This window comes from Sphingomonas flavida (assembly GCF_036663655.1).
Taxonomy (GTDB): Bacteria; Pseudomonadota; Alphaproteobacteria; order Sphingomonadales; family Sphingomonadaceae; genus Sphingomonas.
This window is the reverse complement of the sequence record NZ_JAXOJH010000010.1, coordinates 109,695-153,232: the sequence shown is the minus strand read 5'-3', so window position 1 is coordinate 153,232 and position 43,538 is coordinate 109,695. Positions and strand designations below refer to the sequence as shown.

The following is a 43,538-nucleotide window of genomic DNA, read 5'->3' as shown; positions in this document are numbered from 1 at the left end:
TAGGCCTTTACCCCACCAACTACCTAATCCAACGCGGGCTCATCCTCAGGCGATAAATCTTTGATCTCGCGATATCATCCGGTATTAGCAGCCGTTTCCAGCTGTTATTCCGAACCTGAGGGCAGATTCCCACGCGTTACGCACCCGTGCGCCACTAAGGCCAAAGCCTTCGTTCGACTTGCATGTGTTAGGCATGCCGCCAGCGTTCGTTCTGAGCCAGGATCAAACTCTCAAGTTTGATGCTCGATTCTTAGCCGGTGGAATGACCAGCCAAAAACCGCTCACTTCAAGGAGCCAATTCCTGCACATCACATATTCAAGTGGATATGTAACGAGACATACGAACTGGCTTATTGCTTTTAACGATCCCCAACGCACCTTGAATGCGTGAGTAACCGCCAAGCCGCCGCCCGCATGTCCCTTCATCTAAATCACAATGTCAAAGAGCCGACAACAAATCACCGGCAACACCTTACCACCCCGTTCCCAGGGCTTCCAGCGCGCCAGTCTGTCGTAGCTGCACCGGTCAGTCGTTGCGACCACCGCTGCGGTGAAACCCCTCTAGGCCGAGGTCCCGGACCGGTCAACACAAAAAATGCCATTTTTCTGTAAAAATCGAAAAACGGTTATTTTTCGGGATGTTGCATATGGCCTTCCAGTGTCTCGGGATCGGAACCTTTCCGCCATTCAGGATTAGCGCCGTCACGGCGCCTCGTTTAAGGGCATGTTTAGCCGTTGCGTTTAGGAACCGTGCGATACGACCATGACATCGCCTCGCATCACCGTCGCCCTGAGCGTCTATAACAATGCGGCCTATCTGGCGCTCGCGCTGGACAGCATCCTGGCGCAGAGCTTCACCGACTTCGAACTGCTGGCGGTCAATGACGGTTCGTCGGATGCGTCCCCTGCGATCCTCGACCGATATGCGGCGTCCGATCCGCGCGTCCGGGTGATCCATCAGAGCAACCAGGGGCTGATCCCCAGCCTGAACCGCATCATCGCCGAGGCACGCGCCCCCTATGTCGCACGCATGGATGGCGACGACATCGCCCACCCCGATCGCTTTGCGCAGCAGATCGCCTTTCTGGAGGCGCATCCCGATCATGGCGTATTGGGCACCCGCGTCTTCGGCATTACCGAGACCGGTGACCTGCGTCGCGACTGGACGATCGATCATCCGATCACGCCGGACGCGGTCATCGCTGCGCTCGAGGATGGCCCGCTCCTGTGCCATCCCTCGGTCATGATGCGCAGAGATCTGGTGCGTGCGGTCGGCGGCTATCGCGCGGCCTATCGCCATTGTGAGGATTACGACCTGTGGCTGCGGCTGGCGGAGCGGACCCATATGGCCAATCTGCCCGATCGGCTGCTCTATTATCGTTATTCGCCGACCCAGGTGTCCAATCGTTACGTCATGGCGCAGCATTATGGCGCGGCGGTCGCGCGGCTGGCACGGGCCGAGCGGCTGGCGGGGCGGCCAGATCCGACCGATGCCTGGCAGGTTCTGCCGCCGATCGACGCGCTCGACGCCGCATTCGACCGCCCCGGCACCGCGCAGGCGATCCGCGCCGAGGTGACGCGCGGCATCCTGTTCGATCCCGCTTCGCTGGCGGGTGACGGCCTGCCGCTGATCGCCGCGCATCTGGCGGAGACGCGCGGCCATGCCGGACAGCGGGTGGGGGGGCAGCGGGTACCGGGGCTGTGGCGCGCGGTGGCCCGGCTGGCGCGGAGCGGCAGGCCCGTCGCGGCCTGGCGGCTCGCACGCACCCTGGCCTGCGACGCGGTCCGGCGATGACGTCCTCTTCGGTACGGGGGGCCGCGCTGTGGTCGATCGGCGCGCAATATATCGCCTTTGCCGTCCAGTTCGTGGTCAGCGTCATCATCTCGCGCTACTTCCTGACCCCGCCGGAAATGGGGCTGTATTCGATCGCACTGTCCGCCGCGATGATGGTGTCGGTGCTGCAGGATTTCGGCATCAGCCGGTTCGTCGCGGGCGAACGCCATTTGAGCGAGGCGCAGATCGAGACGTGCTTCTCGGTATCGCTGATATTCGCGCTGGGCATCGGCCTGCTGATCCTGGCGCTCGCCTGGCCGGTCGCCCAATTCTACGGCAATGCGCGGCTGACCCCGCTGCTCGTCATCATTGCCGGATCCTATCTGGTCGTGCCGTTCGGCATCGTGCCCAGTGCCATGTTGCAGCGGCGGATGGATTATCAGTCGCTGTTCCAGGTCAATGTCGGCGCCGCGATCGTCAATGCGGTCTTTTCGCTCGGTCTGGCCTGGGCGGGATATTCGGCGTTCGCGCTCGCCTGGGCAGCGGTCGCCCAGCAGGGCGCCCGCGCGCTGATCGGTCAGTGGCGATCGGGCATCCGCCCTCCCTTCCCGCCGCGCCTGAAGGGTGTCGGCCCGATCCTGCGCTTCGGGTCGAACAGTTCGTTGCTGCATATCAGCGGGGCAATCGGCACGCGCAGCCCGGACCTGGTCATCGGGCGTATCCTGACGCTGACCGCCGTCGGCTTGTTCAGCCGTGCCTCCAGCCTGGCGGCGCAATTGCAGATGCTGGTCAGCGGCGCGGTCGACGGCGTGTTCTATCCCGCCTTCGCACGGTTGCGCGACGAGGAGGCCGATCTGGCCGCGCCCTATCAGCGGGTCGTCGCGGCCTATAGCGCGGCGACCTGGCCCGCCATGGCGTTCCTGGCCGCCGCCGCGACGCCGATCGTGCTGATGCTCTACGGCGCGCGCTGGGCCGGGGTCGCACCGCTGCTCGCCTGGATCGCCATCGGACAGGTCTTCATGTCGGCGCTGCCGCTGCATGTCGAGCTGCCCATCCTGCTGGGCCGGATCCGCCAGCTCGTCTTCCTCAACCTGCTGGATACGGCGGCATCGATCGGATTGCTGCTGCTGGGCGCGATGCTCGGGCTGGAGGCGGCCGCCGCGTCGCGGGTCGGCTATGGCATCTTGTGGTTCGTCATCTATGCCGGGTTGCTGCAACGGCTGACCGGCTTTGCATGGCGGAATATGTTGAGCATCTATGCGCAGGGTCTGATCGCCGCGCTGGCCACGGTGGCCCCATTGCTCGCCGTCTATCGCTGGGTCGCGTCGCCCGAAGCGGTGGGATTCGCCCTGCTGAGCCTCAGCGCCATTGCGGGCGTGCTCGCATGGCTGGCGGTCATTTACACGCTGCGCCACCCCGTCCGGCTGGAGATCAATGCGATCGTGCAGGCGATGTGGGCGAAACGGCCGGGGCAGAGCGCGGCCTCGTCGGCCTGATCCGTAGCGGCTTGCCGAGCAGGCTCGCGCCACCCATAGTCCGGGCATGAGCCCTCCCCCACCCGGCCTCGACGATCCTGAACAGGCGGCCTTTGCCTGGGCGCGGTTCCGGGTGATGATGGCGTGGATGACGTTGGCCGCCGCCATCGCGGTGGCGGTGGCGATGATCGCGCTGGCCCGAATCTATGGCCCGCTGAACGCGGTGACGATGCTGGGGGTGATTGGCGGGATCGGCGGCATGGTGATGCTGACCGGTGCGCTGATGGGGCTGGTCTTCCTCAGCTCGGGCACCGGGCATGACGAGGATGTCGACCGGCGGCCATAAAAAACCGGCCCCCGCAAATGTCGCGGAGGCCGGTCCTTTATCGATCGAAAGCGTGAAGGGCGATCAGCCCGCCGCCGCCTCCGGCTCCACCGGCGCAGCGGCGCGGATGCGCCGACGACGGGGCTTTTCTTCCGCCGCCGTTTCCGCTTCCGGCGCGGCGCTCAGCGCGGGCGGCAGGCGATCGGCGTCGAAGCCGGTCGATTCCACCACGTCCTCGGCAGGACGCTCGCGACGCGGGCGACCGCGACGGCGGGGTGCCTCCTCCTCGGCCTGCGGTGCTGCCGCGACCTCGGGGGTCATGGCGGGAGCGGTCACGACCGGCTGCGCTTCCTCGGCCATGACGGGCTGTTCGGCCCGCATCGGGCGGCGATCCTCGCGCGGTTCGCGGCGCGGGCGGTCGTCGCGGTCGCGACGGGGACGCTCTTCGCGCTGCTGATTGTCGCGCGCATAGGTTTCGCGCGGCTGGTTTTCCCGCTGCTGGTTGTCGCGGCCCTGATTCTCACGGGGCTGCCGCTCACGACGCGGCTGTTCGACCTCGCCCTGCTGTTCGCCCGGACGGATCGGATCGCCCTCGTCACCATAATCGTCGGCGTCGTTGTCGAAGCCGTCGTCATACTGGTCTTCGCGCGATTCCTGCGGCTGGCGGCGCTGGTTCTGCTCCTCGAAGCGCGAGCGGGTTTCGCTCAGCACCCGGAAATAGTGATCGGCGAACTGCCAGTAATACTCGGTGTTGACCCGGTCGCCCTGGCGCTGCGCCTCGGTCGCCAGATTCTTGTACTTCTCGTACAGCTGGCTGGCGTTGCCGCGCGCGCGATTGTCGATGCGATTGCCATTGTCGGGGCGGCCGGGATTGCCACCCGGACGCTGCCCACCATTGTTGTTGCCGCCACGACCGCGACGGCGGCCGGCCTGCCGATTATTGATCAAGCTGTTCGTCCTTAGTCGTCAAACCAACAAGGTCCACTTTTCCCGGCACCGCGCGCGATTCGCGCGATGCGAAGCTGTCGCGCCCGAATTCGGGCGCTGCCACGGCCGCCGGACAGCAGCGACTGCATGACGAAGGGTATGGGCATCGGCCCGAAATCAGACGACCCCGAATACGGTGCCCCGAATAACGTTGGGAGTGCCGAATGTTCGCGTGCCCCTGCCCCCGCTCTAGCGGGTCCGGGCCGGGTCGTTCAAGTGAAATATAGGGCATCGTCGCGATTGTTCAATGCGCCAGCAGGGCGCGGGGCCGCCCGCCAAGGTCGCGGTGCAGGGTCACGGCAAAGCCTTGATCCGCCAGCAAAGCCGTCACCGCCTCGGCCTGTTCATACCCGATCTCGACCACCGCCGCCCCGCCGGGGGCGAGCAAGCGGCGCAGTTCGGGGGCGAGCAGGCGATAATCGTCCAGCCCGTCGGGCCCGGCAAAGAGCGCCGATCCGGGCTCGTAGTCGCGCACTTCAGGCGAAAGCGGCTCGGCCGTGCCGATATAGGGCGGATTGGTGACGATGCAGTCGAACGGCCCCGTCAGCGCCGCTGCCCAGTCGCCCAGCACGAACCGCGCCCGGTCGGCCATTCCGCAGGCCGCGGCGTTGGCGACGGCATATTGCAGGGCTTGCGGGGAACGGTCGACACCCAGGCCCTTGGTATCCCGCCATTCATCGAGCAGCGCGAGCAGCAGCGTGCCCGGCCCGGTGCCCAGATCGAGCAGGGTGGCGGGGGGACGCCCCCTGAAGTGCCGGAGCGCCGCATCGACCAGCGTCTCGCTGTCCACGCGCGGCACCAGCGCGCCAGGGCCGACCATCAGGTCCAGCGTCCAGAAGCCGCGCGTGCCGGTGATATAGGCTACGGGCTCCTGCGCGGCACGGCGTTCGACCAGCGGCCAGAAGCCGTCGGGAACGGGCCGGGTCAGATCGAGCAGCAGCGCGTTGCGATCGATACCCAGCGCATGGGCGAGCAGCAGTTCGGCATCGAGCCGGGCGGTCGGGGAGAAGGTGAAACGCGCGGCGGCCTCGGCCAGCGCGGTGCGGGCGTCCACTATGCCACCCCTACCACCCCGGCGAAGGCCGGGGTCCAGATACGGCCGCCTATTGGGTGAAGGTCCCAGCGCGCCTCGACAGCAGTCGCGACTGGCCCCCGGCCTTCGCCGGGGTGGTACGTCTTGGCGGTTGGGGTTGAAGCCCCCTCAACCATCAAGGGCAGCCAGCCGTTCGGCTTCATCCTCGGCCAGCAGCGCGCCGATCAGTTCGTCCAGCTCGCCCTCCAGAATCTCCGGCAGCCGGTGGAGGGTCAGGTTGATACGGTGATCGGTCACGCGGCCCTGCGGGAAATTGTACGTCCGGATGCGCTCGGAACGATCGCCCGATCCGACCATCGACCGCCGCGTGCCCGCGCGCTCGGCGGCCAGTCGCTCGCGCTCGGCCTCGTACAGGCGGGTGCGCAGCACCTTCATCGCCTTGGCGCGGTTCTTGTGCTGCGAGCGTTCGTCCTGCTGGATCACGACCAGCCCAGTCGGGATATGGGTGATGCGGATCGCCGAGTCGGTGGTGTTGACGTGCTGCCCGCCCGCGCCCGACGAGCGATAGATGTCGATGCGCAGGTCCTTGTCGTCGATCTGGAGGTCAACCTCCTCCGCTTCGGGCAGCACCGCCACGGTCGCCGCCGAAGTGTGGATGCGTCCGCCCGATTCGGTGACCGGCACGCGCTGGACCCGGTGGACGCCCGATTCGAACTTCAGCTTGGCGAAGACGCCCGCGCCCGCGACCGAGGCGACGACTTCCTTATAGCCGCCGGTGTCGGGCACCGAGGCGGAGATCAGCTCGACCCGCCAGCCCTGCCGCTCGGCATAGCGCTGGTACATGCGGAACAGGTCGCCCGCGAACAACGCCGCCTCGTCTCCGCCGGTCCCGGCGCGGATTTCGAGCATCGCGGCACGCTCGTCGGCGGCATCGCGGGGCAGCAGCGCCAGCGCCAGGTGGCGATCCGCCTCGGCCAGCGCATTGCGGTTGGCGTGAAGCTCCTCCGCCGCCAGCTCGCGCAGCTCGTCGTCGCCGTCCTGCGTCATGAACGCCAGGCTGTCGGCCTCCTGCCGCAACCGGCGAACCTCGGCGGCGGCGTTGGCGACCGGCTCAAGCTCGGCATATTCCTTCGACACCGCGACGAAGCGGTCCGAGGGCAACTCGCCCGTCGCCATCATCGCCTGGAGTTCGTCGCGTCGCGCCTCGATCTGCGCGATGCGCTCGGCGGAGATGGTCTTCATCGCGCGGTCAGACGCTGCACCAAGGGAGGAAGCCGTTCGCCATGATCCTCGGCGATCTCGTCCTCGAACAACAGGTCGGACAGGCTCTGCGCCACCGTGTCGAGCAAGACCTTCGCCTGTTCGCCGGTCGTCAGCGCCTTGACCTGCACCTCGCCGTTCGCGAGCTCGTCATCGCCCAGGATCAACGCATAACGCGCACCCTGGTCGTTCGCCTTGGCCATGCGACGCTTCATGTTGCCGCGAAACGCCATGTCGGTGGCGACGTCCGCGCGGCGCAGTTCCGCCACCAGCCCGGTCGCGCGCAACTCCGCCGCCGCGCCCATCGGCACCACGACCGCGTCGATCGTCGGCTTGGCCGGTTCGTCGAGCAGCATCGCCAGCCGCTCGACCCCGGCCGCCCAGCCCACGCCCGCCGTGGCGGGACCGCCCAGCGATTCGATCAGCCCGTCATAGCGCCCGCCCGCCAGCACGGTCCCCTGCGAGCCCAGCCGGTCGGTCACGAACTCGAACGCGGTGTGGCGATAATAATCAAGGCCACGCACCAGCCGCGCATTGCGCGTCCAGGCGACCCCCGCCGCGTCCAGCCCCGCCGTCACCGCCTCGAAAAAGGCGCGCGCCTCGGGCGTCAGATAGGCGTCGATATCCGGCGCCGCATCGGCGATCGGCCGGTCGCGCGGATCCTTCGAATCGAGGATGCGCAGCGGGTTCTTCTCCAGCCGCACCAGGCTGTCCTCGGACAGCTCACCTCGATGCGCCTCGAAATGCGCGACCAGCGCGTCGCGCCACGCATCGCGCGTCTCCGCATCGCCCAGCGTGTTGAGCTGCAGCGTCACGCCCTCGGCGATCCCCAGTTCGCGCAGCAACTGGTCGGCCATCACTAGCAACTCGACATCCGCCGCCGGTTCGGCCGCGCCCAGGATCTCCGCATCGATCTGGTGAAACTGGCGATAGCGGCCCTTTTGCGGGCGCTCATAGCGGAACACCGCACCCGACGTCGCAAGCTTGAGCGGCGCATATTGCTGCCACCCCTCGGTCAGGTACGCGCGCGCGATCCCGGCAGTGAACTCGGGCCGCAGGGTCAACAGGTCGCCGCCGCGATCGGGGAAGGTGTACATCTCCTTCGACACGACATCGGTCGTCTCGCCGATCGAGCGGGCAAAGACCTGCGTGTCCTCGAACACGGGCAGGTCGAGCCGCTGGAAAGCATAGAGGCCATGGACATGCTCGAACGTGGCCAGCACCTGCGCAAAGCGGCGCTGCTCCTCACCGAAGATGTCCTGCGTGCCGCGCACGCGCTTGGGGGTTTCGATCCGTGCCATAGAGGTGGCGCTATCTAAGGTAGCGAGCGCCGCTGCGCTAGAGTGCGATCACAGGTTGCAGCAACGCTGAGCCGGACGCGGCTCTTTGGAGCAGCGGGCCTGTTCGCACCGGACTATCTGCTCAACATGCGCGACACGGTGGCGGACACGCTGGTCGCGGGGCATGACCAGTTGGCCTGGGACGTGGCGTTCGCCCGCGGCGCGCCTTGGCTGCTGGATCATTGATCCGTCGGGAATCGATAGATTTCCTTGCCGCGCCGGATCATCGAGATGGAGGGACCGTCCTTGTTGATGCCGACGTCCACCCGGTCCTTGGTGTCGGCATTGAACAGACGCAGCGTCGTCGCGCCCGTGGGCTCCGCGATGAACATCGCATGCTGACGGGTCTTGTCATCCAGGGTCAGCAGCACGTTGGAATAACCGTGATCGACGGTGGCATAGCCGCTACGCTCCTGCCCCTCGGCGTCGAACAACAGAATGCCCGACATGGTGTCCTCGGGCCGCCCGCCGCGTGACGTATTCTGCTTGCCGTTGACGACGGCATGGGGAAGCGGCGATCCGATCTTGACGCGGGTGATGCCGTTTGGATCGACGACGTTCAATTCGCGAACGGTCAGCACGTCCTGGACCGGGGGATTTGATGGGCCCGACGCCGCAACGGCACCGCTGCCCGCCGCACCGATAAGCCCGACGATTCCGCATATCGAACCGATGACGGCGGCAACGACCGCGATACGATAGCGCCGTTCGAGCCGCGCCATCCGCTCATCCAGTTCCATGTTCGTCATATCCGTCGAGCCCCCTTGCTGTTGCACATTTATAATACACCGCATGCCGTATCGCAGCAATGATCGTTTCGTTCGAAGCTGGCGGCGCTCCATAGCCAAGCCCGCCCCGGCCAGCGTACACCCCCGCCCATGACCATCTCCCGCTGGCAGCGCCTGCAAACCCGTATCGGCGAACGCGTCGCGCCGCCGCGATTCCTGGCGTTCGCGCTGATCCTGATCGCCGCGATTGTCGGGCTTTGCTCCTTGTTCGGGATGACACGCGGAATCCTTGGCGGCTTCGATGCCGCCGCCCTCCTCTTCATCGCCTCGCTCGTCCCGTTGTTACGACAGGGGCAGGCCGCGAAGATGCGCGCTCGGGCGGCCAAGAACGACGCCAACCGCGCCGTCCTGCTGGTATTTTGCGGGATCGTCCTCTTCGTCGTGCTGGTCGCGGTCGGGGGCGAGTTGCGCGGGCGGAGCAGCGTCGTGACCATCGCGCTGGTCGTCGGCACGCTGATCCTGGCCTGGCTGTTCTCGAACATCGTCTATGCGCTGCATTACGCGCACCTGTTCTACAGCGCCGGGGACAAGGGCGATGCGGGGGGCCTGCAATTCCCCGATACGGCCGAGCCCGATTACTGGGACTTCCTGTATTTCTCGGTGACGCTGGGCATGACCTTCCAGACGTCGGACGTGTCGATCGCGTCGCGCCGGATGCGGCGGGTGGTGACGGGCCAGTGCCTGGCGGCGTTCATCTTCAACCTGGGCGTCATCGCCTTCACGGTGAACGTGCTGGGCGGCGGGTCCGGGTAAGGCCGCTCCCGAAAGGGTCTGGACGACTGGCCTATCGGGTGCCTAACCTGCCCGCATCTCCTTTCGCCGCAAAAGGCTATCCATGATCCGTTCCGCGCTTCGTTCCGTATTCGTCGCCTCGCTGCTCGCCTCCACCGCAGCGGCGATCGCGCAGGTCCCGGCGGGCAATTCGGCCCCCGCCGCACAGGCCCCCTTCGTCAACACCATTCCCGATGCGGTCGACACCCCCTATCCGGGCACGATCAAGCTGGTCGTCGACGCGACGGATACCGAACGCGGCATCTTCCGCGTGAAGGAGACGATCCCCGTCGCCAAGGCCGGGCCGATGGCGCTGCTCTTCCCGAAATGGCTGCCTGGCGCCCACTCCCCGCGCGGCGAGATCGAGAAGCTGGCGGGCCTGGTCATCAAGGCCAATGGCCGCATCCTGCCCTGGACGCGCGATCCGGTCGACGTCTTCGCCTTCCATATCGATGTGCCGTCGGGCGCCAGGCAGTTGGACCTGGAGTTCCAGTTCCTGTCGGCGACCAAGCCCGACCAGGGCCGTATCGCCGTCACCCCGACGATGATCTCGCTCCAGCCCAATTCGCTGAGCCTCTATCCGGCCGGTTACTATACCCGCCAGATCCCGATCCAGATGACCGCGATCTTCCCGGCCGGCTGGACGGCGGCGGGCGCGGTGCCGTCCAAGGCATCGGGTTCGACCTATACCTATGACACGACCAACTATGAGATCCTGGTCGATTCGCCGGTGCTGGCAGGCAAGTACGGCAAGGTCTTCCCGCTGACCCCGCGCGTGAACCTGAACGTCTTTGCCGACAACGCCGCCGAGCTGAACGCCAAGCCCGAGCAGATCGCCGCGCACAGCCGCCTGGTCGACCAGGCGGTCAAGGCCTTCGGTGCGCAGCATTACGACAAGTACGAGTTCCTGCTGTCGATCAGCGACCAGCTGGGCGGCATCGGCCTTGAGCATCACCGCTCGTCCGAAAACGGCGTGACGCCGGGCTATTTCACCGAATGGGATGCCGGACCGGGTCGCCGCAACCTGTTGCCGCACGAGTTCACGCACAGCTGGGATGGCAAGTTCCGGCGCGGCGCGGACCTGTGGACGCCGGATTATCGCACGCCGATGCGCAACTCGCTGCTCTGGGTCTATGAGGGGCAGACGCAGTTCTGGGGCTATGTGCTCCAGGCGCGGTCGGGCCTGGTGTCGAAGCAGGACACGCTGGACCAGTACGCCTCGATCCTCGCCATCTACGACACCGCACCCGCGCGGCAGTGGCGCGACCTGGTAGACACCACCAACGACCCCATCATCTCGTCGCGCAAGCCCAAGGGCTGGACCAGCTGGCAGCGGTCGGAGGATTATTACAACGAGGGCCTGATGGTCTGGATGGAGGTCGACGCGATGCTCCGCCAGAAGTCGAACGGCACCAAGTCGATCGACGATTTCGCCAAGGCCTTTTTCGGCATCCGCGACGGCGACTGGGGCGAGGTGACCTACACCTTCGACGACGTCGCCAAGACGCTCAACGGTATCGTCCCCTATGACTGGGCCGCTTTCCTGCGCCAGCGCATCACCGAGACGGGCAAGCCTGCCCCGATCGAGGGCTTTGCCATGAACGGCTACAAGCTGGTCTATACCGACACGCCGACCGCGACCTTCAAGCAGGGCGAAAAGGGCAGCACCAACGTCAATTATTCGCTGGGCATGTCGGTGTCGAACAGCGGGGAGGTGACCAGTTCAATTTGGGACAGTCCCGCGTTCAAGGCGGGCATCGATGTCGGCACGCAAATCCAGGCGGTGAACGGCGAAAGCTATACCGGCGATCGCCTGAAGGCCGCGATCCTGGCCGCCAAGGATCCGGCCAAGCCGGTCAAGCTGGTGATAAAGAACCAGGATCAGTTCCGCGACGTGACGCTCAACTATACCGGCGGTCCGCGCTATCCGCGCCTGCAAAAGGTCGGCACCGGAGAAACCGGACTCGATCGACTGCTCACGGCGCGCTAAGGTCGGACTGACCGACATCTATCGACAGGCCATGGCGGGTTGCGCTATCGCGCCCGCCATTGTTTTTCCACCGGAACTCTTCCGGTACCTAGGCAAGAAAGACCGTTTCGATGCGCATCGACCTTATCCCCGTCGGCAAGAGCCCGCCCGATGACATCAACGTCGTGATCGAAGTGCCCACCGGCGGCGAGCCCGTGAAGTATGAATTCGACAAGGCCAGCGGCGCGCTGTTCGTCGACCGCATCCTGCACACGCCGATGCGCTACCCGGCCAATTACGGCTTCGTGCCGCACACGCTGTCGCCCGACGGCGACCCGCTCGACGCGCTGGTCGTGTCGCGCACGCCGTTCATCCCGGGCTGCGTCGTGCGCGCCCGTCCGATCGCCGTCCTGAATCTGGAAGACGAAGCCGGCGGCGACGAGAAGCTGGTCTGCGTGCCGGTCGACTCGACCTTCCCCTATTATTCGAACGTCGGCGGCCGCGACGACCTGCCCGAAATCGTGTTCCAGCAGATCGAGCACTTCTTCACCCACTACAAGGATCTGGAGAAGAAGAAGTGGGTGCGTATCGGCACCTGGGGCGACCGCGACGAAGCCCGCCGCATCGTCGAGGAAGCGATCACGCGCTACGAAGACGCCAAGGCCAAGGGTCAAGAGCCGCACGACCACGACGTGCCCGGCCGCGCCTGAACCCATAGGGTTTCGGTTTGAGGAACGCCCCGGTGCCCCGCGCACCGGGGCGTTTTTTTGTGCCCCCCTCCCGACCGGAAAGCTTCCCCCTTCTTACGCCCCTCCCGCAGGCGAGTTTCAGGTCGGCCATGCCCCCGGCATGACCTAAACGATGCGGGGCATCGTTTACCTGAAACTGGGCTGGGGGAGGGCTATCCCGGAGCCTGAGGAGAAGTCACCCCTTGGCCTTCGACTACGCTCAGGCTGAACGCGGGGTGGGGAAATGTGCGCAAGAAAGAAGGTTGGTTCGCGCGGAGGCGCGGAGAACGCGGAGGTGTCTCGCTTGTAACTAACGCCATCCCGCAAAACCGAATTGGTAAGAGAGACAGTACCTTCCGCGCCTCCGCGCGAACCATCCCCTACCGCCCCGCCAACCGCGCCAAAGCCTCTCCCGACACCCGCTGCACGGTCCATTCCTTCATCGGCTGCGCCCCCATCGCGCGATAGAATTCCACCGCGGGCATGTTCCAGTCGAGTACCGACCATTCGAACCGCGCCCAGCCCCGGTCGCGTGCGATACCCGCCAAATGGATCAGCAACGCCTTGCCCACCCCGCCGCCGCGTGCGGACGGCGTGACGTAGAGATCCTCCAGATACAGCCCCTGCCGCCCGGTCCAGGTCGAGAAATTGGCGAAGAACAGCGCAAAGCCGATCGGTACACCGTCGCGCTCGGCGATCACCGCTTCCGCCGCCGGGCGCGGGCCGAACAGCGCCTCGGCCAGCATCGGCTCGGTGGCGACGACCGCATCGGGTTCGCGCTCGAACGCGGCGAGTTCGCGGACGAAACCCAGGATGATGGCGGTGTCGGCGGGCATGGCCGCGCGGATGATGGTCATAGTCCTGCCTCGCTCTGCGGCCCCGGTCCCGGCTGGCGCACCGCCACCACGCACCCGCCGATGATCAGTGCCGCCCCGACCAGCGTGAACGGCGACACATGCTCGCCGAACACCGCATAGCCCAGGCACGCCGCCCAGACGAAAGCGGTATATTCGACCGGCGCGAGGATCTGCGCTTCGGCCCGCGCATAGGCCCAGGCCAGCAGCAGCGCCGACAGGCTGCCCAGCAGCGCGGCGACCACGATGCTGGGCCATTGGTGCGACGCGGGCCAGCCGGCGGCAAAGGGCGCGGCCGGGGTCATCAGCACCGCGATCACCAGCATGGTGAACAGCGCCACCTCAGCCGGTCCCGCGACCTGCGCCTGCCGCCGGAGCAGCACCAGGCTGACCGCATAGAGGATCGAGGCGACCAGTATCGCGATCGAGCCCAGCACCACCTGTGTCGAGGCCTGCGCCTGCACCTCGCCGCCCGCGATCACCAGCACGCCAAGCCCCGCGATCAACGAGCCCAGGATCGCGGCGCGCCGGATCGTCTCGCCCAGTGCGAAGGCGGCCAGAAACAACGCGATCAGCGGCGCAAGAAAGGTCAGCGCGATGCTCTGCGCCATCGGCACCCGCGCCAGCCCCCAGAAGAACAACAGCACCGACGCTCCCCCGGTCGCCCCGCGCGCGACATGCAGGGTCAGCGCCTCGCGCCCCGGCCAGCGCCCACGCTTGGCCAGGAACAGTGCCCCCGTGATCGCGACACCGACCCAGGACCGCCACAGGACCGCACTATAGGCGCCGCTGTCGATCGACAGCCGCTTCATCAGCGTATCCATCACCGAATAGATCGCGATGCCCAGCGCAGCCGCGCCAAAGGCGATGACGGGGGACGTGCGCGCGCTCATGCCATGGCGATACCGGGGGTGGGAGGGAAAGGCGAGAACTCCATTCCTCCCCTGCAAGGGGAGGTGGCAGACCGAAGGCCTGACGGCGGGGTGTCCCGGCCTGATAGGTGGTCAAACGTCACGACCGATGACACCCCTTCACCAGCCTCGCTGCCCCCTCCCGTTCGAAAACGTCCTCTATGAAATTCATTCCTTCCCACCCCGGCGAAGGCCGGGGTCCAGTTGCTGGACGAGGGTGAGTAACGCGCATCGCTTCCCAGCTGGACCCCGGCCTTCGCCGGGGTGGTCGCTGGTTTTGGGGGAGCCTGCCCCTTTCGCCAGAAGGTCCGCGAAGGGCAGGAATATTTCGCCGGGATTAAACCCCGCCCCGCATCCGTTGCCCTGTCGAAACGGACATCAAAGGGACAAAAGGGTATGAAGACGCTGATCGTTGCCGCCGGTCTGGCCATGTTGGCCGCTACCCCCGCTGGCGCGCAGGTGACCGCTTCGGTCGGTGGGGACTATGCTTCGGGCACCTACGGCACCGGGCAGCAGGTGCGCAGCGCCAGCTCGACCGCGACGTTGCGCGCCAAGCGCAAGCGGGTGACGGTCTTTGCCGCCCTTCCCTATTTGCAGGTCGATGCACCGGGCAATGTCGTGGCGCCGGGCGGACCGCTGGGCCTGCCGATCCTAGTCGATCCCACCAGGCCCGCCACCCGCGTCCGGCGCAGCGGGCTGGGCGATGCGGTGGTCGGCGCCTCCGTCCAGTTGATCCCGCCGCGCCGCCATCACCTGGCGCTGGCACTGACCGGCAGTGCCAAGCTGCCCACCGCCTCGGCCGCGCGCGGGCTGGGCACGGGCAAGGCGGACTATTCGATCTTCGCCGAAGCTGCGGTGCCGGGCAAGGTCACCCCCTTCGCGGCGGTCGGCCACAGCTTTGTCGGACAGCCCGACGGCTATGCCTTGCGCGACGTTACCAGCGCGCGCGGCGGTCTGGCGCTCGGCATCGGCAAGGCCAGCGAGGTCAGCGTCTCGTACAGCTACGCCTCACGAGCCAGCGATCAGGTCGCCGATCGGCAGGATATCGGCGCGGGGCTCGACACCGCGCTGTCGCAGCGCCTGTCGCTGGGTGTGCAGGGCAGTGCCGGGGTCAGCAAGGGCGCGCCGGATGTGGGCGCGGGGGTGCGGCTGGGGCTGCGGCTGTAATCAGGCGTCGGGGCGCGGCGGATCGGCGTCCGGGCCGTAATACTGGTAGCGATACGCGTTCAGCGCCGCGCCTACGCACTCCACGCTGGGCGCCGCCCGGACATCGCTTTGCTGGGCCGCATCCCGGTACAGGAACCGGACATAGGGCAGGCCGCTGCGTGACATGGCGAACATGGTCGGCGTGACCCCGCAGGTCCTGGCGATCCGGTGAAACGCACGCTTGGTCAGCAACGGCTTGCCCGTCCCGGTCGTCGCACAGCCGGTCAAGGCCAGCGCGCTCGCCATGATCACCGCAATCCACCGCATGTCATCACCCCCTGCCCGCTCCGCCCCGCCACCATGGCAGAATATGATCGCGAAGCAATGGCGCGATCGGCATCGCGTCGACCGAACCGGCATCGACCCAGATGGCCTCCGCGATCTCGGCCGCGGCGACCGGCGAGTGGTCGACGCGCAAGCGAAAGACCGTGGCGTCGACGCTGTGCCCTGGCTCATTGGCCGCCGCCGCCGAGAAGCGGCCGATCGGGTGCAGGTCACCCTCCGCGACGGTCAGGCCGATTTCCTCCTCCAATTCGCGGAGCAGCGCGGCGGCGGGGGTTTCGCCCGGCTCGATCTTGCCGCCCGCCTGCATGAAGAACGCCGTTCCCGCCTTGCGGACCAGCAGGATGCGGCCCGCGCCGTCTTCGATCAGGGCGGCGGCGATACGGATGACGGTCATGCCCGTCTGGTAATGTACCACCGCGCGGCCGTGCAAGCGGCCCTATCGACAGGGACCGTCGCACATACCGGTGCCGCGACGGCGCAGCGTATCGAGCGCATTGTCCTGGTTGACCTTGTCGAGCTGCTTCCACTCCTCCGCCGAGTGGCAGATGCGGGTGGGCAGGATCGAGCCCGTTTCCGGCGCACGGCGACAGATCTTCTTGTCCGCCACCGGCCTGGGCGGCGCGGCGGCGACCGCCGCCCCTGGGCCCTGCATCAGCAGCAGCGCCATCGTCAACATTATCATCTTTATCCTCCCCGATCAGGATGTTAGCGCGATGCTAAACCCCGATCGGGGGCGGGACAAGACCGGTTTACTCCGCCGCGATCGCCGCCTTGGCGACGTCGGCGGCATCCAGTTCGGCGGCCTTGGCCTCGACCAGCTTGACGATATGTTCGACCATGTCGGCATCCTCGACCGTGTGATCGGTCAGGCCCGACAGATAGACCATGTGCTTGCCGTTGCCGCCGCCGGTCACGCCGATATCGGTCTCGCGTGCTTCGCCGGGGCCGTTCACGACGCAGCCCAGCACCGACAGCGACATGGGCGTGCGGATATGCTGGAGCCGTTCCTCCAGCACCTGCACGGTGCGGATCACGTCGAAGCCCTGGCGGGCGCAGGACGGGCAGGACACGACGCGCACGCCGCGATTGCGGATGCCCAGCGCCTTAAGGATCTCGAAGCCGACGCGCACCTCTTCCTCGGGCTCGGCCGAGAGCGAGACGCGGATCGTGTCGCCGATCCCGAACCATAGGAGCGAACCGATGCCGATCGAGGACTTGACCGTCCCGCCGATCAGGCCGCCCGCCTCGGTAATGCCTAGGTGCAGCGGGCAGTCGGTCGCCTCGGCCAGCCCCTGATAGGCCGCGACCGCCAGGAAGACGTCGGACGCCTTCACCGCGACCTTATATTCGTGGAAGTCGTGGTCCTGGAGCAGCTTGATATGGTCGAGCGCCGATTCGACCAGCGCCTCGGGACAGGGCTCGCCATATTTTTCGAGCAGGTCCTTTTCCAACGACCCGGCATTCACGCCGATGCGGATGGCGCAACCATTGGCCTTGGCCGCGCGCACGACCTCGGCGACGCGCGCAGACGATCCGATATTGCCGGGATTGATGCGTAGGCACGCGGCGCCCGCATCGGCGGCTTCCAGCGCGCGCTTATAGTGAAAATGGATGTCCGCGACGATCGGCACCCGCGCCGCCTTGGTGATCTTGGCCAGCGCGGCGGTCGAATCGGTGTCGGGGCACGACACGCGGATGATGTCCGCCCCCGCCTCTTCGCAACGCCGGATCTGGTTCAGCGTGGCGACCGGATCGCTGGTCGGCGTGTTGGTCATGGTCTGCACGGTGACGGGGGCGTCGCCGCCCACGGGCACGTTGCCCACCATGATCTGACGGCTTTGGCGGCGGGCGATATCACGCCAGGGACGAATGGACATGGGCCCTTATATACGCGCACGGCGTTGCGGTTCAAAGTCAGTGCTGTACCTGTCGCCCCGGAATACCAGATTACCCCATGATGCCCGTATGACCGCCGCCACCGCCATCCCCCGCCATTACGGCCTCGACTGGTTGCGGGTCGGGGCGTTCGCCATCCTGATCCTGTACCATATCGGCATGGTCTTCGTGCCATGGGGCTTCCACGTCCAGCTGGCCAGCCTGCCCTGGGTCGCGATCCCGATGCTGGCGAGCAATCCTTGGCGATTGATGCTTCTGTTCGTCGTGTCGGGCTATGCCACCCGCGCGCTGGCGGTGCGGCACCCGACGATCGTCAGCTTCGCGCGCGGGCGCAGCATCCGCCTGCTGGTGCCGCTGCTGTTCGGCATCGGCGTGCTGGTGCCGCCGCAGATCTGGGCCGAGCTGGCGAGCAAATATGGCTATGGCGGCTCCTACCTGTCGTTCTGGCTGCATGACTGGCTGGGCTTTCGCGCGATCGGCGGGGTGGTGCCGACGCCCGCCTGGAATCACCTTTGGTTCGTCGGTTACCTCTGGGTCTATACCATGGCGATCGCGGCGATGCTGGCGCTGGGCCAGCGCTGGGCCAGCGCCGCGCAAAGGGCTTTCGACCGGGTGCTGGGCGGGTGGGGCGGCGCGGTGCTGCCGGTCGTCTGGCTGCTGCTGGTCGATATCCGACTGTTTCCCGGCCAGTCGGAGACGCACGGCCTGCTCGACGACTGGCTGGCCCATGCCATTTATCTGCCTGCGCTGCTGTTCGGCTTCGGCATGGCCGGGTCGGAGCGGGTGCTGGACAGTTTCCGCCGGGGATGGCCGGTCGCCGCCGCCATCGCGGTGGCCAGCTACGGGGTCGCGGCCGGGTTGGAGTGGCGCTGGCCCGGCATGGCGGGCGCGCCGCCGGGGCTGGGCATCGTCTTTGCCGGGGCACGCGCGGTGCAGGGCTGGATGGCGGTCGTCGCGCTGATCGGGGTGGCGGAGCGGTTCTGGAATCACGACCACCCATGGCGACCGACCCTGACCGAGGCGGTCTTTCCCTTCTACCTGATCCACCAGACGATCATCATCTTGGTCGCCTTCGCGCTGCATGGCCTGTCACTGCCGCTATGGCTAGACGCGGTCATCTTGATCGCGGCGACGGTGGCGGGGTGCTGGACCTTCTACCTCGTGGGGCGGCAGGTGCGCTGGCTGCGCCCGCTGATCGGCCTGCGACCGTGAGGGATGGCAGGCAGGCCGCGATCTGATAGGGGCGCGGGGCTATTTCCCTGTCCCTGCTGGAGTTTCGCCCATGTCCCCATCCTGGTCGCTGGTCATCCATGGCGGCGCGGGCCGGATCACCCGCGAGGTGCTGAGCCCCGAACAGGATGCGGGCGCGCGGGCCGCGCTCGACGCCGCGCTGGCTGCCGGGTCGGCCGTACTGGCCGACGGCGGCACCGCGCTGGACGCGGTCGAGGCCGCGGTGCGCGTGCTGGAGGACGATCCGCACTTCAACGCGGGGCGCGGCGCGTGCTTCACGCGGGACGGCACCAACGAGCTCGACGCCGCGATCATGGACGGGCGCGAGCGGCGGGCGGGATCGGTCGCGGGGGCCACGCGCACCCGCAATCCGGTGTCGCTGGCCCGCGCCGTCATGGAGGCGAGCCCCCACGTCCTGCTGGCCGGGGCGGGCGCGGACCGATTCGCGGTCGAACAGGGGCTGGAGCAGGTCGATCCCGCCTGGTTCCACACCGACGAACGACGCCGCCAGCTCGACGAGCTGCTGTCGCAGGGCGCCGATGCCTTCGACAGTGACATGAAATACGGCACGGTCGGCGCGGTCGCCTGTGACGCGCAGGGCCATGTCGCCGCCGCGACATCGACCGGGGGCGTGACCGGCAAGCGCTGGGGCCGGATCGGCGACTCGCCGCTGATCGGGGCGGGGACCTTTGCCGACGACCGCGCCTGTGCGGTGTCGTGCACGGGCTCTGGCGAGGTCTTCATCCGCGTCGGCGTCGGGCATGAGATCGCGGCCCGCCGCCGCTTCACCGGCGCGGAGCTCCAGGCCGCCGCTGACACCGTGCTCGCCGAGGTAAGGGATTTGGGCGGCACCGGCGGCACCATCGTCGCCGGACCCGACGGCACCATCGCCTGGAGCATGACGACGGCGGGCATGTATCGCGGCCGCGCCACGTCGGGCGGCGAACACCGGGTGGCGATCTACGCCGACGAAGGATAAAAGGCGGCCCATGAAGCACTTGCGTATCCTCACCGGGATGCTGGCGGGCCTGTTCGCCAGCTTGGCCATCGCCTCCCCCGCCGCCGCCTATTGGGAATATGGCCACGAGACCGTCGCGGCCATCGCCTGGGCCAACATCACGCCGCAGGCGCGGAGCCAGATTCGCCAGATCCTGAAGGCGCAAGCCACGCTGGACACCCCGACCTGCCCGGTGCGCACCATCGAGGAAGCCAGCGTCTGGCCCGATTGCGTGAAGCCGCTGAAGGACGAAAACGGCAAGTCGCGCTTCGGCTATGCCTATAGCTGGCACTATCAGAATATCGACATCTGTCAGCCCTTCCGCCTGCCCCCGGCCTGCGACACCGGCGACTGCGTCTCGGCGCAGATTCCTCGCCAGCTCGCCATCCTGAAGGACAGGCGCGCGGGCGCGAAGGAGCGGGTGATGGCGCTGGCCTTCCTCGTCCATTTCGTCGGCGACCTGCACCAGCCGCTGCATGCGGGGGACAAGAGCGACAAGGGCGGCAACGACACCCATGTCGATTACGGCGTGTACGCGACGCCGCGCCTGAACCTGCATTCGATCTGGGACGGCCTGCTGGCCGAGCGGGCGATCTCCGCCCCGCCCAAGCTCGTCCGCGCCTACCCGGCCGCCGAACAGCGGCGCGAGGCGGCGGGCGACGTGACGGATTGGAGCCGCGAGAACTGGGCCATCGCCAAGCGCGCCTATGCCGCCGCCATGGGGGGCGACCCGTGCCGGCCGACGCCCGCGCATATGAAGATGGATGAAGCCGCGATTCGCGAAATGGCCCCGGTCGAGCGCGAACAGGTGAAGCGCGGCGGCCTGCGGCTGGCGAAACTGCTGAACAGCGCCTTCCGGGGGTAATCGTTCGTACCAAGAAGGCAACGTAAACGCCCGGCGCTTTACGGCGAAGGCCTGTCCCGTGGCCTTCGACTTCGCTCAGGCTGAACGGGGGTCCAGGATTCGGTTCCGGGACAACCCCATTCCTCCCCAAGCTCTGCTTGGGGAGGGGGACCGCCGCAAAGCGGTGGTGGAGGGGCAAGGACGCAACAGCGTGCCCACACCGATCGCCCTGACGGACGACGCCGCTCACACCCATACCGTGAACGCCGTCCCCCCTCCCCATCCGAAATGGGGAGGATAAACCCGGTCAGCTCAGGACGACGGTCACCGCACGGCGGTTCTGCGCATAGCTGGCCTCGTCCGAACCCAGCGCGATCGGGCGTTCCTTGCCATAGCTGATGACGTTCATGCGGTCCGCCGACACGCCGCGCGCGGCCAGATAGTTCTTGGCCGCATTCGCCCGGCGATCGCCCAGCGCGAGGTTGTATTCGCGAGTGCCGCGCTCGTCGCAATGCCCCTCGATGGTGATGCGGACATTGGGATAGCGCGCCAGCCACTGCGCCTGGTTGTCCAGGATCGCGCGCGCCTCGGGGTCGATGTCATACTGATCGAGCCCGAAATGGACGGTGTTCGACGTGACCGAACGGCGGAAATCGGCGTCCGAGCCGGGGACGATCGCGCCGTCCGGATTGCCGGTATTGGCCCCTGCATTGGGATCGACACCGGCATTCTGGTCGACCGGCGCGGGCGGCAGCACGGCGGGCCGCTTCTTGGCGCAGCCGGCGATCGCAAGCGCCATGGTGGCGACTACGAGCGTGGTCTTGATCTTGTTCATCGGACTCTCAACTCCCTCTAGGTTTGTTTCGCCCCCGAAACTTGCGCAGTTGTTCGTTATGGACGCGGGCTCATGGGCGCAGCGGCCCCCAGGCCGGGTCCGATCCGTCGAGCGGGGTCGGAATGCGACGCTCGTTGACGCCGGTCAGGTCGACCATCCACACATCCGCCTTGCCCGACGCCCCTTGCGTCGAACGCTGGAAGGTGATGACGCGGCCATTGGGGGACCAGCTCGGCCCCTCGTCCTGCCAGCTGTTGGTCAACAGCTTTTCGCCGCCGCCCGAGGGGTTCATGATGCCGATGCGGAACGCCCCGCCCAGCTTGGTGAAGGCGATCAGGTCGCCGCGCGGGCTCCAGACCGGGGTCGCATAGCGACCGCCGCCAAAGCTGATCCTCTGCTGGTTCGACCCGTCCGCATTCATGACATAGATTTGCTGCCCGCCCGAGCGGTCGCTCTCGAACACGATCTTCGATCCATCGGGCGAATAGCTGCCGCCGGTATCGATGCCGGGCGCGTTGGTCAGCCGCTGTGGCGTGCCCCCTTGCGCCGACACGCGATAGATATCGGTATTGCCGCCTTGCGCCATCGAGAACAGGATCCAGCGGCCATCGGGCGAGAAGCGCGGCGCGAAGGTCGTCGCGGCATTCTGCACCACCAGCCGCTGGCGTCCCGATCCGATGTCATAGACATAGATGGCGGGCCGCTTGTCGACATAGGACATATAGACGATCGACTGCTGGTTCGGCGCGAAACGCGGGGTCAGCACGATCGACTGGCCGTTGGTCAGGAAGCGGTGGTTCGCCCCGTCCTGGTCCATGATCGCCAGCCGCTTGATGCGCCGCCCCTTCGGCCCCGTCTCCGAAACATAGGTCACGCGGCTGTCGAAATAGGGGCCTTCGCCGGTCAGCTTGGTATAAATGGTGTCGGCGCATTTGTGCGCCGCACGCCGCCAGTCGCCGGGCGAGACGACGAAGCCCTGCCGCGCCAGTTCGCTCTTGGCCAGCACATCGTACAGATAGCAGCCGACGGTCAGCGTGCCGTCGCCATTGGCGCGGACATAGCCCTGGACGAGCGCCTGCGCGCCGGTGCCGTTCCAATAGTCGAAGGCGGGCGCGGTCACTTCCGGAAAGGACACGGTGCGCAGCTGCGCCGGGGGGATCGGCGTGAACAGGCCCGAATTGCGCAGGTCGTTGGCGATGATCTGCGACAGCTGCTGCCCGACGACGTCTGTCGTGCCCGCCGGGGTCTGCACCACCGCGCTGGTCGGCATCGCGGGGATTGCGATCGGCATCGGCGCGGAAATGCCGCCCTCGACATCGACGACCAGCCCTTCCTGGCCCGCCGCCGCCGGGGCGGCAGGCTGCTGCGCGGCGGGGGGGGCGGCCTGATCCTGCGGGGCGGGCGCGGGTACGTCCTGCGCGCCGACGGCGCTGGCGGCCAAGGCCAGGGTGAGCGGAAGAGTCAGCAGGGAACGGGGCATAAGCATCATCCTCAACCCGGAAGTTTGTAGCGCAGCGTGAAATTGCTCCAGCCGCCCGGTACGTCGTAAAGGTCGCTGGGCAGCCCGCGCAGCGGCGAGCAGCCCTTGAAGGTGGCGATCGCCAGCGCGTCGACGCGGTCAACATAACGATCATTCTCGCCGTCGACGCCGCTATGCCCCATCACGCGCGGCTCGGCGGCCAGGCTGCCGTCGCGGTTCAGCCGCAGGTTCATCGTCACCCGAATCCGCTCCGCCCCCGGGCCAGGCGTGACCTGGCGATTGGCGCAGGGCTGCACCTGACGCAAAATGGCCGAGGCGATGTTGGCCAGTTGCTGCGCGCCGATCCTGGCGGCGGGCGCGGCCTCGGACCTGGACGGCGACGGATCAGCGGACAGGCCCTTCAGGAAATTGTCGCCCAGATGCGATCCGCGCGGCTTGGCCGTGGTCGCGTGTGCGCTGTTGCCGCTGCCGCGCGCGGGCGTGGCAGGCTTGGTCGCCGAGGGCCTGGCCGCCTGGCTGGCCTTGGCGGGAGCGGCGGGTGCGGGCTTGGCCGGTGCGGGTTTCGCAGGCGCAGGCTTGGCGGGTGCCGGTTTGGCGGGGGCCGGCTTGGCAGGCCGGGGCTTGGGCGGCTGCGGCCGGGGTTGCGGCTTTTCCGCCGGTTTGGGCTGCGGGCGCGGCTGGGGCTTGGGTTGCGGCTTGGGTTCCGGGCGCGGCTCGGGCTTGGCCGGTTCGGGCTTCGGCTGGGGCCTGGGCTGCGGTTTCGGCTGCGGTGCCGGGGGCGGCGGTGCGGGTTGGAGCTCGGGTTCGGCCTCCACCGGCTCGGGCGGCGCGGCGTCTTCGGGCGTGCCTTCTTCGGGGGCGATCGACTGGGCGGCCTGCTGGTTGGGTGTCGGCGACGCCGCCTCCAGCGCGACGTCCTTGACCAGCGAGATGTCGATCGGCGTGACCTTCAGCTTCTCCGGGTTCGGCGTCGCCAGAAAGCCGACCGACAACAGGCCGAACAGGACCAGATGCCCCGCGACCGCGATCGCCAGTCCTGTCCGCTCGCCACGCTCCATCAGCGGGTGCCCGCTCCCTGACCCGCGCCCTGGGCTGGCCCGCCCTCGACGGTGACCAGCGACACGCGGTTCAGGCCCGCGCGGTTCAGCTCGCCCATCACCCGCATCACCCGGCCATAGTCGAGCGCCCGGTCGGCACGCAGATAGACCTGCGGCACCTGTCCGTCGGGACCTTTACGCGCCGCGATGGCGTCCAGCTTGGCGGGCAGGTCGCCTTCGGTGATCTCGTCATCGTTCAGGAACATACGGCCCTGTTCGTCGATCGCGATCTGTTCGGGCTTCTGCTCCTGGTCCAGCGCCTTGGCGCGGCTGTCGGGCAGGTTCACCGGCACGCCCGTGGTCAGCAGCGGCGCGGTCACCATGAAGATGATCAGCAGCACCAGCATCACGTCGACCAGCGGCGTGACGTTGATGTCCGCCATCGGTGCGCGGCGACCCCGGCCGGATCGGGAGGGAAGGTTCATGGCCATCGCCGTTACCCCTTCAACGCGCCTGGTCGAGCTGGCGGCTGAGCGTCGTGTGGAAGCCGTCGGCGAAGCGGTTCAGCGACGCCTCGACCCGGTTCACGCCGTGGCTGAAGCGGTTATACGCGATCACCGCCGGGATGGCGGCGAACAGGCCGATCGCGGTGGCGAACAATGCCTCCGAGATGCCCGGCGCGACGACCGCCAGCGAGGTGTTCTGCGCCTGCGCGATGCCGGTGAAGCTGCGCATGATGCCCCAGACGGTGCCGAACAGCCCGACGAACGGCGCGACCGAGCCGACCGTCGCCAGCACGTTCAGCCGGTCCGACAGCTTGTCGATCTCGCCCGCCACGGCCGATCCCATCGCGGTGGCCAGGCGCTCGCGGGTGCCGTCGCGGTCGATATGCCCGCCCGCGGTCGAACGCCGCCATTCCTGCACGCCCGCCGAAAAGACGCGCGCGGAGGGAAGCTCGTTATCCTGCTCCATCCGGTGAAAGGCGTCGATATCCTCGGCCTTCCAGAAATCACGTTCGAACCGGACCATGCCCTTCTTCGTGCGCGCCAGCTTGCGCGAAAAGGCGACGATGATCGTCCAGGTCCAGACGCTGGCAAGCAGCAGGCCGATCATCACGAACTTCACCACCCAGTCGGCGTGGATAAACAGCGCGACGGGCGACAAGGAAGCGGCATCCATGTTGAAGACGGGATTCATGGGTGTTGGGTGTCCCCCTGCCAGACAAGGCGTTGGTAGATGGCGATCCAGTCGGCGGGCTGCCGACGCGGGCGACCGTCCGGGCCGACCCACGCGACGGTCACGCGCGCATCGGTCAGCTTGAGCGCGCCGCACCTGACTGTCTGATGAATGACGACGCGCACCGCACTGACCTCGATCAGTCTGGACGTGACGACCAGGTCGTCGTCCAGCCGGGCAGAGGCGGCATAGCGGATGGCGATGTCGGTGACGGCATAGGCGCCCTGCCCCGCTTCATGCGCGGCGCGCTGGTCGATCCCGGCTGTCCGCAGCATGTCGGAGCGCGCGCGCTCCATGTAGCGCAGATAGTTGGCGTGATAGACCACACCCGACAGGTCGGTATCCTCGAAATAGACACGCACCGCAAAGCGATGCTCATGGCCCTCGAAGCGGCCGCCCTTCGGCTGGTCTTCTCCTGTCACCGTCATGGTGACCGCCCGTTAACCCATCCGTCCGGGGGAAGGAAGGCACTTGCGACGGTGTTACCTATGGGTTACATGATACCTATGGGCTACAGGAGGTCGTGATGAATCTTGTGGAAAAGGCGGAAAAACGCAGTCAAGTGCGAGCGGTGCTATTCTACGCGCTGGCGACGATATTGCTGCTGATGACGATCCTGGCCCTGGCGACACCCGGCGAATCCATGACCCGGCTTCTGCCCTGGCTGCTCGTAATCGGGCTGGCCGCCTTGAACCTCAGCAGCCTCCCGTTCCGCTGGAGCCGGTGTGGACCGGTATCCCGTCTCATGAATGACGAGACGACCAAGGATCACCGGCGATCAAGTTTTGCCGCCGGCTTTTGGGCAATGATCCTGTCGGCGGCGGCGACCATGGTGGTGGCGACCTTCCAACCATTGGGTGCAGCGGCCATGGGCCGAATCACGATCACCGCCGGGCTTGCCGCTGCGCTCATCGCCTTCGCCACGCTGGAGCTGCGTGCCAACCGATGAACGAGACGCTCGCCAACGATCTGAAGGCTGCGCGCGAGGCCGCCGGGTTGACCCAGGGCGGCCTCGCGGAGGCGATCGGAGTCAGCCGCAAGACGATCAACACGGTGGAGAACGGCGTCTTCCAGCCCTCCACCCTGCTCGCGCTCAAGCTGGCGCGCGCGCTGGACCGCTCGGTCGAATCGCTGTTCTGGATCGCCGAGTGACCGCGCTTATCGCAGCGCGGTCGGATCGACGCTCAGCGACGGCGGGTTGATGACTGGCGGCGCATAGGGCTTGGCGGCGGGCACCGGCTGGCTGGACAGCACCGGCGAGTTCGGGCTCCGCGGTGCGACCGCCGGATTGGCCTGGGCCGCGATGGTCAACGGCGCGGCGGTCCGCTCGACCGGCACCATCGTGCCATTGCGCCACGCGTCATAGGCGCGGAAGAAGGCGATGAAGGGCGCGTTCAGCCGATCCAGATGGGTCGCCGCGGCGACCTCGAACCCCTCGGCGGGGGCGGTGCTGATGTCGGCGAGCACCTGTTCGGCCGCGACGCAGAACGTCTTGCGCACCGGGGTGACCGAGAAGAAATTGTACAGCCGCGTCATCGCGTCGTCATAGCGGTCGCGCCAGTCGCCGCCCTTTGACTGATATTCCGCCGAATAGCGCTTTTCCGCCGCCGCCAGCGTGATCCGCTGCACGGTCAGCATGGTGTTGTAGCGCGTGACGATCTGCCCCTCGTCCGCCCCGCGACAGGCCAGCGCGGCGACGTTCAGCGCCGACCGCAGGTGCCAGATGGTCGCGGCACTGGTCAGCGAGCGGTTGGGCGTGTCGTAATTGCCGTCGGACAGCAGGATGGGGATCCGCATTCCCGGCGTGGCGCCCGGCGGCAGCGGCGCCTTGGCATATTGCGGCTGCGGCGCGGGGATCATCACCGGCGGCGGCGCGACCTTGGCCGTTTCCCGCGCGGCGCAACCCGCCAGCGACAGACCGATCGCGACACCCGATACAACACGCAAACTCGCCATGACCCTGATCCTTGGAAAACCCCGCCCCGGCTCCTGACGCACCTCATGCCGAATCAAGGTTAACACGTCGTAAGCCGTGCGACGAAACGAGACGTACGTAAGAGGGTTCGACCACGCTCTGGCTTTTCCTCCCCTGCAAGGGGAGGTGGCAGGCCGAAGGCCTGACGGAGGGGTGCCCCGCTTTGCAAGAGTACCCACTCTCACCACCGGCGACACCCCTCCACCAGCTTCGCGGGTACCCCTCCCCTTCCAGGGGAGGAATGAAGTTTAGGCCGCGCGCGCGACCAGCGCGGCGGCGGCCTCGGTCATCAGTTGCGCCAGGATATCGGCGATCGGCTCTTCCTTCGTGACCATACCGACCGACTGGCCCGCCATGACCGAGCCATGCTCGACATCGCCGTCGATCACCGCACGGCGCAGCGCCCCGGCCCAGTAATGTTCGATCTGAAGCTGTGCCTCCATCATCGCGACCTTGCCCTCGTCCAGCGACTGGGCGACTTCGCGCTGCTTGGCGGTGAACAGCTCGCCGCCCGCATTCTTGAGCGCACGGACCGGGATGACCGGCAGGCGCGGATCGATCTGCACGCTCGCTACCGCATCACGGGCCGAGGCGCGGATGAACGCCTTCTTGAAATTGGCGTGCGCGATCGATTCGGTCGCGCAGACGAAGCGCGTGCCGAGCTGCACACCCGCCGCACCCATGTCGAGATAGGCGGCGATCGCCTCGCCCCGGCCGATGCCGCCCGCGACGAAGACGGGAAGCTGAGCGGCGATCTCGGGCAGCATCTCCTGCGCCAGCACGCTGGTCGACACCGGGCCGATATGACCGCCCGCCTCCATCCCCTCGATCACGAGCGCATCGACGCCCGAGCGGATGAGCTTCTTGGCGAGGCTGAGCGCGGGGGCGAAGCAGATGACCTTGGCCCCCGTCTCCTTGATCGCCTCCAGCGCGCCCTTGGGAGGCAGGCCACCGGCCAGCACGACATGGCCGACCTGGTGACGGCCGCACACCGCGATCAGGTCGAACAGCTGCGGATGCATGGTGATCAGGTTCACGCCGAACGGGCGGCTGGTCATCGCCTTGGTCGCGGCGATCTCGGCGTCGAGCAGTTCGGGCGTCATCGCGCCGCACGCGATCACGCCGAAGCCGCCCGCATTCGACATGGCGGAGACGAGGTTGCGCTCCGACACCCAGGACATGGCGCCCGCCATGATCGCCATCTCGGCGCCCAGGAATTCGGCCCCGCGCGCCATGCGGGTGGCCAGGCGCTGTTCGCCGGTGGTGGTGATATGGGTGTCGGTCATCGCCGCTCCATGCCTTGGGCCGGGGCGGACGGCAAGATTTGGTTCACGCGAAGCCGTGATGACGCGAAGAAGAATGGGTTCGCGCAGAGGCGCGGAGGGCGCAGAGAGGTTTCCTGCGCGGCAGCACAATCCTCTCTCTAACGATCAGTGATCAAGAAGGGGAAGTGCAGCTGGATACGCCACCTCTGCGCCCTCCGCGCCTCTGCGCGAACCAACTTCCTTAAAACGCTTCGCGTCTTCGCGTCTTCGCACGAACGAAAAGCTCCTCCCCAGACCCGTCCCAGGGAGGAACCGAAAAATTACGCCGCGTCGGCGTCCAGGCCATAGGCGGTGTGCAGCACACGCACCGCCAGTTCGGTATAGTCCTCTTCGATCAGCACGCTGACCTTGATCTCCGAGGTGGTGATCGCAAGGATGTTGATGCCGCGCGCGCCCAGCGTCTGGAACATGGTCGACGCCACGCCCGCATGGCTGCGCATGCCGACGCCGACGACCGAGATCTTGGCGACGCGGGTGTCGTGGACGAGATTGCCGTAACCGATCTCGCCGCTCGCCTTTTCCAGCACGTCCAGGCTGCGCGCCAGATCGGCCGATGGCACGGTGAAGGTCACGTCCGTCGAGCCGGTCGAATGCGCGATGTTCTGGACGATCATGTCCACATTGATCCCCGCATCGGCCAGCGGCGCGAAGATCGCACCGACCGCGCCGGGGCGGTCCGGCACGGCGGTCAGGGTGATCTTGGCTTCGTTCTTGTCATGCGCGATGCCGGTGATGAGCTGGCGTTCCATATCGTCGATTTCCTCTTCGCCCACGATCAACGTGCCGCGATGTCCGTCTTCGTCCCGTGCCTCGTCGAACGAGCTGAGCACGCGAACCCGCACCTGTTCCTTCATCGCCAGACCCACCGATCGGGTCTGGAGCACCTTGGCGCCGACGCTGGCGAGTTCCAGCATCTCCTCATAGGTGACCTTCGACAGCTTGCGCGCGCGCGGCACGATGCGCGGGTCGGTCGTATAGACGCCGTCGACATCGGTATAGATGTCGCACCGCTCCGCCTTCATCGCCGCCGCGACCGCGACCGCGCTGGTGTCCGATCCGCCGCGACCCAGCGTCGTGACCCGGTTGCCCTCGGCCACGCCCTGGAAGCCGGGGATCACCGCGACCACGCCGCTGGCAAGGCTCTGGTCGAGCGCGGTCGTGTCGATCTCGCCGATCCGCGCCTTTGCGAACGCGGTGTCGGTGTGGATCGGCAACTGCCAGCCCAGCCACGAACGGGCGAGGACGCCCATCGCCTGGAGCGTGATCGCCAGCAGGCCGCTGGTGATCTGTTCGCCCGCCGAGACGACGACGTCATATTCCTGGGGATCGTAAAGCGACGAGGCCTCGCGGCAGAAACCGACCAGCCGGTCGGTCTCGCCCGCCATCGCGGAGACGACGACCGCGACCTCATGGCCCGCCTCCACCTCGCGTTTGACCCGCGCCGCCACGTTGCGGATGCGCTCGATTCCGGCCATCGAGGTGCCGCCGAACTTCATCACGATACGGGCCATGCGGTTTTTGCCAATCTCCTTGGGGTAAAACGGCGGTCCTGATAGGTAGCCCCCATGACGAACGCAAGCCATTTGAACGATTCTACCATTATTGGGGCCGAAGCCGCACATTTCGGAAAGATGGCCGCCGAATGGTGGGACCCCAAGGGATCGAGCGCGATGCTGCACCGGCTGAACCCGCCCCGGCTGCGCTATATTCGCGAGCAGATCGACCTGCACTGGGATGCGGACGGCCAGGGATTCACCCCGCTGAAGGGCAAGCGCGCGCTGGATGTCGGGTGCGGCGCGGGGTTGCTCTGCGAACCGCTGGCCCGGCTGGGGGCGGAGGTGACGGGGCTCGACGCCGCGCCGGAGAATGTCGCGGTCGCCGCCGCCCATGCCGCCCAGTCGGGGCTGGAGATCCATTACCGCGCGGGCAGCGTCGAGGGACTGGCGGGCGAGACGTTCGACCTCGTCACCTCGCTGGAGGTGATCGAGCATGTCGCCGATCCGGCGCGATTCGTGCGCGGGCTGGCGGATGCGCTGGCGCCGGGCGGGCTGATGATCCTGTCGACGCCCAACCGCACCCCGCTGTCCAAGCTGGCGCTGATCACGCTGGCCGAGGGGATGGGCAAGATTCCCAAGGGCACGCATGACTGGTCGAAGTTCCTGACGCCCGAAGAACTGTCGGCGCTGCTGACCGAGGCCGGGCTGACCGTGCGCGACGTGCGGGGCCTGAGCTTCTCGGCCACCAAGGGGTTCATGGTCAGCGACTCGACCGCGCTCGATTATTTCGTCACCGCGACTCGGTAGGCCTGACGGAGGGGTGTCACCCCTCTCGATAGCGGGACACCCCTCCGCCAGCTTCGTGTTCGAGCGAGATTGTGCCCCCGGCACAATCTTCGTCTGCCGGGGGCAGACAAAAGCTCGAACACCCCCTCCCCTTGCAGGGGAGGAATGATTCGGACCTTTTCGAATGTCGAGACTTCTTACCAATCGCCCCGCCACCTCGGGCCATCACCGCCTCCTGATCCTGCTCGCCGTCGCGGTCCTCGCCCGCGTGGCAACCTTCGGCAATCCGGTGGTCCATGTGGACGAGGAGTTCTATTTCTTCACCGGCCATTCGATGTGGCAGGGTGCATGGCCCTTCGTCGATGTGTGGGACCGCAAGCCGATCGGGCTGTTCCTGCTCTATGCCGTGCCTGCCGCGTTCGGTTTTCCGGCGGGCATCTGGGCCTATCAGGCGATGGCGCTGGCCAGCGTGGTGGCGACCGGACGGCTGATCGCGCGAATGGCGCAACGGCTGGACTGGGGCGCGGGCGCGACGGCGGCGGGGATCGCATACATCCTGTGGCTGAACCTGCTCGGCGGACAGGGCGGGCAGGCGCCGGTCTTCTACAATCTGCTGATGATGGGTGCCGCCTGGGCGATCCTCGAATCGGATCGGCTACGACGGCGCAGCATGGGGCTGGTCGCGATGGCGCTGGTCGGCATCGTCCTCCAGATCAAATATTCTGCGGTGTTCGAGGGGGTGGTGTTCGGCCTCTGGCTGCTCGCTTCCGAATGGCGGCGGAGTCGTTCGCCGGTCGCCCTTATCCTGTACGGCGCGGCGCTGGTCGCGGTGTCGCTGCTCCCCACCCTGTTGGCGGCGGGAGTCTATGCGGCGATCGGACAGTGGGACGCCTTTCTCTACGCCAATTTCCTCTCGATCTTCCACCGCAACCCCGATCCGCTGGCCGAGCTGGCGGGCAATCTGGGGCAGATGGTCCTGATCCTCTCGCCGATCGTCACGCTGGCGGTGCTGGGATTGAAGCGGACATGGCGGGCGGATGCTGAAAAGACCTTCCTTGCCATCTGGCTGGGCGCGGGCGTGGTTGGCGTGTTGCTGTTCCGGCCGTGGTTCGACCATTATGGCCTGCCGATCCTGCTCCCCGCCTGCACCGCCGCCGCCGCGATATTGGGGAGTCGGGACTGGCGGCGGCGCTATACCCCGGCGCTGCTGATCACCGTCGCGCTGGCGGGGCAGATCGTGCTGCTGAGCCTGCGCCATGAGCGCGGCGACGCGACCGAGTTCGCCGCCCTGTCCCAGGCGGTCGGCACGGGGCCGGGCTGTCTCTACGTCTATTCGGGCAGCACCATGCTCTATGTCGCGACCCGGCGCTGCGCCCTGTCGCGCTATATCGTCCCCGCGCATCTCAGCCGCGCCCGCGAAGCCGGCGCGACCGGCGTCGACCAGGATAGCGAGATCGCCCGCATCCTGTCGCAACACCCGGCCGTGGTGGTGATGCGCCCGCCCTATAATGGCGAGCGTCCCGCCGCCCATGCCCGCGTGCTGGCGGCGATGGCCGATGGCTATCGGCTGACCGCGAAACTGCCGATGGGCAATGAGACGATCAGCGTCTATAAATCCACGCGATGAAACGCCTTCTCGCCTCGATCCATGACGTATCCCCCCGGTTCGAGGGGGCGGTCGATGCGCTGTTCGACCGGCTGTCGGGCCATCTCGGCGGCCCTCGCCTGGCCATGCTGGTCATCCCCGACCATTGGAACAGCGCACCGATCGCGCCGGGCACGCCCTTTGCCACCCGGCTGCGCGACTGGGCGGACATGGGGATCGAGATGTTCGTCCATGGCTGGTCGCACAAGGACGACATGGTCCACACCGACCAGAAGACCGCGTTGAAGGCCCGGCACATGACCGCGGGCGAAGGCGAATTCGTCGGCCTGGACCGCGCCGAAGCCTTACGCCGGATGCGCCGGGGCACCGCGCTGATCGAGGACATTATCGGCCGCCGGGCGACGGGCTTCATCGCGCCCGCCTGGCTGTATTCGGACGAAGCGCGGCTGGCCTTGGGCGATGCGGGGTTCGGGCTGGCGGAGGATCATTTCCGCGTCTGGACCCCGACCGACGGCAGGATCATCGCGCGCGGCCCCGTCGTCACCTGGGCCAGCCGCTCGCGTGGGCGCCAGTTGAGTTCGCTCGCCGCCGCCGCCGTGCTGCGTCACGGCCTGCGTCCGACCCCGGTCGCGCGGGTTGCGGTGCATCCCGGCGACAATGGCGTGCCCGCGCTGCTCGACAGCATCGACAAGACCTATTCGCGGCTGGCGAAGACCCATATCCCGTCGCGCTACGCGGACCTGCTCGCCGCCTGATCAGCGCGCGCCCAGCGTGTGGAGGTAGCGATGCCGTGCCTCCGATCCGCGCGGATACCGGGCGAGCTGCTCGATCTCATCTCGGGTGAGCGCAAACTTGCGATAGCCTTTGCGACCCAGGCATTGTTCGACATCCGCGACCTGAATCCCGTGAAGCAGTCTCTTCTGTCGATCGGGCTTCACCCGCTGCACCGAATCGATCCATGCACCAATGTCGGGCGCACCCGGCATGTTCAGGCCATTATCGGCCGTCTCGAACCCCCTGATGAACCGCTTGGCCGGTTCGTCCTGCGACACGTCCCGAAAATAGCCCTGCTTCGCACACGCGATCGAGTCGGCACGATACTGGTCGAAACCGACGCCGGGCTTGCCCCAGCTTTCGACAGCTCCGCGTGGTGCGGCCGGGGCCGGGGCGGCGGCCCCCAGTAAAAGCAGGGCCAGTCCGACCCGCGTCATGATGCGACCACCGAACGGGCGGCCAGTTGGTGGAGATACCGGTGCCGCGCCTCGGATCCACCCGGATAACGCTTCAGCATTTTGACCTCGGCGGCCGACAGGCGGAAGCGGCTATAGCCCCTGGCCGTCAAGCATTGTTCGACATCACCGACCTGGATCGCATGCAGGAGCCGCTTCTGCCGATCGGGCTGGGTCCGCAATATCGCATCGATCCAGCTTCCAGCGGTCCCACCGCCATTCAGCGCGTTATCGGCAGCCCCAAAACCGGCGATGAAACGCTTGGCGGGTTCGTCCTGCGATACGTCACGGAAATACCCGCTCCTGGCGCATTCCACCGAGTCGGCGCGATACTGGTCGAAACTGACGCCGGGCTTGCCCCAGCTTTCGATCGGAGGACGGTCGGCGGCGCGGGCCGTGCCCGATGCCGCCAGAATGATGCCGATCACGACCGCCACGCCACGACTCATCGACCGTCTCCCATGACATTTTTGTCATGATGACAGACTCTCGAGTGTCGGCAAAGGTCCGCTTCGGCTTTACGCCGCGTCGCGCTGGCGTTCGCCCTCGTTCAGCAGCGTTTGGTAGCGCGCGATCAGGGCCTCGGCATGGTCGCGATCGCTGAACACCTTGCCCGCCGCGACCCGCGCGGCATGGCGCAGGACACGCTGGTCGCGCGACAGCAACCGCTCGATCGCCTGGGCACAGGCCGCACCGTCGCGGGCGCGGAAGGTCTCGGCGAACAGCGGATGGGCGACCTCGGCACACCCGCCATAATCGGGCACGACCAGCGGCAGGCCCGAGGCCAAAGCCTCCGAGGCGACTAGCCCGAACGTCTCGGTTTCGCACCCGTGCACCAGCGCGTCGCAGCTTGCCATGATCCGGGCCAGGCGCGGCCGGTCATAGACCGGGCGGAACAGGCGGATATGCGGGCTGCCCGCGATCCGCTTCTCCAGCGTCCGGCTGGCAACGCCGCCGCCGATCAGGACCAGGCCGACCGGCCGGGTCGAGGCCACGCGCTCGACCGCGTCGATGACCATCGGCCAGCGCTTTTCGGGGTGATGCCGCCCCAGGCCCAGCAGCAGATGCGCGTCCTCGGGCAGCGCGCACTGCGCCAGCAATGCCGCCCGCAGCCGGTCGTCGCGGTGGTCGGGCGAGAAGAAGTGCCGCTCGATGCCCAGCGGAATGCCCTCGTCCACCCGCACGCCGCGCTTGCCCAGGCGCTTGACCAGCGCCGGGCCGTTGGACAGCACCAGGTCGTAATGGTCGAGGAAGCGGTTCATGTAGCGGCTGTACCAGCTGAACCAGTCCTCCACCCGCTCCTGCGCGACCAGCCCGTCGAGCCAGCGGACCGGATAGGTGCCGACATTGTCGTTGTGCATGAAGAAGACCTTCTTCGCACGCCCCTGCCAACTGGCGACGAACCAGGCGGGCTTGGCGGGCGAGGACACTTCGACGATGTCGGGATCCAGCTCGTCGAGCAGGCGACAGACGGGCGCGCCGTCCCAGAACATGCCGTAATTGGTGTCCAGGATCAGGCGCGGCGCCTTGATATAGATGATCTTGCCGCCGCCGGGGCGCTCCTCGACCACGTCCTCGGTGCCGGGGGCGAGCACGATCAGCTCATGGCCCATCTCCGCCAGGATCGACATCTTGCGGTCGATATAGGTTCGCACGCCCCCGCCGGTGGGGGAGTAGAACTCGTTGACGTCGACGATGCGCATCGCCTGTCCTTACTCTACCGGGCCGAAACCGCCCAGCCCCCGCAGATACTGGGCCCGGATCGTCGTCGTCGCCACGCCATTGGGCACGTCGATCAGCGCGGAGGCGAGCGGCGGCTTGCGACGGCCCAGCTTGGTGTTGGCCGGAAAGCCCGCGCCATCGCTCCAGAAGTTGAACTTGTTCTTGCCGTCGCGGTCATGGGTGAAGAGCAGCGCATAGCGGCCGGGGTGCGGCACGCGGATGCACATCTCGACCCGACCGCCGCCCGCCGGGGTCGGCATCTGGACGCGGCGGAACGTCTTGCCCGCACGGACCAGCACGCCGTCGTCCTGGAGGAAATCCTCGTCATTGGCCGGATAGAGTTCCAGCTTCAGATTGCCCTTGCGATCCTTCAGCCCCTCGATCCGGGCCAGGATGGCGGGACCGCCGCCGGTGCAGGCCGCCGCATCGCTGCCCAATATCTGTGCGCCCGCCGCCTGGGGAATCGCCGCCAGTGCCGCCGCCGCTACCGTCACCATCTTCATCACGCGAATCATGCGCGTACCTTCCGAACCAGGGCCGCGAGACCGAATCCGGCGATCAACACGACATGCACCAACAGGGTCAGTGCCGCGGTGAACGCGATCAGCTCGCTCAGTTCCTGATCCTGCCCGATCAACAGGATCGCGAAATTGGCGAAAAGAAGGTCCTTGTTGGGCACCAGCGGCAGGCGCGAGACCAGCAGCCGCGCCGCCGACAGGAACAGCCACATGCCCAGCGACACGCTCGGCATCCCGTAATGCCACGCCAGCGCCACCAGCAGCGAGTTGGCGATCAGGCGGATGCAGTGGACCATGAAGACCCACCAGAGCGTCTTGCGGTCGAGCGAGAAGACCCGCCGCGAGAAGATGATGAAGGGCAGCGAGGTCGCCATGACGATCGCGATCGATCCCCAGACCAGCCGCAACTGTTCGGGCGTCAGCAGCTCGCGCCCGACCGGCAGAGCCAGGCCGATCATCAGCAGGGTGATCGCATTGCCCGCGATCGCCGAGAGAATGCCGACGTCCTTGACCGCGCCGAAGGGCGCCGCGACCATCTTCGCATGGGCGCGCGCCCAGGCGTAGAAATAGGCCTCGCCCGAATAGCTGAACGCCACTTCGTTGGCGATCCGCTTGCGGATCAGCGCGGCCATGCCGCTGATCGGGATGCCCCACAACCGCCGGAAGATGATGTAGTCGCCGATCGGCAACGCCATGTAGAGCCCGACAAAGACGATATAGAATAGCGGGTTGCCGGGCACCGAATGGCTCAGCCCGACCAGTCCGCGGCCGAGCAGCTCATGCCCCAGCCCCACGATCATGGCGAGCGTCAGCGCGCCGCCGATGATGGCGGGCAGGCGGTTCTTGACCGTCTTCAACGGCTCCAGCGCAGCCATGTCGCGCGCCACCGGGCCACTCTCACCGCCCGCTCCGGGAGCCAGGCCGCCAGGCAATGCCTGTTGCGGGGTCATGGGATCATCTCGTTCATTCTGCACGTTAGGGAGATTCCTCGGCGGCGTTCGCCGGTGGCGCCCGCTAACCTCAACACTGCTTTCTCGCACCTGAATAAGAATTCATCTCTGTCGTGCGATTGTGTCCACCTTAGGGCTGATACTGACATAATTCCGCGACAAGCTCCGATTAGCCCTCGTGCCGATCCTTTCCGCCAGCCCTTCGGAGCCTATGCCCGCCGATCACATCCTGACCTATGCGCTCGCGATGCGGGGCGGCGTGGAAGCGGCGCTGGGCCGCATGCTGCAGGGCTGGCTCGAACAGGGCCGCCGCGTCACCCTGGTACTGGGCGACGATGACGGGCAGTTTCAGGGCGGCGTGCCGCACGGCGTGGACATGGTGACGCTGGGCCATCAGCGCTATGGCGGGCTGTGCACCGCGCTGCCCGGCTTGATCGAGCAGGCGCGGCCCGACGTCATCTTCTGTCCGGGCAATCACTATACCGCCATGGCCGCCTGGACGCGCCTGCGCCTCGCCGGCGCCTGCCCGCCGATCGTCGCCAAGATGTCGAACGCGGTCGATCGCGGCGACCAGGCGGGTTGGATGGCCTGGGGCCAGCGGCAATGGCTGGCGGGGCATCGCCACTTCCTGGACGCGCTGGTCGCGATGACCCCCGCGACCGCGCGCGAGGCGCAAGGGGCGACCGGGCTGTCGGTCGCGGTGATCCCCAATCCGCCCAGCGTGCTGCCCGGTTTCGCGTCCAATCGACCGCCGGTGGCGAGCCGCCGCATCCTGGGCGTCGGGCGGCTGGAGCCGCAGAAGCGCTGGGACCGGCTGATCACCGCGATGACCCATTTGCCCGAGGATATCGGGCTGACCATCCTGGGCGAGGGTAGCCTGCGTCCCGCGCTGACCGCGCAGATCGAGATATTGGGGCTGTCGCACCGTGTCTCGCTCCCCGGCCACAGCGCCGATGCGCCCGGCGCGATGGCCGCCGCGCCGGTGGTCGCGCTCGCCTCCGACTATGAAGGCGTGCCCGGCGTCCTGCGCGAGGCGCTGGCGGTGGGGACCCCGGTCGTCACCACCGATTCGAGCCCGGCGGTGTATGAGATCGTGACCGATCCGACGCTTGGCACCATCGTCCCGCGTCAAGACGTGCACGCGCTGGCGGCGGCGCTGCGCCATTGGCTCGATCCCGTCGCGCCGCGCCCCGATCCCGTGCCGCAGCCGGGACAGGATTCGGCCGAGCGTTATCTGGCGCTGTTCGATTCGATCGTCGCGGCGCGCGGGCGGCAGGCGCCGATCTGGTCCGAGCCTGAGCGGATGCCGTCAGCCGAGATCGGCTTGGGCGCGCGTGCCGTCGCCGTCGCGCGCCGCCTCGCGCTCCGACCGGCGCTTTAGCGCGGTCTTGACCATCGCGGTCATCGGATCGGCGAGCGCCAGACCCAATATGCCGAACAGCGCACTCGCCATGATCTGGGTCGACAGGGTCAGCGCCGGCGGCATGTCGACGGTGCGCTTGGCGACCATCGGCACGACGACATAGCCGTCGAAGGTCTGCACCAGCAGATAGGTGCCGATCGCCCAGAAGCCCGTATCCTGCCCGGCCGAAAAGCCGACCGCGATCATCAGCGTGCCGGTGATGATCGCCCCGATATTGGGGATGAAGGCCAGGATGCCCGCGATGATGCCCAGCAACATCGCCATCGGCACGCCGCCGATCATCAGAGCGATACCGATCAGCACCCCCTCCACCGCCATGCCGAGCAACCGCCCGGCGAGCAGACGGCGCAGCGTACACATGACGCGGCCTTGCGTGACCGCGAATTCGGCGCGCGCGGAACGCGGCACCACCCATTGCAGGCCACGCGCATAGCCTTCCGGATCCATCGCCAGGAACAGGCCGATGACGAGGATCATGACCATCGTCGTGACCGCCCCCACCGCCGTACCGACCCAGGAGGTGAGCTTGCCGATCGAACCGACCGACTGTTTCAACAGGCCGTTGATGTCCGAGGTGCCCGGCATGACGCCGTGCGACGACAGCCAGCCGGTGACCTTGCCCGCCTGCGCCTCCAGCGTCGAGCGAAGCTGCGTCACCTGTTGCGCCATCTCGACGCCGGTCAGGTAGAAGGTGCCGAGCAGGAAGGCGACCACCGCCAGCACGACGATCAGCAAACGCCAGCCGCGCCCGATCGGCAGCACCCGGCCGAGCAGCCGCACGCCGCCGTCAAGCAGCGTGGCGAAGACCAGCCCGGCAAAGATCACCAGCAGCGGCTGGACCAGCAGCACCGCCACCGCCATGGCCGCGATCAGCCCCAGCCAGATCGCGGCGCGCGTCAGCTCCCGCCGGACGAACCCCTCGCGAAACTCGATCGGCGCGGGATCGTCGGTTAGCGGGCGCTGCTCGCTCATGATCCGGGCTTTACGGTCGTCGGATGGAGCGAGGTGCCCGCCCGGCCGGAGCGCAGCGAACCCCACCAGGTCAGCGGGTTCAGCGTCGCGTCGCCGTCCAGGCTGAAGGTCACGAATTCGGCGCGACCGCCCAGATTCTCATAGGGAACCGCACCGCCCAGGCCCAGCTCGGCCAGCGAGAAGCGGCTGTCGGCCGAACGATCGCGATTGTCGCCCATCAGGAAGACATGGTCGGCCGGAATGGTGATCGGCCCGTAATTGTCGCCGGGGCTCCAGCCCAGCTCGACCGTGTCGTACCGCCGGTTGTTGGGCAAAGTCTCGGTCACGATCGGCAGGTGGCAGACCCATTGTCCGCTCGCCAGGCGGATCTTCGCCTGGTCGCCATAGTCGGACGCCTTGCACGGGCTGTTCGTGTCGACGGGAATGTCGATGTAATGGAGCGGTCCCCGCTCGACCGGCTTGCCGTTCAGGATGACGACGCCGTCGCGCACCTCCAGCCGGTCGCCCGGCAGGCCGATGACCCGCTTGATATAGTCGTTATGCGTGCCCGGCGGGGTCACGATCACCACGTCGCCACGGGTTGGCAGCGAGCCGAACAGGCGGCCGTGAATGAACGGCAGCTGATAGCTCCAGCTATCCTCCGGCTGGCGCAGGACCACCGACTTGAAGATCGCGATCGGGTTCGGGATGGTCGGCGAGACATAGGACCAGCCATAGGCGAACTTGCTCACCACCAGCCGGTCGCCGACCTGAAGGCCCGGCAGCATCGATTCGGACGGGATGTAGAAGGGCTTGGCGATGAAGCTGTGGAAACCCAGCACGATCAGCAGCAGCCAGAACAGCCCCTTGACCTCGGACCACCAGTCGGTGCCCTTCTTCTTGGCGGCAGGTGGCGGAGGCGGCGCGGTCACCGATGGGTCGGCCGCCGGCCGTTCGGCGGGCGAGCCCGGATTCGTGTCCAACACCGCGTCCTTCATGCGGAAACTTCCGGTCGTGCCTCGATCACGACAAAGGCCTGCGCCCAGGGGTGATCGTCGGTCATGGTCAAGTGAATATGGGCGACGTGGCCCGGCGGGGTCATCGCGTCAAGCCGTTCGCGCGCGCCGCCGGTCAAAGACAGCGTCGGCGCGCCGCCGGGAAGGTTTACCACGCCGATGTCGCGCATGAACACGCCCTGCGCGAAACCGGTGCCGACCGCCTTGGAAAAGGCCTCCTTGGCGGCGAAGCGCTTGGCATAGGTGCCCGCGCGGGTGAAGGGGCGTTTGGCCGCCTTGGCCTGCTCGATATCGGTGAAGCAGCGCGCCTCGAACCGGCCGCCATGCCGATCGAGCGCCGTCTGGATGCGCTCGATATTGCAGAGGTCGGAGCCCAGACCGATGATCATGCGATCCTCCCCGATACGGGGAGGGGGACCGTCGCGAAGCGATGGTGGAGGGGGCTCTCCACCACGCGGGTCATCTGGGGCGCTCCCCCTCCACCAGCCTGCGGCTGGTCCCCCTCCCCGTGCCGGGGAGGATTCACCGCGCCAGGTCCATCGCGGCGCGCATCTTGCGCACCACTTCGGGCAGGCCGACGAACACCGCATCGGCGATCAGGAAATGTCCGATGTTCAGCTCGCGCACCTGCGGGATCGCCGCGATGGGCGTGACATTGTCATAGGTCAGGCCGTGGCCCGCATGAACCTCGATCCCGTTCTTTGCCGCCAGCGCCGCCGCGTCGGAGAGGCGGCGCAGTTCGTCGGTGCGCGCCTCGCCGTCCAGTTCGGCATAGCGGCCGGTGTGCAGCTCGACCACCGGCACGCGCAAGGACAGCGCCGCCTCGATCTGGCGGGGATCGGGTTCGATGAACAACGAGACGCGGATGCCCGCCTCGCCCAGCTTGGCCACCATGGGCGCCAGCCATTCGCGCTGCCCGGCAGCGTCCAGCCCGCCCTCGGTCGTGCGCTCCTCGCGCTTTTCGGGGACGATGCAGGCGGCGTGGGGACGATGCTTCAGCGCGATGGCCAGCATCTCCTCGGTCGCCGCCATCTCCAGGTTGAGCGGCACGATCAGCTCGGCGGACAGCCGCGCGATGTCATCGTCGGTGATGTGCCGCCGATCTTCGCGAAGATGCGCGGTGATACCGTCCGCCCCCGCCTGCGCCGCGACCAGCGCCGCCTGGACCGGATCGGGATAGCCCGCGCCGCGCGCATTCCGCACGGTCGCGACATGGTCGATATTGACGCCCAGGCGCAAATGCTCGGTCATGCCGCCGCGCGGCTCCCCGGCTTGATCGCAGGGATGGCCGCCAACTCGGGGGGCAGATCGTCGGGGCTGTAGCTCGGCACGTCGAGCCGGATCAGCGGGAAGAACGGCACGCCCAGATCGGCCGCCCCGTTCGAGCGATCGACCAGCGAGGCGGCGGCGATCGTCTCGCCGCCCTCGCGCGCGATGGCGGCGATCGCCTCGCGGCTCGACAGGCCGGTCGTGACCACGTCTTCCATCATCAGCACCTTCTGCCCCTGCTCCAGCCGGAAGCCGCGGCGCAGGTGGAAGGTTCCCTCGGGCCGCTCCAGGAACATGCCCGGCACGCCCAGCGCACGCGCCATCTCGTGGCCGACGATGACGCCACCCATGGCAGGGGCGACGACGGCGCTGATCTGGTCGCGGATGTCCGCCGGAATCTTGGCGGCGACCGCCTCGCACAGCCGGGCGGCGCGCGCCGGGTCCATCAGGACGCGCGCGCATTGCAGATAGCGAGGGCTGCGGAGCCCTGAGGAGAGGATGAAATGCCCTTCGAGCAGCGCCTCGGCGGCGCGGAACTCGGCGAGGACGTCTTCATCGGTCATGGGGCAACTCCGGCATCGGTCAGATGACCCGGCCTCATAGGATCGCCCCAGCGTCGGCGCAATCTGGCATGTTGCGCTCTAGGGTTGAGGGGGCGAAGACCCGTGCTATAGTCCGCCTAACAAAAACGACATGACGCCCCGCCCCAAGACCGTCGGACGACCGATGGACGGGCGAGGGAGATGGGAGACGAGAGCGGGATGAGCGAGGTCAAGCGCATGTCCGGACCCCGGAGGATGAGGATGCCGAAACGGATGAAGGCGCTGGCGATCGCCGCCGGGCTGGGCTGCGCCGCGCTGTCGGGAGCAGCCTTCGCGACTCCGACCGCTGCCCCGGCCCCCGCGCCGCAAACCGCCGCCGAACCGGCGGGGGTGTCCAACACCGCCCCGACCACCACCGCCGCCCCGGCGACCGCTGCACCCACCAGCCCGCTGCTGGCGCAGGACGGTGCCCCCGCGATCACCATCAATCCCAAGGTCGGCCTGCCGATCAGCGGCAAGATCGGGCTCCAGCCACAGGTGACGAAGAACGGCGAGTTCGCGCACTGGATGCACAACGACGTACTGATGCCGGTCATCACCATCATCTGCGTCCTCGTCCTCCTGCTGCTCGCCTGGGTGGTGTTCCGCTTCAACCGCCGCGCCAATCCGGTCGCGTCGAAGACCAGCCACAACACCTTCGTCGAAGTGCTGTGGACGCTGGGCCCGGTGGTCGTGCTGGTCGCCATCGCCATTCCGTCGATCGGCCTGCTCCAGGCGCAGTTCAAGCCCGCGCCCGCCGGGGCCGTGACGCTGAAGGCGATCGGCAACCAGTGGTACTGGACCTATCAATATCCGGATCATGGCGGGATCGAGATCACCGCCAACATGCTGAAGGAAAAGGACCAGGTGTCGCCCGGTGAGCGCGCTCGCACCGATGTCGACGGTCCGCGCCTGCTGGCGGTGGACAATCGCATCGTCCTGCCGGTCGGCGTGCCGATCCGCCTGATCACCACCTCGAACGACGTCATCCACAGCTGGGCGATCCCGGCCTTCTGGATGAAGCTGGACGCGGTGCCCGGCCGGTTGAACGAGACGAGCTTCACCATCGAGAAGCCCGGCCTGTATTTTGGCCAGTGTTCCGAGCTGTGCGGCGCACGCCATGCCTTCATGCCGATCGCGGTGCAGGCGGTATCCCCGGCGCAGTTCGCCGCCTGGGTCGCGGCCAAGGGCGGCAAGATGCCGGGTTCGGCGGCCCCCTCCTCCTCGGTCATCCCGCAGCCGGGCGCCGAAGGATCGGCCGCCGAGGCGACCCAGGCCAATGCCGCCGAGGCGGTGACGGGTCCGGCGGACAACGCCTCGACGCCCGCCCAGTCTCCCACCTCCGCGCAGGGTGCCACCGCCAATCCGGCCGGCCCCGGCAACGCTGGACAATAAGCCATGACCGACACCGCACTTCACCCCGGATCGGC

The 43,538-nt window shown here is 67.3% G+C and carries 49 protein-coding genes and 1 rRNA gene (1 of these 50 only partly in view); 19 read left to right on the top strand and 31 right to left on the bottom strand.

Features of this window, described 5'->3' with window-relative positions; all coding sequences use genetic code 11:
- A 16S ribosomal RNA gene (locus U1703_RS12875) occupies positions 1 to 238 on the bottom strand; the annotation flags it as partial.
- Positions 239 to 763: 525 nt separating this feature from the next.
- Between U1703_RS12875 and U1703_RS12870 the strand changes: the two genes are divergently transcribed.
- Genes U1703_RS12870 through U1703_RS12860 form a run of 3 tightly spaced genes read left to right on the top strand, consistent with a single transcriptional unit; the run spans position 764 to position 3,595 of the window.
- Positions 764 to 1,795 (top strand): glycosyltransferase family 2 protein, encoded by a 1,032-nt coding sequence (locus tag U1703_RS12870; protein ID WP_332786009.1) that lies wholly within the window; start codon positions 764 to 766, stop codon positions 1,793 to 1,795.
- Positions 1,792 to 3,270: an oligosaccharide flippase family protein gene (locus tag U1703_RS12865; RefSeq protein ID WP_332786008.1), complete on the top strand. Its 1,479-nt coding sequence runs from the start codon at positions 1,792 to 1,794 to the stop codon at positions 3,268 to 3,270. The genes U1703_RS12870 and U1703_RS12865 overlap by 4 nt, the downstream gene beginning before the upstream one ends.
- Positions 3,271 to 3,316: 46 nt before the next feature.
- A complete protein-coding gene (locus tag U1703_RS12860) occupies positions 3,317 to 3,595 on the top strand; it encodes a hypothetical protein (RefSeq protein ID WP_332786007.1) in 279 nt (92 codons plus the stop codon).
- Positions 3,596 to 3,658: 63 nt separating this feature from the next.
- On the opposite strand, the gene U1703_RS12855 is transcribed toward U1703_RS12860, so the two are convergent.
- From U1703_RS12855 to hisS, 4 genes are all read right to left on the bottom strand, one after another.
- The gene (locus U1703_RS12855) at positions 3,659 to 4,522 is read right to left on the bottom strand and encodes a DUF4167 domain-containing protein (protein ID WP_320453662.1); all 864 of its coding nucleotides are present in this window, start codon (positions 4,520 to 4,522) and stop codon (positions 3,659 to 3,661) included.
- 283 nt (positions 4,523 to 4,805) lie between these two features.
- Complete coding sequence (gene prmC / locus U1703_RS12850; RefSeq protein ID WP_332786006.1) at positions 4,806 to 5,615, bottom strand: peptide chain release factor N(5)-glutamine methyltransferase; 810 nt, start codon at positions 5,613 to 5,615, stop codon at positions 4,806 to 4,808.
- A gap of 147 nt (positions 5,616 to 5,762) precedes the next feature.
- A complete protein-coding gene (prfA, locus tag U1703_RS12845; protein WP_320453660.1) occupies positions 5,763 to 6,836 on the bottom strand; it encodes a peptide chain release factor 1 in 1,074 nt (357 codons plus the stop codon).
- Positions 6,833 to 8,155, bottom strand: a complete 1,323-nt coding sequence (hisS, locus tag U1703_RS12840; RefSeq protein ID WP_332786005.1) for a histidine--tRNA ligase — start codon at positions 8,153 to 8,155, stop codon at positions 6,833 to 6,835. Before hisS ends, prfA begins: the two co-directional genes overlap by 4 nt.
- Positions 8,156 to 8,197: 42 nt before the next feature.
- Here hisS and U1703_RS12835 point away from each other — a divergent pair, with 42 nt between their 5' ends.
- Positions 8,198 to 8,380, top strand: coding sequence for a hypothetical protein (locus tag U1703_RS12835; protein ID WP_332786004.1), 183 nt, complete (start codon positions 8,198 to 8,200; stop codon positions 8,378 to 8,380).
- Here the strand turns inward: U1703_RS12835 and U1703_RS12830 are convergent.
- Positions 8,374 to 8,943, bottom strand: coding sequence for a hypothetical protein (locus tag U1703_RS12830; protein ID WP_332786003.1), 570 nt, complete (start codon positions 8,941 to 8,943; stop codon positions 8,374 to 8,376). The genes U1703_RS12835 and U1703_RS12830 overlap by 7 nt on opposite strands.
- A gap of 129 nt (positions 8,944 to 9,072) precedes the next feature.
- Here U1703_RS12830 and U1703_RS12825 point away from each other — a divergent pair, with 129 nt between their 5' ends.
- From U1703_RS12825 to ppa, 3 genes are all read left to right on the top strand, one after another.
- Entirely contained in the window at positions 9,073 to 9,735 is a 663-nt protein-coding gene (locus U1703_RS12825) for a DUF1345 domain-containing protein (protein WP_332786002.1), read from the top strand.
- 82 nt (positions 9,736 to 9,817) lie between these two features.
- Positions 9,818 to 11,743: a M61 family metallopeptidase gene (locus tag U1703_RS12820; RefSeq protein ID WP_332786001.1), complete on the top strand. Its 1,926-nt coding sequence runs from the start codon at positions 9,818 to 9,820 to the stop codon at positions 11,741 to 11,743.
- 110 nt (positions 11,744 to 11,853) lie between these two features.
- Complete coding sequence (gene ppa, locus U1703_RS12815) at positions 11,854 to 12,432, top strand: inorganic diphosphatase (protein WP_332786000.1); 579 nt, start codon at positions 11,854 to 11,856, stop codon at positions 12,430 to 12,432.
- A gap of 398 nt (positions 12,433 to 12,830) precedes the next feature.
- On the opposite strand, the gene U1703_RS12810 is transcribed toward ppa, so the two are convergent.
- The gene (locus tag U1703_RS12810) at positions 12,831 to 13,307 is read right to left on the bottom strand and encodes a GNAT family N-acetyltransferase (RefSeq protein ID WP_332785999.1); all 477 of its coding nucleotides are present in this window, start codon (positions 13,305 to 13,307) and stop codon (positions 12,831 to 12,833) included.
- The gene (locus tag U1703_RS12805; RefSeq protein ID WP_332785998.1) at positions 13,304 to 14,197 is read right to left on the bottom strand and encodes a DMT family transporter; all 894 of its coding nucleotides are present in this window, start codon (positions 14,195 to 14,197) and stop codon (positions 13,304 to 13,306) included. The genes U1703_RS12810 and U1703_RS12805 overlap by 4 nt, the downstream gene beginning before the upstream one ends.
- Positions 14,198 to 14,611: 414 nt before the next feature.
- Here U1703_RS12805 and U1703_RS12800 point away from each other — a divergent pair, with 414 nt between their 5' ends.
- A complete protein-coding gene (locus U1703_RS12800; protein WP_332785997.1) occupies positions 14,612 to 15,382 on the top strand; it encodes a transporter in 771 nt (256 codons plus the stop codon).
- Here the strand turns inward: U1703_RS12800 and U1703_RS12795 are convergent, their stop codons facing one another.
- The 4 genes from U1703_RS12795 to ispG all read right to left on the bottom strand — a co-directional run bounded on the left by U1703_RS12795 (position 15,383) and on the right by ispG (position 17,583).
- The gene (locus tag U1703_RS12795; RefSeq protein ID WP_332785996.1) at positions 15,383 to 15,688 is read right to left on the bottom strand and encodes a hypothetical protein; all 306 of its coding nucleotides are present in this window, start codon (positions 15,686 to 15,688) and stop codon (positions 15,383 to 15,385) included.
- Between the two features lie 4 nt (positions 15,689 to 15,692).
- Positions 15,693 to 16,100: an NUDIX hydrolase gene (locus tag U1703_RS12790; protein WP_332785995.1), complete on the bottom strand. Its 408-nt coding sequence runs from the start codon at positions 16,098 to 16,100 to the stop codon at positions 15,693 to 15,695.
- 42 nt (positions 16,101 to 16,142) lie between these two features.
- Entirely contained in the window at positions 16,143 to 16,388 is a 246-nt protein-coding gene (locus U1703_RS12785) for a hypothetical protein (protein WP_332785994.1), read from the bottom strand.
- A 67-nt stretch (positions 16,389 to 16,455) separates the two neighbouring features.
- Positions 16,456 to 17,583 carry a flavodoxin-dependent (E)-4-hydroxy-3-methylbut-2-enyl-diphosphate synthase gene (gene ispG, locus U1703_RS12780; protein ID WP_320453646.1) on the bottom strand — a complete coding sequence of 376 codons (1,128 nt, stop codon included), beginning with the start codon at positions 17,581 to 17,583 and terminating at the stop codon, positions 16,456 to 16,458.
- Between the two features lie 88 nt (positions 17,584 to 17,671).
- Between ispG and U1703_RS12775 the strand changes: the two genes are divergently transcribed.
- The 3 genes from U1703_RS12775 (at position 17,672) to U1703_RS12765 (ending at position 20,694) form a co-directional block, all read left to right on the top strand.
- Positions 17,672 to 18,814, top strand: coding sequence for an acyltransferase family protein (locus U1703_RS12775; protein WP_332785993.1), 1,143 nt, complete (start codon positions 17,672 to 17,674; stop codon positions 18,812 to 18,814).
- Between the two features lie 70 nt (positions 18,815 to 18,884).
- A complete protein-coding gene (locus U1703_RS12770; RefSeq protein ID WP_332785992.1) occupies positions 18,885 to 19,811 on the top strand; it encodes an isoaspartyl peptidase/L-asparaginase family protein in 927 nt (308 codons plus the stop codon).
- Positions 19,812 to 19,821: 10 nt separating this feature from the next.
- Entirely contained in the window at positions 19,822 to 20,694 is an 873-nt protein-coding gene (locus U1703_RS12765) for a S1/P1 nuclease (RefSeq protein WP_332785991.1), read from the top strand.
- Positions 20,695 to 20,980: 286 nt separating this feature from the next.
- Here the strand turns inward: U1703_RS12765 and pal are convergent, their stop codons facing one another.
- The 6 genes from pal to U1703_RS12735 form a co-directional block, all read right to left on the bottom strand.
- Positions 20,981 to 21,508 (bottom strand): peptidoglycan-associated lipoprotein Pal, encoded by a 528-nt coding sequence (gene pal, locus U1703_RS12760; RefSeq protein ID WP_320453642.1) that lies wholly within the window; start codon positions 21,506 to 21,508, stop codon positions 20,981 to 20,983.
- A gap of 70 nt (positions 21,509 to 21,578) precedes the next feature.
- A complete protein-coding gene (tolB, locus tag U1703_RS12755) occupies positions 21,579 to 22,988 on the bottom strand; it encodes a Tol-Pal system beta propeller repeat protein TolB (protein WP_332785990.1) in 1,410 nt (469 codons plus the stop codon).
- Between the two features lie 11 nt (positions 22,989 to 22,999).
- On the bottom strand, positions 23,000 to 24,046 hold the full coding sequence (tolA, locus tag U1703_RS12750) for a cell envelope integrity protein TolA (protein WP_332785989.1): 1,047 nt from the start codon (positions 24,044 to 24,046) through the stop codon (positions 23,000 to 23,002).
- Positions 24,046 to 24,516 carry a protein TolR gene (gene tolR / locus U1703_RS12745; RefSeq protein WP_332785988.1) on the bottom strand — a complete coding sequence of 157 codons (471 nt, stop codon included), beginning with the start codon at positions 24,514 to 24,516 and terminating at the stop codon, positions 24,046 to 24,048. The genes tolA and tolR overlap by 1 nt, the downstream gene beginning before the upstream one ends.
- 13 nt (positions 24,517 to 24,529) lie before the next feature.
- Positions 24,530 to 25,222: a protein TolQ gene (tolQ, locus tag U1703_RS12740; protein ID WP_332785987.1), complete on the bottom strand. Its 693-nt coding sequence runs from the start codon at positions 25,220 to 25,222 to the stop codon at positions 24,530 to 24,532.
- Complete coding sequence (locus tag U1703_RS12735) at positions 25,219 to 25,689, bottom strand: YbgC/FadM family acyl-CoA thioesterase (protein WP_332785986.1); 471 nt, start codon at positions 25,687 to 25,689, stop codon at positions 25,219 to 25,221. The genes tolQ and U1703_RS12735 overlap by 4 nt, the downstream gene beginning before the upstream one ends.
- Positions 25,690 to 25,787: 98 nt before the next feature.
- Between U1703_RS12735 and U1703_RS12730 the strand changes: the two genes are divergently transcribed.
- Both U1703_RS12730 and U1703_RS12725 read left to right on the top strand, forming a co-directional pair.
- A complete protein-coding gene (locus tag U1703_RS12730) occupies positions 25,788 to 26,210 on the top strand; it encodes a hypothetical protein (protein ID WP_332785985.1) in 423 nt (140 codons plus the stop codon).
- Complete coding sequence (locus U1703_RS12725; RefSeq protein ID WP_332785984.1) at positions 26,207 to 26,413, top strand: helix-turn-helix transcriptional regulator; 207 nt, start codon at positions 26,207 to 26,209, stop codon at positions 26,411 to 26,413. The genes U1703_RS12730 and U1703_RS12725 overlap by 4 nt, the downstream gene beginning before the upstream one ends.
- A 6-nt stretch (positions 26,414 to 26,419) precedes the next feature.
- Here U1703_RS12725 and U1703_RS12720 read toward each other — a convergent pair whose 3' ends face one another.
- The 3 genes from U1703_RS12720 to U1703_RS12710 all read right to left on the bottom strand — a co-directional run bounded on the left by U1703_RS12720 (position 26,420) and on the right by U1703_RS12710 (position 30,072).
- Positions 26,420 to 27,217, bottom strand: a complete 798-nt coding sequence (locus tag U1703_RS12720; protein WP_320453634.1) for a hypothetical protein — start codon at positions 27,215 to 27,217, stop codon at positions 26,420 to 26,422.
- A 267-nt stretch (positions 27,218 to 27,484) separates the two neighbouring features.
- Positions 27,485 to 28,471: an NAD(P)H-dependent flavin oxidoreductase gene (locus tag U1703_RS12715; protein WP_503676840.1), complete on the bottom strand. Its 987-nt coding sequence runs from the start codon at positions 28,469 to 28,471 to the stop codon at positions 27,485 to 27,487.
- A 350-nt stretch (positions 28,472 to 28,821) separates the two neighbouring features.
- Positions 28,822 to 30,072, bottom strand: coding sequence for an aspartate kinase (locus tag U1703_RS12710; RefSeq protein WP_332785982.1), 1,251 nt, complete (start codon positions 30,070 to 30,072; stop codon positions 28,822 to 28,824).
- A gap of 54 nt (positions 30,073 to 30,126) precedes the next feature.
- On the opposite strand from U1703_RS12710, the gene ubiG reads away from it, so the two are divergent.
- From ubiG to U1703_RS12695, 3 genes are all read left to right on the top strand, one after another.
- Entirely contained in the window at positions 30,127 to 30,864 is a 738-nt protein-coding gene (gene ubiG, locus U1703_RS12705) for a bifunctional 2-polyprenyl-6-hydroxyphenol methylase/3-demethylubiquinol 3-O-methyltransferase UbiG (protein ID WP_332785981.1), read from the top strand.
- Positions 30,865 to 31,027: 163 nt separating this feature from the next.
- Positions 31,028 to 32,470 carry a hypothetical protein gene (locus U1703_RS12700; protein WP_332785980.1) on the top strand — a complete coding sequence of 481 codons (1,443 nt, stop codon included), beginning with the start codon at positions 31,028 to 31,030 and terminating at the stop codon, positions 32,468 to 32,470.
- Complete coding sequence (locus tag U1703_RS12695) at positions 32,467 to 33,204, top strand: DUF2334 domain-containing protein (RefSeq protein ID WP_332785979.1); 738 nt, start codon at positions 32,467 to 32,469, stop codon at positions 33,202 to 33,204. Before U1703_RS12700 ends, U1703_RS12695 begins: the two co-directional genes overlap by 4 nt.
- Here the strand turns inward: U1703_RS12695 and U1703_RS12690 are convergent, their stop codons facing one another.
- From U1703_RS12690 to U1703_RS12670, 5 genes are all read right to left on the bottom strand, one after another.
- On the bottom strand, positions 33,205 to 33,660 hold the full coding sequence (locus tag U1703_RS12690; protein WP_332785978.1) for a hypothetical protein: 456 nt from the start codon (positions 33,658 to 33,660) through the stop codon (positions 33,205 to 33,207).
- On the bottom strand, positions 33,657 to 34,127 hold the full coding sequence (locus tag U1703_RS12685) for a hypothetical protein (RefSeq protein WP_320453627.1): 471 nt from the start codon (positions 34,125 to 34,127) through the stop codon (positions 33,657 to 33,659). Before U1703_RS12685 ends, U1703_RS12690 begins: the two co-directional genes overlap by 4 nt.
- Before the next feature lie 69 nt (positions 34,128 to 34,196).
- The gene (locus U1703_RS12680; RefSeq protein WP_332785977.1) at positions 34,197 to 35,381 is read right to left on the bottom strand and encodes a glycosyltransferase; all 1,185 of its coding nucleotides are present in this window, start codon (positions 35,379 to 35,381) and stop codon (positions 34,197 to 34,199) included.
- Positions 35,382 to 35,390: 9 nt separating this feature from the next.
- Positions 35,391 to 35,915, bottom strand: a complete 525-nt coding sequence (locus U1703_RS12675; protein WP_443025811.1) for a DUF2141 domain-containing protein — start codon at positions 35,913 to 35,915, stop codon at positions 35,391 to 35,393.
- Positions 35,912 to 36,868, bottom strand: a complete 957-nt coding sequence (locus U1703_RS12670) for a hypothetical protein (protein ID WP_320453625.1) — start codon at positions 36,866 to 36,868, stop codon at positions 35,912 to 35,914. Before U1703_RS12670 ends, U1703_RS12675 begins: the two co-directional genes overlap by 4 nt.
- A 211-nt stretch (positions 36,869 to 37,079) precedes the next feature.
- Between U1703_RS12670 and U1703_RS12665 the strand changes: the two genes are divergently transcribed.
- Positions 37,080 to 38,249: a glycosyltransferase gene (locus U1703_RS12665; protein ID WP_332785976.1), complete on the top strand. Its 1,170-nt coding sequence runs from the start codon at positions 37,080 to 37,082 to the stop codon at positions 38,247 to 38,249.
- Here the strand turns inward: U1703_RS12665 and U1703_RS12660 are convergent.
- The 5 genes from U1703_RS12660 to pyrE all read right to left on the bottom strand — a co-directional run bounded on the left by U1703_RS12660 (position 38,178) and on the right by pyrE (position 42,090).
- Positions 38,178 to 39,263 (bottom strand): AI-2E family transporter, encoded by a 1,086-nt coding sequence (locus tag U1703_RS12660; protein ID WP_332785975.1) that lies wholly within the window; start codon positions 39,261 to 39,263, stop codon positions 38,178 to 38,180. The genes U1703_RS12665 and U1703_RS12660 overlap by 72 nt on opposite strands.
- Complete coding sequence (gene lepB, locus U1703_RS12655) at positions 39,260 to 40,240, bottom strand: signal peptidase I (protein ID WP_332785974.1); 981 nt, start codon at positions 40,238 to 40,240, stop codon at positions 39,260 to 39,262. The genes U1703_RS12660 and lepB overlap by 4 nt, the downstream gene beginning before the upstream one ends.
- Positions 40,237 to 40,647, bottom strand: a complete 411-nt coding sequence (gene acpS / locus U1703_RS12650) for a holo-ACP synthase (protein WP_332785973.1) — start codon at positions 40,645 to 40,647, stop codon at positions 40,237 to 40,239. Before acpS ends, lepB begins: the two co-directional genes overlap by 4 nt.
- 133 nt (positions 40,648 to 40,780) lie before the next feature.
- A complete protein-coding gene (locus tag U1703_RS12645) occupies positions 40,781 to 41,509 on the bottom strand; it encodes a pyridoxine 5'-phosphate synthase (RefSeq protein ID WP_332785972.1) in 729 nt (242 codons plus the stop codon).
- Positions 41,506 to 42,090, bottom strand: coding sequence for an orotate phosphoribosyltransferase (gene pyrE, locus U1703_RS12640; protein WP_320453619.1), 585 nt, complete (start codon positions 42,088 to 42,090; stop codon positions 41,506 to 41,508). The genes U1703_RS12645 and pyrE overlap by 4 nt, the downstream gene beginning before the upstream one ends.
- A gap of 240 nt (positions 42,091 to 42,330) precedes the next feature.
- Here pyrE and coxB point away from each other — a divergent pair, with 240 nt between their 5' ends.
- Positions 42,331 to 43,503, top strand: coding sequence for a cytochrome c oxidase subunit II (coxB, locus tag U1703_RS12635; protein WP_443025810.1), 1,173 nt, complete (start codon positions 42,331 to 42,333; stop codon positions 43,501 to 43,503).
- 3 nt (positions 43,504 to 43,506) lie between these two features.
- Positions 43,507 to 43,538 carry the 5' portion of a cytochrome c oxidase subunit I gene (gene ctaD / locus U1703_RS12630; protein ID WP_332785970.1) on the top strand. 1,642 nt of this gene lie beyond the right edge of the window, so 32 of the gene's 1,674 nt are visible here — the first part of the coding sequence; it begins with the start codon at positions 43,507 to 43,509; its stop codon lies beyond the right edge, outside the window.

Coding starts and splice junctions, on each gene's coding strand:
- acpS (WP_332785973.1), bottom strand. CDS start 40,647: ATGATCATCGGTCTGGGCTCCGACCTCTGCAATATCGAGCGCATCCAG.
- U1703_RS12665 (WP_332785976.1), top strand. CDS start 37,080: ATGCCCGCCGATCACATCCTGACCTATGCGCTCGCGATGCGGGGCGGC.
- U1703_RS12765 (WP_332785991.1), top strand. CDS start 19,822: ATGAAGCACTTGCGTATCCTCACCGGGATGCTGGCGGGCCTGTTCGCC.
- U1703_RS12675 (WP_443025811.1), bottom strand. CDS start 35,915: ATGATTCGCGTGATGAAGATGGTGACGGTAGCGGCGGCGGCACTGGCG.
- tolQ (WP_332785987.1), bottom strand. CDS start 25,222: ATGAATCCCGTCTTCAACATGGATGCCGCTTCCTTGTCGCCCGTCGCG.
- U1703_RS12685 (WP_320453627.1), bottom strand. CDS start 34,127: ATGAGTCGTGGCGTGGCGGTCGTGATCGGCATCATTCTGGCGGCATCG.
- tolR (WP_332785988.1), bottom strand. CDS start 24,516: ATGGCCATGAACCTTCCCTCCCGATCCGGCCGGGGTCGCCGCGCACCG.
- U1703_RS12660 (WP_332785975.1), bottom strand. CDS start 39,263: ATGAGCGAGCAGCGCCCGCTAACCGACGATCCCGCGCCGATCGAGTTT.
- U1703_RS12810 (WP_332785999.1), bottom strand. CDS start 13,307: ATGACCATCATCCGCGCGGCCATGCCCGCCGACACCGCCATCATCCTG.
- U1703_RS12645 (WP_332785972.1), bottom strand. CDS start 41,509: ATGACCGAGCATTTGCGCCTGGGCGTCAATATCGACCATGTCGCGACC.
- U1703_RS12725 (WP_332785984.1), top strand. CDS start 26,207: ATGAACGAGACGCTCGCCAACGATCTGAAGGCTGCGCGCGAGGCCGCC.
- pyrE (WP_320453619.1), bottom strand. CDS start 42,090: ATGACCGATGAAGACGTCCTCGCCGAGTTCCGCGCCGCCGAGGCGCTG.
- U1703_RS12730 (WP_332785985.1), top strand. CDS start 25,788: ATGAATCTTGTGGAAAAGGCGGAAAAACGCAGTCAAGTGCGAGCGGTG.
- U1703_RS12805 (WP_332785998.1), bottom strand. CDS start 14,197: ATGAGCGCGCGCACGTCCCCCGTCATCGCCTTTGGCGCGGCTGCGCTG.
- pal (WP_320453642.1), bottom strand. CDS start 21,508: ATGAACAAGATCAAGACCACGCTCGTAGTCGCCACCATGGCGCTTGCG.
- U1703_RS12795 (WP_332785996.1), bottom strand. CDS start 15,688: ATGCGGTGGATTGCGGTGATCATGGCGAGCGCGCTGGCCTTGACCGGC.
- U1703_RS12785 (WP_332785994.1), bottom strand. CDS start 16,388: ATGATAATGTTGACGATGGCGCTGCTGCTGATGCAGGGCCCAGGGGCG.
- U1703_RS12820 (WP_332786001.1), top strand. CDS start 9,818: ATGATCCGTTCCGCGCTTCGTTCCGTATTCGTCGCCTCGCTGCTCGCC.
- ubiG (WP_332785981.1), top strand. CDS start 30,127: ATGACGAACGCAAGCCATTTGAACGATTCTACCATTATTGGGGCCGAA.
- U1703_RS12790 (WP_332785995.1), bottom strand. CDS start 16,100: ATGACCGTCATCCGTATCGCCGCCGCCCTGATCGAAGACGGCGCGGGC.
- U1703_RS12775 (WP_332785993.1), top strand. CDS start 17,672: ATGACCGCCGCCACCGCCATCCCCCGCCATTACGGCCTCGACTGGTTG.
- U1703_RS12825 (WP_332786002.1), top strand. CDS start 9,073: ATGACCATCTCCCGCTGGCAGCGCCTGCAAACCCGTATCGGCGAACGC.
- U1703_RS12715 (WP_503676840.1), bottom strand. CDS start 28,471: ATGGCGCGCGGGGCCGAATTCCTGGGCGCCGAGATGGCGATCATGGCG.
- lepB (WP_332785974.1), bottom strand. CDS start 40,240: ATGAAGGACGCGGTGTTGGACACGAATCCGGGCTCGCCCGCCGAACGG.
- U1703_RS12870 (WP_332786009.1), top strand. CDS start 764: ATGACATCGCCTCGCATCACCGTCGCCCTGAGCGTCTATAACAATGCG.
- U1703_RS12690 (WP_332785978.1), bottom strand. CDS start 33,660: ATGACGCGGGTCGGACTGGCCCTGCTTTTACTGGGGGCCGCCGCCCCG.
- tolA (WP_332785989.1), bottom strand. CDS start 24,046: ATGGAGCGTGGCGAGCGGACAGGACTGGCGATCGCGGTCGCGGGGCAT.
- hisS (WP_332786005.1), bottom strand. CDS start 8,155: ATGGCACGGATCGAAACCCCCAAGCGCGTGCGCGGCACGCAGGACATC.
- U1703_RS12800 (WP_332785997.1), top strand. CDS start 14,612: ATGAAGACGCTGATCGTTGCCGCCGGTCTGGCCATGTTGGCCGCTACC.
- U1703_RS12720 (WP_320453634.1), bottom strand. CDS start 27,217: ATGGCGAGTTTGCGTGTTGTATCGGGTGTCGCGATCGGTCTGTCGCTG.
- U1703_RS12860 (WP_332786007.1), top strand. CDS start 3,317: ATGAGCCCTCCCCCACCCGGCCTCGACGATCCTGAACAGGCGGCCTTT.
- U1703_RS12865 (WP_332786008.1), top strand. CDS start 1,792: ATGACGTCCTCTTCGGTACGGGGGGCCGCGCTGTGGTCGATCGGCGCG.
- U1703_RS12680 (WP_332785977.1), bottom strand. CDS start 35,381: ATGCGCATCGTCGACGTCAACGAGTTCTACTCCCCCACCGGCGGGGGC.
- U1703_RS12770 (WP_332785992.1), top strand. CDS start 18,885: ATGTCCCCATCCTGGTCGCTGGTCATCCATGGCGGCGCGGGCCGGATC.
- ppa (WP_332786000.1), top strand. CDS start 11,854: ATGCGCATCGACCTTATCCCCGTCGGCAAGAGCCCGCCCGATGACATC.
- ispG (WP_320453646.1), bottom strand. CDS start 17,583: ATGTCCATTCGTCCCTGGCGTGATATCGCCCGCCGCCAAAGCCGTCAG.
- U1703_RS12695 (WP_332785979.1), top strand. CDS start 32,467: ATGAAACGCCTTCTCGCCTCGATCCATGACGTATCCCCCCGGTTCGAG.
- U1703_RS12700 (WP_332785980.1), top strand. CDS start 31,028: ATGTCGAGACTTCTTACCAATCGCCCCGCCACCTCGGGCCATCACCGC.
- U1703_RS12735 (WP_332785986.1), bottom strand. CDS start 25,689: ATGACGGTGACAGGAGAAGACCAGCCGAAGGGCGGCCGCTTCGAGGGC.
- coxB (WP_443025810.1), top strand. CDS start 42,331: ATGCCGAAACGGATGAAGGCGCTGGCGATCGCCGCCGGGCTGGGCTGC.
- U1703_RS12710 (WP_332785982.1), bottom strand. CDS start 30,072: ATGGCCCGTATCGTGATGAAGTTCGGCGGCACCTCGATGGCCGGAATC.
- tolB (WP_332785990.1), bottom strand. CDS start 22,988: ATGCCCCGTTCCCTGCTGACTCTTCCGCTCACCCTGGCCTTGGCCGCC.
- U1703_RS12670 (WP_320453625.1), bottom strand. CDS start 36,868: ATGACCCCGCAACAGGCATTGCCTGGCGGCCTGGCTCCCGGAGCGGGC.
- prfA (WP_320453660.1), bottom strand. CDS start 6,836: ATGAAGACCATCTCCGCCGAGCGCATCGCGCAGATCGAGGCGCGACGC.
- U1703_RS12830 (WP_332786003.1), bottom strand. CDS start 8,943: ATGACGAACATGGAACTGGATGAGCGGATGGCGCGGCTCGAACGGCGC.